A 43,478-nucleotide genomic window follows, 5' to 3' on the forward strand; every position below is an offset into this window, starting at 1 on the left:
TCCCGCAAGCGGGCGAGGGGAGGTTCGTGAGTCGCTGAGGCGACTTTCACATTAACCGGGAGCTGGATCGAGCAGGTGCGACACCAGTCCGTCGGCAAGCTTCGGTTCGAACCAGGTGGACTTCGGCGGCATTACCTGGCCGGCGTCGGCAACGGCCATCAGGTCGGACATCTGGGTGGGGTACATGGCGAAGGCGACGGCCATTTCACCGCTGTCTACGCGTCGCTCCAGCTCACTCAATCCGCGCATGCCGCCGACGAAATCGATACGGGTATCCCGCCGCAGATCCTCGATCCCCAGAAGCGGAGCGAGGATCTGTTCCGCAAGGGTAGAGACGTCGAGCCGGCGCACGGGGTCCGAGGCCTGAAGAAGGTCGGGGCGGATCGTCAACTCGTACCAGCGGCCGCCCAGGTACATGCCGCAGACACCGCTGTTCATCGGCCTGACTGGCACGACCGACGGACGGATCGCATACCGGTCGCCAACGGCGGTCAGAAAAGCGGCTTCGCTCAGTCCGCCGAGATCGCGTACGACGCGGTTGTAGTCCATGATCTGCACTTGCGACGCCGGAAAAATCACGGACAGGAAGTACTCGGCGCTGTCTCCTGCTCCGCTCCTGCCCCGGCGTGCCGCGGCGACGCGCGATGCCGCAGCCGAGCGGTGATGGCCATCGGCAATGTAGAGATTCGGCATGGCGTTGAATATCTCGCCAATGCGTGCGATCCATGCCGGTGCATCAATCGCCCACAAGGTATGGCGGATGCCATCGTCGGCGGTGACATCGGCGACGGCGTCGTTCTCGGTGACCAGCGCGAGCAGCCGCTCGGCATCGCTGCTGTCCGGGTGGGCGAGCAGCACCGGGCCGGTCTGCGCATTCAGCGCTTCGATCTGGTGCACCCGGTCGTCCTCCTTGTCGGGCCGGGTGAATTCATGCTTGCGTATGCGGTTGCTGTCGTAGGCGGCAACCGAGGCAACGGCGACCAGCCCGGTCTGAACGTGTTCGTTCATGACCAGCCGATACGCGTAGTAGCAGGGACGAGGGTCGCGGCGGAGGATTCCGGCGTCGATCATGCGACGGAAATTCTCGGCCGAGCGGGCATACACTGCCGGCGAATGGGGATCGATGTCGACCGGCAGATCGATTTCCGCCTTGGAGACATGGAGAAAGGAGAGCGGCTTGCCGACCACGGCCTGCCGCGCCTCGGCGCTGGAAAGTACGTCGTAGGGCGGAGCTAGTACCGCAGCAGCATCAGCAGGGCGCGGCCGCAAGCCGGCGAACGGTCGAATCAGGCAACGAGCAAGGGACAAGAAATCCTCCTTCAAAGGTTCACGTCGGGAACCGCGGCAGTGTAACCGCGGCGCAGCGCGGAGGAAACGGTTCTGCACGCCCGACGCTACCGCCAGCCGCCTGCGGCATGACGACCCGGTCGTCAGATACTGCGGTAGAGCGCCTCATAACGTGCCGCAGAGTCGGCCCAGGAAAAATCCTGCGCCATGCCGTACTGCTGAACCTGGTGCCAGACGGCCGGTTCGCGAAAGACCGCGCAGGCCTCGCCAATGCAGGCAGCCAGCGCACGACGGCTGGCATCGTCGAAGGCGAAACCGTTGGCGGTGCCCCGCCTGAGCGTCTCCGCGCTGATGGCGACGACGGTATCCGCCAGGCCACCGATCCGCCGTACGAGGGGCAATGTGCCGTAACGCAACGCGTAAAGCTGAGTCAGTCCACAAGGTTCGAAACGCGACGGAACGAGCAGGACGTCGGCGGCGGCAATGATACGGTGAGACAATGCGTCATCGTAGCCAAGGTATACCGATACGGCGTCGCCATGCTCCGCTGCAGCAGCGCGGAATCCTGCCTCCACATCGGCGTCGCCACTGCCGATGACGACGAGTTGTCCACCTTCTGCGAGCAGCGTCGGCAGGACCGCAAGCAGGAGGTCCATCCCCTTCTGCGAGGTCAGTCGGCTGACCACGGCAAACAGCGGTACCTTGGCATCGACGGTGAAGCCCATTTCCGCCTGAAGCTGTAGCTTGCAGACGGTCTTGCCGCTCAGGTTGTCGCTGCTGTAGGCCCTGGGCAGCGCCGGATCGGAAGTCGGATCCCAGATCGAGTAATCGACACCGTTGAGAATGCCCGACAGGTCGCTGCCACGACCGCGCAGCAGACCATCGAGGCCCCAGCCAAATTCCCGCGTACAGATTTCCCGGGCGTAGGTGGGGCTGACGGCATTCACTCGTTTTGCATGAACGAGTGCCGACTTCATGAATGACAACTGCCCGTGAAACTCGAGCGCACTCTGATCGGCGCCGCTGATCAGCAGACCGAGGTCGGTATGATGATCGAGCGGAAAGAGGCCACGAAAAGCGAGATTGTGAATCGTGAACACGGTGGCCGTATTCAGCGCCGGGTTCTGGGCGACATAGGTCGGCGCCAGTCCCGCGTGCCAGTCGTGCGCATGCACCACGGTCGGCTGCCAGTCATGATCGAGATCACCCCCGGCCAGATGCGCGGCAATCCAGCCGAGCAGGGCAAAGCGCCGATGATTGTCGCTCCAGTCGCGACCGTCCGGGCCCAGATACGGATTGCCGTCGCGCCGATACAGGAATGGCGCGTCGATGACGTAGGCCGGTAGCCCGCTATCGGGCAGCCGGCCTAGACATAGCGTAATGACCGCAGCCCCGAAAGCCGGACCGAGGCGGATGACTCTCTGCAGGTCGCTGACGCCGTTCAGAATGGCCGGCATTCCCGGCAACAACAAGCGAACGTCGAGACCTCGGTCAGCCAGGGCCGCCGGCAACGCGGCCACGACGTCGGCAAGTCCGCCCGTCTTGACCAGCGGGTAGACTTCGGCGGCGACGTGCAGGATGCGCAAAAGGGTGAACCCGCGTCAGTGGAGCTGTTCGAGCATCTTGCGAGTGATCAGCGTCACCCCGTTTTCCGTGCGGCGGAAACGCCTGGCGTCTTCGGCCGGATCTTCGCCAACGACCATCTCCGCCGGTATGTTGCAATTGCTGTCCACCACGCAGTGCGAGAGACGTGCCCGCTGACCGATCGTGGTGTCCGGCAGGACGACCGACAGGTTCACGCGCGCATACGAATGGACGCGGCAACCGGAGAACAGCAGCGATCGGTTGATTTCGCCCGAGACGATGCAGCCGCTCGACACCGTCGATTCGATGGCAGTTCCACGCCGGTCCATGTGGTTATGCACGAACTTGGCCGGCGGCAGCTGCTGCTGGTAGGTCCATATCGGCCAGTTGCGGTCGTACAGGTTCAAGGCCGGACTCGTCGCGGTCAAATCGAGGTTCGCGTCCCAATAGGCATCGATCGTCCCGACGTCGCGCCAGTACGGCTCCCTGCCAGGTTCGTCCGGAGCCACGATGCAACTGCGCGAGAACGGATGCGCGGCGGCAACCCCGTTGGCCACGGCGCGCGGGATGATATCCTTGCCGAAGTCGTGATTCGAATCCGGGTCGTCGATGTCGCGCTCCAGTTCGGCGTACAGATACGCGGCGTTGAAAACGTAGACGCCCATGCTGCACATCGCCATGTCTGGTTTGTCTGGCATCCCGGGTGGGTCAGCCGGCTTTTCAATGAATTCCTTGATCCATCCCTTGTCGTCGACCGCCATGACGCCGAAGCCACTGGCTTCATCACGCGGCACTTCGATGCAGGCCACCGTGCACTCCGCCCCGCTCTCCACATGGTCCACCAGCATCAGGGCGTAGTTCATCTTGTAAACGTGATCCCCGGCGAGAATCACGACGTATTCCGGCTTCGGCGAGTAGGTCTCGAGAATGTCGATATTCTGATAAACGGCGTCGGCCGTACCGCGATACCAGGATTCTTCGTCGATGCGCTGCTGCGCCGGCAGCAGATCGACGAATTCATTGACCTCGCCGTGCAGGAAATTCCAGCCGCGCTGCAGGTGGCGCAGGAGACTGTGCGACTTGTACTGGGTAACGACACCGACTCGTCGAAGCTGCGAATTGACACAGTTCGACAGGGCAAAATCGATGATTCTGAACTTGCCGCCAAAATGTACCGCCGGCTTGGCACGGCGGTCGGTCAGTTCGTGCAAGCGGCTGCCCCGCCCACCGGCGAGAACCAGGGCGATCGCCCTGCGTGGCAACTGGAATGTCCTTCTATCAACCATCTTCGTATCCCCTATTAGCTTGATTCACCGTATCTGGTGGCGCCATCAGGTGTCACCCGTTCGCAGCCGGCTAGCTGATCACGTCCGGAGCCTTTCTGCCGGTGATGCCAGCAATTTGCGCAACGGCATCGGCCAGACTGATCAACGGCGACAGCGCTTCCTGCGTCGGAACTTCGTGCTGACTGGGGTCGGCAACAAAGCGTTCGAGGTAGACGCGCAGCGTGGCCCCCTCGGTACCGGTGCCCGACAGGCGAAAAACCGCACGCGATCCATCGTCCAACAGGATGCGGACGCCTTGTCGCTCCGAGCGTGAGCCATCGACAGGGTCGGTATAGGCGAAATCATCGGCGGCAGCGATGCGCAGTCCGCCGTAGTCCGCACCCGGCAATTGCGGCAGGCGAGCGCGCAGTTCGTGCATCAGGCGATCGCCTTGCGCCGTCTCGATCCCTTCGTAATCGTGGCGGGAGTAGACGTTGCGTCCGAAATGCCGCCAGTGTTCACGAACGATCACGTCGGCCGGCATTCCGCGCACGGCGAGAATGTTGAGCCAGTAGAGAACGGCCCACAGGCCGTCCTTCTCACGCACGTGATTCGATCCGGTACCGGCGCTCTCCTCGCCGCACAGGGTGCACTTGCCGGCGTCGAGAAGCGACCCGAAGTACTTCCAGCCAGTCGGCGTCTCGTAGCACGGGATGCCGAGTTCCTTGGCCACTCGATCCACCGCACAACTGGTCGGCATCGAACGCGCAACCCCGGCAAGACCGGCCGCGTAGGCCGGAATCAGTGCATGATTGGCGGCGAGCACGGCCAGGCTGTCACTCGGGCTGACGACGAAGTTGCGCCCGACGACCATGTTGCGGTCGCCATCGCCATCCGATGCCGCTCCGAACGACAACCCCGACTTGCTGTCCGCCAGTGCAGCAACCAGATCGGCGGCATATACTGGGTTGGGATCGGGATGCCCACCGGCGAAGTCGGGCAGCGGAACGCCATTGACCACCGTGCCCGCGGGAGCGCGGAGACGGCCTTCGAGTATGGCCCGCGCATAGGGACCGGTGACTGCGTGCATGGCGTCGAAACGCATGCGAAAGTCGGGACGGGCGAGCAGTCCGGCAATACGATCGAAGTCGAACAGCGATTCGAGCAGTTCGGCGTAGTCCGCCACCGGATCGATCACGCTGACCCGCATGTCACCGATGGCCGTGTCGCCGATCCGGCGCAGATCGACATCCGCCGCTTCGACGGTGTGATAAACGGTGATTTCCTGAGTGCGCCGATAAACGGCTTCGGTAAAGCCTTCGTTGGCCGGACCGCCGTTTCCCAGGTTGTACTTGATCCCGAAATCACCGTCGGGACCACCGGCATTGTGACTCGCCGACAGGATGATACCGCCGAAGGCCCGCCACTTGCGGATCACCGCGCTCGCCGCAGGCGTCGAGAGAATCCCGTCGCGGCCGACGAGCACGCGACCGAAACCGGCCGCCGCGGCCATGCGCAGGATGGTCTGGATGGCCACGTCGTTGTGGTAGCGGCCATCGCCACCGAGTACCAGCGTCTGTCCCTGCTGGCCCGACAGCGTATCGAAGATCGCCTGGACGAAATTCTCGAGATACCGCTCCTGCTGAAATACGGTCACTTTTTTCCGCAGCCCGGAGGTTCCCGGTTTCTGCCCCGGGAAAGGCGCGCTGGGAATACTGATCACTTGCCTGCTCATGTCATGCCTCGTCGCAAATGGAATGCCCTGGATCGATACGGGAGAGATACGGTTTCATCCGATATGCTCTCGGGTGAACGCCAGCAGGCTCCGGGTCGAGGCGTCGAGCTTCTCCGCCAGCAGTGGATTGCCGATGGCCGGCAGAATGCTGCTGGCCACTGCCTTGCCGAGCTCGACCCCCCACTGGTCGAACGAATTGAGCCCCCAGATCACGCCCTGCACGAAAACCTTGTGCTCGTAGAGGGCGATCAGTGCGCCGAGTGTCTGCGGATCGAGACGGGAGAGCAGCAGCGTCGACGACGGTTGATTGCCGGGAAAGACCTTGTGCGGCAGGAGCGAGGCGAGCACTGCAGGCGGCATCGTGCCTTCGAGTTCGCTGCGCGCCTCGGCCACCGTCTTGCCGAAGGCCAGTGCCGCGCTCTGCGCGAAACAGTTGGCGAGCAGCGCCTCCTGGTGGCCGGGCAAGGGGTAGTCGGAGCGCACGGCAGCGATGAAGTCGCAGGGTACCAGGCGGCCACCCTGATGGAGAAGCTGGAAGAAAGCGTGCTGACCGTTATTGCCGAGTTCGCCCCAGACGATGGGATTCGCGGCATGGTCGAGGGGCTTTCCGTCGATGCCGACCGACTTGCCGTTGCTTTCCATTTCGAGTTGCTGCAGGAACGACGGAAAATATTTCAGCGACTCGTTGTACGGAAGTACCGCGTTGCTCGTCGCGCCGAGGAAATTGGTATTCCAGATGCCGATCAGCGCCATCACCACCGGCAGGTTGCGCTCGTAGGGGGCGTTTCGGAAGTGTTCGTCCATTCGCTCGGCGCCGGCCAGCAGTTCGGCAAAAGCGTGCGGGCCGATCGCGATCATCAGTGCCAAGCCAACTGCCGACCACAGCGAGAAACGCCCTCCCACCCAGTCCCAGAGCGGAAAGACCGCATCCTCGCTGATCCCGAACTGGACGGCGCGTTCGGGCTTGGCGGTCAGCGCGGCGAAATGCCTGGATACCGCTGCACTGTCGCCGAGATTGGCCAGTATCCAGTTGCGGGCCGTCTGCGCGTTGAGCATGGTTTCCTGCGTGGTGAAAGTCTTGCTGGCGACCAGGAAGAGTGTCGTGCGCGGATCGAGCGTTTGCAGCAGAGGAGCCAGTTGGGCACCGTCGAGGTTGGAGACATAGTGTACGTCGAGCGCCGGATGCGAGATGGAGCGCAAGGCGCAACCGAGCATCTTCGGTCCGAGATCCGATCCACCGATACCGATATTGACCACATGCCGAATCGGCATGCCGGTAAAGCCGAGTGCCTGCCCGGAGCGAATGCGGTCGGCAAGAGTTGCCATCCGCTGGCGCGTCGCCAGCACCTCCGGCATGACATCGAGATCAGCGCCGGGAAACGGGGCACGCGAGCGGCGCAGGGCGACATGCAGTACCGATCGATCTTCGCTGGCGTTGATCCTCTCCCCGCTGAACATGCGGGCCGTCCATTCGTCAAGCCGCGCCTGACGAGCCAGCGCGACCAGCAGGGCCAGTGTCGTCGAGTCCATTCGTTGCTTCGAGAAGTCGTAAAGGAGCCCGTCGTAGCTGAGCGAAAGAGCTGCGACGCGTCCCGGATCGCGGGCAAACAGTTCTCTGAGATGCACTGGCGAGATCGACTGCCGGTGCGCTTCAATAGCCTTCCAGGCGGCTGAGGCGGTGATGTTCATGGTTGGTAAGGGCTCTTTGATGAGGGGTCAGGCCGTCGGCGAACGGCCCTGGGAGGGGGTATGCGATGAAATATGACGAGATATGCTGTTACGGTTATCAGCTTGCCAGAATGCTCGGAAGAACGCAAAAAAGAATGCGGAAGGGCCATTGCGGGGGCATTTGCCGAGCGGCGTTGCGGGTGGTCTGCGATTCGTGCGAAGGGTTGTGGCAATCGTGCAAACTCGGCGCCGAGGAACGGTCGGAGCGCGGCGGGCACGGAATATGCTGAACCGATAGGCAGGCCAGGATCAGGGAGAGAGGCTGGACGGCGCGCTGACGAACCCCGGACGATGGTGGCGGATGCCGCGGGCGAAGGGCTTGTCCTCCTCCGAGATATGGCGCTCGAACCAGTACTCGGCGTAGCGCAAGAAGGAGTGAACATCGCGCGCGCCACAACGCACTTCATCGAACGCCCTGCGCAGGGCGTACAGGTTGTTGCGGTGAACGGTGGCATGTTCGCGGAAATCCACGCCAACTTCGCGGGCGAGGCGCTCCTCGCTGGCGAAATGGTACTCCAGGTAAGCGAGGAGGCTGTCGAAGTCTTCGAAAGAGACCGACTGGCTGCCAAAGCATGCCGCTTTGAGCGACTCGATGCGCCGGAAGATCTCTTCGTGCTGCGCGTCGATTTCAGGCAGATCGATCAGCAAGGCCTCGGGCAACAAGCTGGCACCATGGATCTGCATCGCACGCTCTCCGGTAAGACGTCAGTTTCTTCTTGTCGACACAGTATAAGAAAAGGGCTCGAAAAATTCCAGTAAGATCAGGCCACATTCAGGCAAACAAGCCATGCAGGAACCATCCCGCCGGGCTACGGAAGATCCATAACCATTCCTCACTTGTCGAAATGGCCACGAAGTAGTCGCGACGCACATCACCAACCGCATCAGGCTCGGCGGCGTCCCACCAGCCACTCTCGATGCGTTCGGGACCGCAGAGCAGGCGCAGCGGACCACCGTACTGCGGCCGGCCGGCTGCTTCGTCCAAAGCCTGTGGTTTGGCGAGCAGCCACAGGGGACGCGGGCCAGGCGCCGCTTTCGCCACGTCCGGCGCAGAGGGCGGCGGCGATTCTCTTCCTGCTGGCAACTGCAATGGGAAAACCGCGCCAACGACTCGCACATTCTGCCCCGAGTCCTGCCCAAACGTCTTCCTCTCCCGCATGCGGGCAACCGTTCGGCGAGAAGGGAAACGCTCCGGGCCTGCGGAATCAGGGTTGCCGGCAAAAGGCATGACTGTCGGCGCGACTCGCCGCGAAGCATTCTCCGGGCGATGCTCGGCGACCGCCGACAGGGCATGCACGCTGTCCTTGCCAAGGCGCGCCTGCAGACCTTCGATCAGTACGGCCAGCGAATCGCCAGCACTCTTGCCGCGCGCGCCGAACAGACTCTTCGCATGCCCGGGAAGTGCTGCCGGTGCTTCCACCTGCAGGGTGATCGCGAGGACTGTGGTCGGCAATTCGAGCCTTTGCAGGCGTTCGTCGAGCACACGGGCAATCCGTTCGGCACTGCGCGTGACGCTGCTGAAAGCGAGGACGAGCATGGTAGCCGAGCGTGGCCCGCGGCCGCACTCGTGGGCGAGCTCGAAAACGCATTCACGGATTCCCGCGGCACGTACGGCAAGCCAGCCGCATAAAGTGGCCACCAGGCGACGCATGGCAAAAAAGAGAGCCATCGCGCTGTCCACCGGCATCGGCAGTTCCAGCCGCTCGGCAAAGCGCTCCGGAAAGACGAAACGTGGTCGCGGATCCGGCAAGTCGCCGAGAGCGCGTGCCAGATCATCCGCCAGATCGGCTCCAAGGCGACGCGCCAGGCCGGCACGTGGCAGGCGCAGCATGTCCGCGATCGAACGCACACCAAAGCCGACGAGACGAGCATGTTTTCGAGCTGGAAGTTCGAGCACTGCCAGCGGCAGCTTGCCGAGGCGATGCGGCAGTTCGGCCGTATCGAGACAGGCCCGATCGTCGCCGGCAGATGCCAGCCATTGTCCGGCAAGCGGTGTCGGCGCCAAGGCCGCCTGCGGTGCAAAACCCTGCTCGCTGCAGCCGGCGACCACTCGCTCGAACAGCGCTGCTGCCCCGCCGAACAGGCGTAGGGATCCGGCCACTTCGAGCAGCAGCGTCCGTGGCGGCAGCAGGCTGACTTCCGAAGTGAAGTTGCCTGCCCAACAGGCAAGCCGGATCAGCGCAGCCTGCTCGCGCGCCAGATCGCGTTCCCGTACGGACAGGCCCGGCAGGAATCCCCACGCTTCGGCCAGCCGCAGGCCGGGCAGCACGCCAGCCGATGCTGCCACATCGTCGATAACGACAATACGTTCACGATGGATGATGGCAGCAGGCGGTGGCAGGCAGGGAAACACTTCGAGTGGCAGGCGTGGCAGGGACAGAACCAGCCAGAGCATGACTTTCTTCGCGACTTTTCAGGCGTAGCGGACGTTGAATGGCGATCGACAGGGGCACCGGCTGCACGCTGCCACGGCGCTTGAGCAAACGGACGACGACTTGCCCTTCTTCTCCTGCGAGCACCAGGCGCAACGGCGCCGGCGACGCCTGACTGGCACAGACCGCCGGACGAAAAATGAACAGCAGCGTACGACTGGCCTCGGCAGCCAGTTGCAGACGCTGGAGCGATCTGACCTGGACCTCGGGCAACCAGGTGACGACAGCGCCAACCCCATCGGCAGCGAGTGAACGCTCGCAGGCCCAGGCGGCATCACGACCGGGCGCGCTGGCCACCAGCAGGCGTGACAAATCGACGCCACACGCCTGCAACGCGGGAGCATAGAGCGGATATGGCGGTGCGACACAGACCAGCCAGGCGAGTTCGTCGGTCGAGATCCGCGCCAGCGCCGGCAACAGCAAGCTCAGTTCGCCCACCCCGCGACGTGCCGGCAGGATCTCGGTCAAACTGCCACGTGGCCAACCGCCACCGGGCAATTCCCGGTCAAGCTCGGCAAAACCCGTGGGTACGCCGGGCAGCGGTGCCCTGGCCAGCGCATCTCCCCGCCAGACATCGGAACGCTCGAGGATTTGCGAAAGCGTCAGCGAGGCGCTTACCGGCGAGATCGTGCTCACATTGCCTCGCCGTCGCGGATCAAGCCGACGGCAATTCCTTCGATAGCCAGTGTCCGTGCCGCCGTATCGACGATGATCGGCTTGAAATCGGGATTCTCGGCGATCAACTCGATCACCTCGCCGTGCTGACGGAAACGCTTGACCGTCACTTCATCATCGAGCCTGGCAACGACAATCTGGCCGTTGCGCGCCTCGCTGCTGCGATGCACGGCGAGCAGATCGCCATCCAGAATGCCGGCGTCGATCATCGACAGACCACGCACGCGCAACAGGAAGTCGGCACGCGGCCGGAACAGGCTGGCATCGAGCAGGTATCGGCGTTGCACGTTTTCCATGGCCAGGATCGGGCTGCCGGCGGCCACACTGCCGATCAGTGGCAGACCGAGCTGTTCGACCAGCCGGATGCCGCGCGCCGAGCCCGGTTCGAGAACGAGGAGGCCCTTTCTGGCGAGCGCCTTGAGGTGTTCCTCAGCGGCGTTGTGCGAGGCAAAACCGAAGGCACTGGCAATCTCGGCGCGTGTCGGGGGCGCCCCAAGGCTCTCCACGGTGTTGCGGATGAATTCGAGAATTTCCCGTTGTCGCAGGGTGAGTAACTTGGCCATGGCCCTGGCCTCCTTTCTTCGTTACTGTATATTCGTACAGTATACAACGAAAAGCAAATGGGGGCGAACTTTCTGACAACGCATTCTCGAAGCCGGTCTCGGCTTTCTCGATGACAGCGCGGAACGCACGCGTACGCGACTTCGCGCACGTCATCCCTGGCTTGGAAGGCGAGCGCCGTCCTGCCGCGCTCGACCTGCATCGACGGTACGCGCTTGAAGTATGGGTCGGCCCGGAGGTCGGCGGGCAATCTGTCGCGGTTGCGCAGCGTGCGGCCCTTGCGGTGCTTGAGCCACTTCTCGCAGACCCGACAGCCGCCGATGTGGAAGTTCCCAATTTCCTCCCACACGCCGCGGAAACCGGTAGTCTGCACCTTGTCTACGCACACGGCGTCGCGCGACCAGGAGATCTTCTCGACCACGGAGTGGCTCTGCCGCCGATCCACTCCGTGATGGGCTGGGCGAACTTGGGAGATTGCAGCCACTGTAGGGCGGTGAGCTCGCCAACGAGTCGGGTCAGCGCACGGAACCGTTCCCGGTTACCGGTCAGCGGACGTCACGGAAAGTCGCCCTTCAGGAACTCGAAGTAGCGGCTGCGGCAGCAGGGACTGTGACACACCGAGTAGGCGTGACAGAAGATCTCTTCAGGCGTCAGACCGGCAGGCACGCCATGAGGCTTCTCCTGCCTGACATCCAAACTCGCAGCCACAGCCTTCAAGTGGGGGACAGCGTCGAGTTTTTCCGCCGAGTGTGGGCCGCGGGACTGACCACCTGCGCGAAGCACTTCCCCTCGCGGCTCGGCACAGTCACGACGGCGAGTCACGCACTGTGATATCTTCATGAGTAGCGTTTCCGTTCGGAGGCAGTATAGGCTGAAGTACTGGGTTTGCCGCCTGACGAGAGGGTGCGACTGCTCCAACGTCTGATCGAGAGCTTCGAACCCGAGCCCCATGTCCGAGATTCGTGGATCAACCTGTCCCGCGCGCGTGAAGCGAGGTTAAATCCGGTAAGCTTGCCTTGGCGCCCGGCCCCGAAGCAGTAGGTCGTGTTCGCGCAAGAATCGCGTGAGCTACTGGTGCCGACTGCCGACCGCCGGGAACAGGAAAGCAGTTTGCCGGTCTTAATCCCCGGACAAAAAGGCACACACGGCAGGCAGCACCGCTTGCTCCGCCCGGTGTGCGAAGAATGGCGCGCGAGCAGACCCGCAGTGTCGGAAGCGAGGATGAAGCGATGAAATTGGCAAAGCATCCCCGTATCGGTACCTTGACGGTGAGCAAGGTCCTCCCTCCGGGCCCGCCGGCGACGTGGTCGGTTGACTCTCGCACGCTCGCGCAGGATGCCTTGCGGCAGATGGCCGAGCACGATCTCGGAGCGCTCGTCGCGGTGGACGGCGAGCGCTTTGCCGGCATGTTTTCCGAACGCGATTACCTGCGCCAGGTCGTCCTCGGCAACAGAGCGGCAGCGCATGCCCAGGTGGCAGAACTGATCCGCCCCAGCCCGTTTTTCGCTACGCTGCAACAGACCGCCGAGGAATGCCTGGTCGTGATGACCGAAAACAGGCTGCACCATCTTCCGGTGCTGGAGAACGGCCGGGCGATTGGCCTGCTCTCGCTGGCAGTTCTCTTGCATGCGCTGCTTGCACATTACGAGCGGGCCTTTGCCGCCTTTGAACTGGATCAGCGCATCCTTTTCCTGCAAGGCACCTATAGCTGCTGAGCCTCACCGGCGTGGCCAGACCGCCGACATCGAGCTGCTTGACCGAGGCTTGGGTTTCTTACAACAATCGAACTCCCGTTTCCTGAAAGCCAGCAATGATCGATCAGACAGTAGAAGATTTCAGCCTGCCCGCGACCGGCGGCCGCGCCTTCACTCTTTCCGCCTGCCAGGGCAGCATCGTCGTCCTCTATTTCTACCCCAAGGACAGCACGCCCGGATGCACCACCGAAGCGCAACAGTTTCGTGACCTCCACGCCCGGTTCGTCGCAACCGGAGCCATCGTCGTCGGCGTTTCGCGTGACAGCATCAGATCACACGAAAACTTCAAGGCGAAGCAGGATCTCCCGTTCGACCTGCTTTCCGATGCCGAGGAATTGCTCTGCAGCCGCTTCGCGGTGATCAAGCAAAAATCGATGTACGGAAAACAGGTTCGTGGCATCGAGCGCAGCACCTTCGTCATCGACCGCAGGGGCGTGCTGCGGCGTGAATGGCGTGGCGTGAAGGTGGCCGGTCATGCCCAGGAAGTGCTCGATTTCATCAGCCAGATCTGACTCGCTCATCGATCCAATCCGGCAAGCGCTCCCATGGTCCGAAATACCGCAGTCACGGCCGAGCATTCGGCTGACCGCACGCCCGCGAAGCTTTTCGTCCTCGACACCAACGTCCTGATGCACGACCCGAGCAGCCTCTACCGCTTCGAGGAACACGACGTTTTCCTGCCGATGATGACCCTGGAGGAACTCGACAACCACAAGAAAGGCTTGTCCGAAATCGCCCGCAATGCTCGCCAGGTGACGCGCACACTTGACGAGATCGTCAACAGCATGGACGGGACGATCGACCAGGGCATTCCGCTCCACGGACCTTCCCGCAAGCTGGCCAACGGCCGCCTTTTCCTGCAGACGCAAGCGGTCGCCGGCGACCTGCCCGCGGGCTTGCCAACAGCAAAAGTCGACAACCAGATCCTGGCGGTCGTCATCGACCTGCAGCGACGACATCCGGAGCGCCCGGTGATCCTCGTCTCCAAGGACATCAACATGCGCATCAAAGCCCGCGTCCTCGGGCTGCAGGCGCAGGATTACTTCAACGACAAGGTCCTCGAAGACACCGATCTGCTGTACACCGGAATGCAGGAGCTTACGGCTGATTTCTGGGACGAGCATGGTCAGGACATCGAGTCGCACAAGAAGGACGGTCGCACGCTGTACCGAATCAAGGGACCGCTCTGCGCACAGTTGCTGGTCAACCAGTTTCTTTTCCAGGCGGGCGACCGGGCGCTGCATGCAATCGTCCGCGAAGTCTCCGGCCTGAGCGCCGAGATCCAGACGCTGACCGACTATACCCACCACAGGAACAGTGTCTGGGGAATCACGGCGCGCAACCGCGAACAGAATTTCGCCCTCAACCTGCTGATGAATCCGGAAGTCGATTTCGTCACCCTGCTCGGCCAGGCGGGCACCGGCAAGACCTTGCTTACCCTCGCCGCAGCTCTCACCCAGGTACTCGAAGCGAAACGTTACAGCGAAATCATCATGACCCGCGTCACCGTTCCCGTCGGCGAGGATATCGGCTTCCTGCCGGGAACCGAAGAGGAGAAGATGGGACCGTGGATGGGCGCGCTCGAAGACAACCTCGAAGTTCTCAACCGGAGCGATGACGATGCCGGTGACTGGGGCCGCGCCGCCACGCACGATCTGATCCGCAACCGCATCAAGATCAAGTCGCTCAACTTCATGCGCGGCCGCACTTTCCTCAACAGGTTCCTGATCATCGACGAAGCGCAGAACCTGACGCCGAAGCAGATGAGGACCCTGGTCACCCGTGCCGGACCCGGCACCAAGGTGATCTGCCTGGGCAACCTTGCCCAGATCGACACGCCTTATCTGACGGAAGGAAGTTCCGGACTTACCTACGTCGTCGATCGCTTCAAGGGATGGAAACATGCCGGACACATTACGCTGCAGCGCGGCGAACGCTCCCGCCTGGCCGACCACGCGGCAGAGGTGCTATAATTTTTCCGGAAGGATCGGGCCGTGTCGCATGACACGGCCCGGCCGTTTTTAGCCACCGATCCGTGCTGCCGGATCCGTGCGACAAGGATCCCACGCTTACCGGAGAGTCGATTGAAACGACGCGATTTCCTTGCCGCCTCTGCGCTTCTCTCGCTATTGGCGCCGGCGCCCGTGCTCGCCGCCAATAGCAAGAAGGCCACCAGTTCGGCTCCGGCAAAATCCACCGCTCACGGAAGTGGCAAGAGCTCGGGCGGCAAGAGCAGCAGCAAGGGCAGTTCCGGCGGCAAGGGCAGCGCGCGGGGCGGTGGCCGCGCCAGCTCTTCCAGTAAGGGCGGCAGACACAGTTACCGCCCGGTTGCCGAAACGCCAGCGGCAACGCAGCCGGCCGCGACCGTTCCGGCTGCCCCCGCCGAAGCTCGCAACGCCATCAGCCTGCCGGACGAGCCTCTGCCCAATTGGCGAAACTACGATATCACCTCGCAAATCACGATCAGCAACGTCAAGGGACGACTGCGGGTATGGATACCGCTGGCCCAATACAAGGACACTTTCTGGCAACGCTCGCTGGGCCATAGCTGGCGAGGAAATTTCGACAGCGCCGGCATTTACCGCGACCCCGTGGCCGAAATGGAAGTGTTTTACGCGGACTGGAAGGACGGCAGTGCAACGCCGCAACTGCAACTCCTCAGTCAGGTAGCGAAACAGGACCGTCATTTCGACATCACTCGACGCGGCAGCGTCGCCGAACGAGGGGACGTTCTCCGCCGCTGCCTGCAAACGACCGATCTGGTGCCGACCGACGGGCTCGTGCGCCGTACCGCCGAACGGGCGGTCGGCCGGATCAAGGATCCGGTCGCCCAGGGCAAGGCGATCTACGACTGGGTGGTGGAAAACACGAGCTACGATCCGGCGCGCAATGGCATCGGCCAGGGCGATGTCGAAGCGATGCTCGACAGTGGCCAACTGGGCGGGAAGAGCGCCGACATCTCGCTCCTCTTCGTCGCGATGTGTCGCTCGATCGGGATCCCAGCACGTCCTGTGTTCGGACTGCGTGTCGACAGCTCGCGGCTGTTCGCCGGACTCGGCGCCACCGGCAACCTGCGCGCCGTGCAACATTGCCGCGCCGAGTTCTATACGCCGGGATACGGCTGGATCCCGGTCGATCCCGGTGATGTGCGCAAGGCCATCCATGATGAGCACTTGAACAGCAGCGACCCGAAGCTCGTGGTTCTCAGAAAGCTGCTATTTGGTTTCTGGGAAATGAACTGGATCGCCTACAATTCGGCGCAGGATGTGCGCCTCTATGGCGCCACCGGCAGACCACTGCCCTTTCTGGTGCTGCCGCAGGCCGAGGCGGGAGGCATTCGTTTCGACGCCGCCGACAGCCAGCACTTCAACTACACGGTCAACGCCAGCCGCGTCGAGGTCTGAACGCAGTCGCCCTGCGGCAGTCGCCGCTCAATACGAGCCCGGATTGGCGAAATTCTCGAAGCGCGTGTATTCGCCGAGAAAGGTCAGGCGGGTGGTGCCGATCGGCCCGTTGCGCTGCTTGCCGATGATGATTTCGGCGACTCCCTTGTCCGGCGTATCCGGGTTGTAGACCTCGTCACGGTAGATGAACATGATCAGGTCGGCGTCCTGTTCGATCGCTCCCGATTCCCGCAGGTCGGACATTACCGGACGCTTGTTCGGTCGCTGTTCGAGCGACCGGTTGAGCTGCGAAAGCGCCATCAGCGGAACGCCCAGTTCCTTCGCGAGACCCTTCAGCGATCGCGAGATCTCGGAGATTTCGGTAGCCCGGTTCTCGCCCTGCGAAGTGGCGGACATCAACTGCAAATAGTCGATGACGATCAGGCCAAGCTTGCCACATTGGCGGTGCAGGCGGCGCGCACGCGCGCGCAGATCGATCGGATTGAGTGCCGGGGTCTCGTCAATGTAGATCGGTGCCTCGTGCATCTTGCCCAGGGCAAAGGACAGGCGCGACCACTCGTCGTCATTGAGACGGCCGGTGCGTACGCGATGCGCATCGAGCCGACCGACCGACGACAGCATGCGCATCGCAAGCTGCGTTCCACCCATCTCCATCGAAAAAATGGCCACGGGCAGACCGACCTCGATCGCCACATACTCGGCGATATTGAGCGCAAACGACGTCTTTCCCATCGACGGACGACCGGCGACGATCAGCAGGTCGCCGCCCTGCAGGCCCGAGGTTTTCGCGTCGAGATCGTGATAGCCGGTCGGCACGCCGGTGATGTCCGATGGATTGTCGCGATCGTGCAGTTCCTGGATACGTTCGACGACCTGCGTCAGCAGCGGGTTGATGTGCACGAAGCCGGACTGGTGACGAAAGCCGCCTTCGGCGATCGCGAAGACCTTTGCCTCCGCCTCGTCAAGCAGGGTCTTGGCATCTCGGCCGAGCGGGTTGAGCGCACTGCCAGCGATTTCATCGCCGGCAGTCACCAGTAGCCGAAGAATTGCCCGCTCCCGGACGATCTCCGCATAACGTCGAATATTCGCCGCCGACGGTGTGTTCGCCGCCAGTTCGCCAAGGTAGGCAAGCCCGCCGGTTGCATTGCCCTCGCCGGCCAGATCGAGGCCCTCGGCAACCGTCACCGCATCGGCCGGCTTGCCACGCTCGAGCAGTTTGCGAATCTGGCGGTAAATGCGCTTGTGCTCGTCGCGATAGAAATCGCCCTCGGCCATTACGTCGGCGATCTTGTCGAAGGCGGCGTTATCGAGCAGCAGGCCGCCGAGCACGGATTGCTCCGCTTCCAGTGAATGCGGTGGCACGCGCAAATGGGCCAGCGTCGTGTCGGACATCGGAATCCATCCAGTGGTCTTCGATCGACCTGGCGCGTCAACAGCGGCGGGCGCAACAGGTTTCGCCTGTATCCGATCCTCCGCCGTCCGCGCCGGGCAAAGGAATGAGTTTAGCGCGCCATTTCCTGCCGGAGAAAAAAAAACCCTGCCTTCCGGCAGGGCCCTGTTACCGACGGGCGGCGAGCTACAGCTTCGGTTGCTCGACGACGACGGCGACCGTCACCGTCGCCAGCACGTCGCTGTGCAGCGACACCTCCAACTGCGTCTCGCCAATCGTCTTGAGCGGACCGGCAGGCATGCGAATCGCCGATTTCTCGATCTCGAATCCAAGCGCGCGCAAGCCATCGGCGACGTCGAAATTTGTCACCGAACCGAACAGGCGACCATCGACACCGGCCTTGCGCGCAATCGTCACCACCACTCCACCGAGCTTCTCGGCCTGTGCTTGCGCGGCGGCCAGTTTCTCGCCGGCAATGCTTTCGAGTTCGGCACGCTTCGCTTCGAACTCCTGCAGTGCAGCAGGCGTCGCACGCTTGGCCTTCCCCTTGGGAATCAGATAGTTGCGAGCATAGCCAGCGCGCACCTTGAGGAGATCGCCGAGGTTTCCGAGGTGGGCGACCTTTTCCATCAGAATGATTTGCATCGTCGTCTCCTACTGGTGATTGTCGGTGTACGGCAGCAGCGCGAGAAAACGGGCGCGCTTGATGGCAACCGACAGCATGCGCTGATAACCCGCCTTGGTCCCGGTCAGGCGCGCCGGCATGATCTTGGCGTTCTCGGCGATATACTCCTTGAACAGATCGACGTCCTTGTAGTCGATCTCTTCCATCTTCTCGGCAGTGAAGCGGCAGAACTTGCGCCGCTTGAACAGACCACTTCCCCGCTTCTTGACGTTCTTGTCATCCTTCTTCTTGAAGAATCTTGCCATCTTGATTTCCTTCGACAAATTCGATCGTAGTGATATGCAGTCTCGGCTGCTTGCTGTTTCGGCTACGGGCGGCGAGAAAGCCGGTCAGGCGAAGCGCCGCGCCGGGACTTGCCGCCGCCAGCCAGCGTGCCGTCGGACCCAGCGCAATCGCCCGGATCTCGCACTCGACGCGACGGGGACTGCCGGCTTCCACCTGTTCCGACTGGTGTTCGATCAGGCATTCCGTGACCGGCACGCCAGCCGGCGTGAAGCGCAGCCCCTGCCGCTCGATCAGGGTTCCGGTCAGCTCGAGCCGATTCAGCAGCGCCTCGACAATCAGTCAGCCGACTGCTCGGCCGTTGTCGGCGCGCGCACCTCGAGCAGCGACTTGGACTTCTCGTCCTTCATCATTGGCGAAGGCGAGCTCACCGCACGCTTCGTCTTGATCGTCAGGTGTCGAAGAATCGCGTCGTTGAACTTGAAGCCATGCTCGAGTTCGCTCAGGGTCGCGCCATCGCACTCGATGTTCATCAGCACGTAGTGCGCCTTGTGCAACTTCTGGATCGGATAGGCCAGCTGGCGACGTCCCCAGTCTTCGAGACGATGGATCTGCCCGGCACGCCCGGCGATGAGTGACTTGTACCGCTCGACCATCGCCGGGACCTGTTCACTCTGGTCGGGATGGACGATGAGGACGATTTCGTAATGGCGCATGCATACTCCTTGTGGTTGAAGCCCCCCGCCATGCGAACGGTGGAGCAAGGTGGAAAAACCCGCTATTGTAACCGTCTTCCGGCGGGTCGATCAATGTGCTTTCTTGCCAAATCTTTCCTGCCAATCGCGGCTACCGGATCTGCGACACGATAGTGTACATCGTGGCCAGGTATGTGGCCGAAAGGCAGTCATGGCCCGGACGAAGAGCTCTGGAGGTAGCGATCGAGCGCCGGCGAGAAGTTGCCGGCGCGGGACATTTCGCCGGACAGGCCTTTCGCCGCGTCGATTTCCGCCGGGCTCATGCTGCGAGCCAACTGAGCACGATGGTTCGGCGCCGGATTGCCCGGGGAGGAATCGTTGCGGGCCGATACGCTGTAGAGCGCGTAGGCAACGACGAGGTTTCTGGATACACCCTGACCGAGCTGGTAACAGACGCCCAGCAGCAATTGCGCACGTGCATCCCCCCGATCAGCAGACTGACGATACCACTTCGCCGCTTCCCTGAAGTCGAGCGCAACACCCAGGCCACTTTCATGGAGCACGCCGAGGAGGAGCTGGGCACCCGGGTTTCCCTGCTCCGCTGCAAGGCGATACCAGTGCGCGGCCTGCGCGAGGTCCTTGGCAACGCCATCGCCATTCTTGTACATTTCTCCGAGCGCGAACTGTGCCTGCGCATAGCCCTGTTCGGCCGACCGACGATACCACTGGACGGCTTCCCGGTAATCCTGCGCGACGCCCCGACCAAGATCGTAGATCTCGCCAACCCTGTACTGGGCCACTGCGTCGCCCTTCCTCGCCGCCTGGTAAATCGCCTGTGGCAGCCCCCGGTCGGCCGCTGCCGCGGTAAACAGAACGCCGGCAAGCACGCAGGCAACGACCCATTTCTTCATCGACACACTCCCCAGAACAATTCGACCGATCTCCGGCCAGCGCGCAAACGGATGCCGGCCGTACTGCCCTGGCCGCTGGCGCCATTCCTGCCGCGAGTTGCTGGCAGCGCCGGCACGTCAATTCAGATCGATCGCGTACCGTTTGAGGTCGTCCAGGCCGACGATCAGCAGCGCGGCTTCATTGGTGGCATTGAGAACGACGCGTGGCGCCTTGCCCGCGTGCAGGGCTTCGCGCCAGCGCATGGCACAGAGGCACCAGCGGTCGCCCGCCTTGAGTCCGGGAAAGGCGAACTCGGGACGGGGCGTCGACAGGTCGTTGCCACGCGCCTTGGAAAATTCCAGAAATTCGCTGGTTAGCAGCACGCAAATCGTGTGGCTGCCAAGGTCTTCGTCCCCGGTGTTGCAACAACCGTCGCGATAAAACCCGGTCATCGGCTTCTCGCTGCACGAACCCAGCGGTCCGCCGAGAACGTTGCGCTGGCCACCACCGGTGTCGTCGGGCTTCATTGCAGCTCGTCAATCCAGGCCTGCTGGATCGCTTCCAGGATCTTCTCGCCACAGTGCCGGGAGTCGTCTTCGAAGCCGGGCAGAGCGAGCACCCAGTTCATCAGGTCGACGAAGTTGATCTGCAGCGGATCAATCTGCGGATGAGCTTCCGCCAGTTCGACGGCAATCTCGTTGATGTCGGTCCATTTCATCGATGCCCCTCCTTGGCCATATTGATCGAATAACGCGGGATTTCGATCACCAATGGCGTTTCATTGACGATCACCTGGCACGACAGCCGTGAGTTCGGTTCGAGACCCCAGGCCTTGTCGAGCAGATCGTCTTCGATCTCGTCGGAAGGTTCGAGTGCTTCGAATCCCTCGCGCACGATGACATGACAGGTGGTGCAGGCGCACGACATTTCGCAGGCATGCTCGATGGCGATCCCGTTTTCGAGCAGGTTCTGGCAAAGGGATTCGCCCGCTTGTGCCTCGATCAGCGCACCTTCGGGACAGATCTCGACGTGCGGCAGGACGATGACCTGCGTCATGTCGCTTCTCCGGTGTGCGCAATCGTCGTATCGCTGTCGAGTTCGCTGATCCTGCGGCCGGCGAAAGCGCGGCGGATCGACTTGTCCATGCGTCGTGCGGCGAAGTCCTTGGTGTCGGCTTCGAGGTCATCCATCGCCAGCACGATCTGGCGGCGGTTGTCGCCGCGCGTCGCTGCCTGCAGCTTGCCAATGTCGGCGTCGATGCGCGCCCGCTCGTCTGCGCTCAGCAGTTCGCCGTCGCCGACCAGCGCCGCGCGTACCGCCTCGAGCAGGCGTTCGGCGTCGATCTGCGCTTCCCGCAGCGCTCGCTGGAGCGCATCGTCCCGGACGTGCTGCAGCGAATCCTTGAGCATTTCGGCGATTTCGTCGTCCGACAGGCCATACGAGGGCTTGACCACGATGCTCGCTTCGACGCCGGAAGTCTTCTCGCGCGCCGTGACTGCCAGCAGACCATCCGCGTCGACCTGGAAAGTGACGCGGACGCGAGCAGCACCCGCCACCATCGGGGGGATCCCGCGCAGTTCGAAGCGGGCCAGCGAGCGGCAGTCCCCAACCAGTTCGCGCTCGCCCTGCACGACGTGCACTGCCAGCGCCGTCTGGCCGTCACGAAAGGTCGTGAACTCCTGTGCACGCGCCGTCGGAATCGTTGCGTTACGGGGAATGATCTTCTCCACAAGTCCGCCCATGGTTTCGATCCCGAGCGACAGCGGAATGACGTCGAGCAGCAGCCAGTCGTCGCCGGCGGCGCCATTGCCGGCCAGCAGGTTTGCCTGCTTGGCCGCCCCGATGGCGACGACCTTGTCGGGATCGAGATTGTTCAGTGGGTCCTGCCGGAAGAAATCGCCGACTGCGCGCTGCACCTGCGGCATGCGCGTGGCGCCGCCGACCATCACCACGCCCTTGACGTCGGCAACGGACAGGCCGGCATCGCGCAGCGCCTTCTTCACCGGCTGCATGGTCTTCGCCACCAGGGTCTGCGTGATCTCGGAAAAGATCTCGGTGCTCAGAGTCAGGTCGACGATCTCGCCACTGTCGAGACGCGCGCTGATCGGAGCCACGCCATGAAAGGTCAGGTATTCCTTGGCCTCGCGGGCGCGCGTCAGCAGCACGCGCGCGTCCTCGACCGACAAGGGCTTGAGCCCAGCCGTTTCGAGGATCCAGCAGAAGATGCGGTGGTCGAAGTCATCGCCACCGAGCGCCGAGTCACCGCCGGTCGCCAACACTTCGAAAATGCCGCGCGACAGCCGCAGGATCGAAATGTCGAAAGTGCCGCCACCAAGGTCATACACCGCATAGACGCCTTCGGCGGCGTTGTCGAGACCGTAGGCAATCGCTGCCGCGGTCGGCTCGTTGAGCAGGCGCAGCACCGGCAGTCCGGCGAGCCGGGCAGCATCCTTGGTGGCCTGCCGCTGGGCATCGTCGAAATAGGCGGGAACCGTGATCACCGCCCCCAACAGTGCACCTCCCAGCGACGCTTCGGCGCGCAGGCGCAGGTTGCGCAGGATCTCGGCCGAAACCTCGACCGGACTCTTCAGACCGGCAACAGTGTGCAGGCGCAGCATGCCCGGCGCGTCGTCGAAGCGGTAGGGCATTCCCTCGCGATTGCTGATGTCCGCCAGGCCGCGGCCCATGAACCGCTTGACGGAGACGATCGTGTTGCGGGGATCGAGCGCCTGCCGGGTTTGTGCGTCGTAGCCGACTTCGGTCTGCCCATCCGGCATGTAGCGGACCACCGAAGGCAGCAACGGACGCCCGAGCTCGTCGCTGAGGACAACCGCCAGACCACTGCGCACCGTTGCCACCAGCGAATTGGTCGTTCCCAGGTCGATGCCGACGGCCAGTCGGTGCTGGTGCGGCGCACTGGATTCACCCGGTTCCGCAATCTGTAGAAGTGCCATGAAGGAATTCCTGGTCCTTGTTGCAGGTGGCTCGGTGCAGAAGCCTTGCTTGCTACCTACTCCTCGCAGGCCGCCATCGCATCGTCGATCTCGGTGAGCAGCTTTTCCAGGAACATCAGGCGCCGCACGTGGTCCGCCGCTCCTTCCAGATCGCGCCGGTCGTCTAACAGGACGGCGACGGCCTCGTAGCGATCACGCAGGTCCCGCTGCAGGCGATGGTGCAAGCGCTCGAGTTCGTGGTGTTCGCCAGCGGCGCGCGCTTCGCCAACCGCCTCGCGCCATTCCATCTGTTCGACCAGGAACTCCGCCGGCATCACGGCATTGTTGTCGATGGCGACATCGTGCGCCGCCAGTTGCAGGAGGTACATTGCCCGCAGCAAGGGCCTCTTGAGCGTCTGGTAGGCCTCATTGACGCGCGTCGCCCATTGCAGCGAGAGCCGCCGTTCCGCCTCGCCGGCACTCGCGAAACGGTCCGGATGAACCCTGGACTGCATTTCGAGGTAGCGCCGGTCGAGTTGCGCCGAATCGAGCCGGAAAGCGATCGGCAGATCGAAAAGCGTGAAGTGATCGGCATTGAAGTCCATGATCTTTCGGCAGCGCAAGCCCCCTCGGCCGGCGGCGCGAACAGGCGACAGAGCCCGCTGCTCCCCCGCTCGGTCGACGCACTAGACGTTGAAACTCTCGCCGCAGCCGCAGGCGTCCTTGACGTTCGGGTTGTTGAAGCGGAATCCTTCGTTGAGACCCTCGCGCGCGTAGTCGAGCTCGGTACCGTCGAGATAGGGAAAGCTTTTCGGATCGATCAGAACCTTGACGCCGTGCGACTCGAATTCGATGTCGTCCGGTCGTGCGATGTCGGCGAACTCAAGCTTGTAGGCCATCCCGGAACAGCCACTGGTGCGCACGCCAAGCCGCAGTCCGATGCCCTTTCCGCGTTTGACCATGTAGTTCGCCACGTGCCTGGCTGCCCGTTCGGAAAGCGTCACTGCCATGAAAAACCTCCTGCTTTACTGGTCTGTCAAGCCGAGACTGGCTCGCCGTGCTTCTTCTTGTAGTCGGCCACTGCCGCCTTGATCGCGTCTTCCGCGAGGATCGAGCAGTGAATCTTTACCGGCGGCAGCGCCAGCTCGTCGGCAATCTGCGTGTTCTTGATCTCGAGGGCCTGATCGACCGTCTTGCCCTTTACCCACTCGGTCACCAGCGAAGACGATGCGATCGCCGATCCGCAACCATACGTCTTGAACTTCGCGTCCTCGATGACGCCGCCCTTGCCGACCTTGATCTGCAGCTTCATCACATCACCGCAGGCAGGCGCGCCGACCATGCCGGTGGCCACCCCCTCTTCTTCCTTTCCGAACGAACCGACGTTGCGTGGATTCTCGTAGTGATCCAGCACCTTGACACTGTATGTCATCCTGCTTCTCCTTCAACATTTCCTCAATGTGCGGCCCACTGGACCGTGCTCAGATCGATCCCTTCCTGCACCATCTCCCACAGCGGGGAAAGTTCGCGCAATCTGCCGATCTTCTCGTGCAGCAACTTGATCGCGTACTCGATGTCTTCCTCGGTAGTGAAACGCCCCAGCGTAAAGCGGATCGAACTGTGCGCGAGTTCGTCATCGCGACCGAGCGCGCGCAACACGTACGACGGCTCGAGCGACGCCGAGGTACAGGCCGAGCCGGAGGATACCGCCAGATCCTTGATCGCCATCAGCAGCGACTCGCCTTCGACGTAGGCAAAGCTGATGTTCAGATTGTGCGGCACCCGATGCTCCATGTCGCCATTGACATAAACGTGCTCGATGTCCGCCAGCCCTTTGAGCAGACGGTCGCGCAGCATGCGGATGCGCTCGTTCTCGGCGCCCATCTCCAGCCGTGCCAGCCGGAAAGCCTCGCCCATGCCGACGATCTGATGGGTGGCCAGCGTGCCGGAGCGGAAGCCGCGTTCGTGACCACCGCCATGCATCTGCGCGTTCAGGCGAACACGCGGCTTGCGACGAATGTACAAGGCACCGATCCCTTTCGGGCCGTAGGTCTTGTGCGCCGAGAAGCTCATCAGATCGACCTTCAATGCGCCCAGATCGATTGCCACCTTGCCCGTCGCCTGCGCGGCATCGACATGGAAGATGATCCCGCGCGATCGGCAAATCTCGCCGATTTCGCCGATCGGCTGGATGACACCGATCTCGTTGTTGACCAGCATCACCGACACGACGATGGTATCCGGGCGCAAGGATGCGCGGAACACGTCGAGGTCGAGCAGGCCGTTGTCCATGACTTCGAGATAAGTGACCTCGAATCCCTGGCGCTCGAGTTCGCGACAGGTATCGAGTACGGCCTTGTGCTCGGTCCTGACCGTGACCAGGTGCTTGCCCTTGCCGGCATAGAACTGGGCAGCCCCCTTCAGCGCCAGATTGTTCGACTCGGTCGCTCCCGAAGTCCAGACGATCTCCTTCGGATCCGCATTGACCAGCTTCGCGACTTCCTCGCGCGCTTCCTCGACGGCCGCCTCGGCTTCCCAGCCGAAGGAATGCGAACGCGAGGCAGGGTTGCCGAATTTCCCCACCAGATAGGGGATCATCTTCTCGGCTACGCGCGGATCGACCGGCGTCGTTGCCGAATAATCGAGATAGATGGGCAGTTTCAGCATCACGGTTGCTCCGGGGTGTTCATGAGAGTGTTCGTGCTCGCACAGAATGTTCCTGTCGGTAACGGTCAGAACGCCATCGCGGTCAGCCGCTGCAGCCCGGCGATGGTTGCCTGCAGCGTACTCAGGAAGCCGGCCACCTGCTTTTCGTCGTTACCGACACCAAGACTGACACGCACCGCACCGCGAGCCAGTCCGGGATCAACTCCCATCGCCCGCAGCACGTGCGAGGGCTCCGGATTGGCACTGGAACAGGCAGCGCCGCTGGCGACTGCGAAACCTGCCCGATCGAGGTATCCGACCAGTGTTTCGCCGTCGAGTTCACGAAACGCAAAATAGACGGTGTTCGGCAGCCGCTCCGCAGTCTGGCCGAAAATTGTCGCGCCGAGCGTCTGCAGACCGGCTTCGAGTTGCCCGCGCAGGACGCGCAATCGCCGCGCCAACTCGCCCTGCCGCGTCGCTGCCAGCTCGCAGGCGACACCGAAACCGACGATCGCCGCGACGTTTTCGGTTCCCGAGCGCAAGCCGCGTTCGTGACCGCCGCCGGCGATCAACGGTTCGAGTTCGACCCGCTTGTCCAGCAACAAAGCGCCGGCACCTTTGGGACCGCCGATCTTGTGCGCCGACAGCGTCAGCGCATGCACACCGGCGGCATTGAGCCGGCGGAAGTCGACCGGAATCTTGCCAACCGCCTGTACCGCATCGCTGTGAAACCACGCACCCGACCGGCGCGCCAGTTCAGCGAGCGACGCCACGTCCTGCAGCACGCCCGTTTCGTTGTTGGCCAGCATCAACGAGACGATTTTCGGCTTGCGCTCCATCACCTGCGCGAAATGTGCGGGATCGACACGCCCGGCGCAGTCGACCGCCAGTTTTTCGAGCATCCAACCACGCCGCGCGAGTTGTTCGGCAGGCTTGATCACGCATGGGTGCTCGATCGCACTCACTGCCACCAGACCGGGCCGCAGACAGGCAGCAGCGCCTTTGAGCAACAGATTGTTGGCTTCCGAACCGCCACTGGTGAAAACGACTTCCGTAGCGTGCGCCCCGACCGCAGCAGCGACCTGGCTGCGCGCCTCGTCGATCGCCCGCCGTGCTGCTCGCCCGTACTCGTGCCGGCTGGACGCGTTGCCGAAGCGCAGCGAAAAATACGGCAGCATCGCTTCGAGCACCGCCGGATCGGTCGGCGTGCTGGCATTGTGATCGAGATAGACGGGAGCGAACACCTCGCGCCTCAGCCGCTGACGGGAGCCGCCTTGGCGCGCGCGCGCGGCTTTGCGCGGCGCGTATCATGAAGAACCGAGACCTTGCCCCCGGTCTTCCCGAGCTGTTGCTCGACAAGCTCGGACAGCGTTACCGAACTCAGGAACTCGTACATCTTGTCGTTCAGCGTCGCCCACAGTTCGTGCGTCATGCAGCGCTCATCGTCGCGACAGTTCTCGCGACCGCCGCACTGGGTCGCGTCAAGCGGCTCATCTACCGCGCGAATGATGTCGGTAACCGTTATTTCATTCGTCGGCCGCGCCAGACAGTAGCCACCGCCCGGACCACGCACGCTGTCAACCAGACCATAGCGACGCAGCTTGCCAAACAGCTGCTCGAGATACGAAAGGGATATTTTCTGACGATCGCTGATTCCTGCCAGCGAAACCGGACCCTCGCTGCAACGCAGCGCCAGGTCGATCATCGCGGTCACTGCGAAACGTCCTTTGGTGGTTAGTCGCATAGATCCTCCACGCACAATAGTTGATCGAATTGCTACAGTATAATGATGGCGCCAGCTTTAATCAACTATTTTACTCAAGTATTCGGGATCGAACTGATCGCCGCCCAGCACGTCGCCCTGGATGTCGACGCCGACTTCGACGAGCTTTCCGAGCAAACGTTCAAAACGCCGGTCCGCCTCGACCGCATGGTCGAGCAGCCCGTGAATTGCCTTGGCCAGCGGATCGTCTTGATCGCCGGCCAGCGCATAGGCCGAAAAACCCAACTGTCCGGCCATCTCCTCGCGCCTCTTGGCCTGCGCGCTGTCGATGATGCGTGCAGGGTTTCCGACCGCGGTTGCCCCCGCCGGCACGTCCTTGATCACGACGGCGTTCGACCCGACCTTGGCCGCCGCTCCGACGGTGATCGGACCCAGTACCTTGGCACCGGCACCGACCACGACGCCGTTTTCCAGCGTCGGATGCCGCCTCCCCTTGTGCCACGAGGTACCGCCCAGCGTGACTCCGTGGTAGAGCGTGACATCGTCGCCGATCACCGCTGTTTCGCCGATCACCACTCCCATCCCGTGATCGATGAAAAAGCGTCGGCCGACGACCGCTCCCGGATGAATCTCGATTCCCGTGAAGAATCGTCCCAGGTGCGAAACCGCTCGTCCCAGCCAGTACAGGCGATGCGTCCACAACCAGTGAGCAAGGCGATGGCAGAGCATCGCATGCACGCCCGGATAGCAAGTCAGCACCTCCCAGAAAGTGCGGGCTGCGGGGTCACGGTCGAACACGGACTGAATGTCTTCACGCAGATGGTTGAACATCGAAAGGCAATCCTCGTTCACTTTGCAGCATCATACAATATCCGACTAAATCGTTCCACTATTAGGGACACCTTCGGCGTGCGGCGCGGGCTCCGCGAACTTCCGCTCGACTGCGTCGAGCAAGCCACGCAGGATGTTGATTTCGTCGCGTTCGAGTTCGGCGCGGCCGAACAGGCGCCGCAATTTGGGCAACAGCCGCCGCGGCCGTTGCGGGTCGAGAAAGCCACTGCCAATCATCACCCGTTCAAGGTGCGCAAAAAACAAGGCCACTTCCTGGTGGCTCGCGGGTGGCGAGGCAAAGGGGACCGCCTTGCTCGCTACCGGTGGCAACCCCGCGAATGCAGCGAGACGCAATTCGTAGCACAGCACCTGTACTGCCGAAGCCAGATTCAGCGAACTGTAATCCGGAGCCGCCGGAATGAAGACCGTTCGCTGACAACGCTGCACTTCGATGTTCGACAGTCCGGCGGTTTCGTTGCCGAAGACGAGTGCCACTTCGCCCGCGCCTGCCCGGGCCAGAATTTCGGCGGCAGCAGCGCGCGCCGCCAGCGGCGGGGGCCCGAGGTTGCGGTGCCGCGCCGAAACCGCGCAGGCAAAGACGCAGTCAGCCAGGGCCGCGTCAAGACTGGCACAGATCTCTGCCTGAGCAAGAACGTCAGCGGCGCCTGCCGCGCGCGCCACCGCCTCGTCGTCCGGGAAACGCTTGGGATCGATCAACAGCAGGCGCGACAAGCCCATCGTCTTCATCGCACGCGCAGCGGCGCCGATGTTGCCCGGATGGCTGGTGTGCGAGAGAACGACTCGCACGCGGTCGAGTGGCGAGCCTGCAGATCGAGACCGCACAGGCAGGTTCATATTAGAATCGGGATTCTTCCATACCCATCGGGTGGCAACCGTCACCCGACGGTTTCCGCAAAAGCCATGCATCCAGCTCTCAACATCATCATCAAGGCGGCGCGACGAGCCAGCCAGATCATCAACCGTGCCTCACTCGACCTTGACCACCTCCAGGTCACCACCAAGCGCCAGAGTGATTTCGTCACCGAAGTGGACCGGAAAGCCGAGGCGGCAATCATCGAGGTGCTGCGCGAGGCGTATCCCGAATATGGGATTCTAGCAGAAGAGTCGGGCCAGACCGCGGGCAGCGCCAACGGTAGCGAGTATCAGTGGATCATCGATCCGCTCGACGGCACGACCAACTTCATCCACGGCTTTCCGCAGTACGCCGTTTCGATTGCCCTCGCCCACCGCGGACAGGTCACGCAAGCGGTGGTGTACGACACCGTGCGCAACGAGATGTTCACCGCCAGCAAGGGCGGCGGCGCCTTCCTCAACGAACGTCGCATCCGGGTCAGCAAGTGCATCAGATTGGAAGACGCACTGATCGGCACCGGTTTCCCCTACCGGATCTACGACCACATCGACGCCTATTTGGCAATCTTCAAGGAACTGGCGCGCAAGAGCGCCGGCATTCGCCGTCCGGGCGCCGCTGCGCTGGATCTCGCCTACGTCGCCTGCGGACGTTTCGACGGCTTCTGGGAGTTCGGCCTGTCGCCCTGGGATATCGCCGGCGGCGCGCTGCTGATTTCCGAAGCCGGTGGCTTGGTTAGCGACCTCGCCGGCAACGAGAGATACCTGCAGACTGGCAACCTGGTCGCCGGCACGCCAAAGGTCTTCGCGCAGTTGCTGCAGTTGATCGACGGTCACCGAACGCCTGGCCTGGCGGCCTGACCCCACCATGGCGATCGCGGCGGGCTCTGGATTGCCGGACGGGGGACCCGGATGGCGGTACCCGCGCATCCGTGGTCGGAACAGCACTCGGGAAGCGCTACGCAAAGCGTCGACGACCAGCCGCGGGCGGCTGGCCTAAGATTCTTGTCCGGGGGACTTTGCGTTCCGGTGAACACGCCAACCCTGCTCCATGCACTGCAAGCGGACATCACCACGCTGGCAGCCGACGCCATCGTGAACGCCGCCAACTCGTCGCTGCTCGGCGGCGGCGGGGTCGACGGGGCGATCCACCGCGCTGCCGGTCCCGAACTGCTGCACGCATGCCGTCGGCTAGGCGGCTGCCGGACGGGCGACGCAAAACTGACCGAAGCGTTTCGCCTGCCTGCCCGCTATGTCATTCATACCGTCGGACCCGTCTGGCGTGGCGGTGCCAACGGCGAGGCGGAACTGCTCGCTTCGTGTTATCGCCGCTCGATCGAGCTCGCCGCCGCGCACGGGGTCGTACGCCTGGCCGTGCCGAGCATCAGCACCGGCATCTACGGCTACCCGATCGAGCAGGCGGCAGGCATCGCCGTAGCGACGGTCCGCTCGGCAGTGCGGGATTTTGGCCAGGTGCGCGAGGTACTGTTCTGTTGCTACTCGTCGCACGATCTCCGGACTTACCAGGCGCTGCTCGACGAAAGCAGCCCCAGAAATGACTGACCGCGAAAACTGTCAGCAGCGCGCTCCGGTCGGACAGGTCGGTGCAGTGACCGCCGGCGCCAGCGGAAGCCCTTCCTTGTCCCAGGCGAGAATCCCGCCCTTCAGGTCATACACGGTCGAATAGCCCGCCTGCTGCGACAGGAACTCGCCGGCGGCCCGGCTGCGCTTGCCACTGCGACACACGAGGATCACCGGCTGCTTCCTTTTCGTCGCCTCCTGTACGCTCGCCAACCACGCAGGCGGATCAGACCGGCCACGTTCATCGACGAAAGTCAGCAGCCTGCTGCCGGCGATGACCCCGGTCTCCTTCCATTCCCCTTCGGTGCGGACGTCGATGATCGGTACGCCCGAGGCACTCAGGCGAGCCACTTGCGCCGGGTCGATCTCGACGACTTCGGCGTGCGCGACAAGGGAAAACAGCGAGCCAAGAAACCAGCAAACCGACATGCGAACCATCAGCGATACTCCCCGTACAACGAAACCAGAATTTTACAGCGGGACCAATGCTGCAACGCGTGCGCAACAGCCTGCGGCAAGCGCTCAACCGCGCCGCATGAGCTCGCAACTTTGCACGACAACTCTTTTCACGGCTCCGGCGCCGCGCTAGTATGCCGCTCTTGGGAGCCAGCGGCCGTGGCTCCGGACTCGTACCGAAGAAAGGATACGTGTTGAAGCCCACCGATATAGGCACGCCCGACTACTTCCACAAAGTCGTTGATTGTCAGTGGGCCTGCCCTGCCCACACTCCCGTTCCCGAATACATCCGCCTGATTGCTGCCGGCCGCTACAGCGAGGCCTACCTGGTCAATTGGGTGTCGAATGTCTTCCCGGGAATTCTCGGACGCACCTGCGACCGACCCTGCGAGCCGGCCTGCCGCCGCGGCCGGGTCGAGGAGGAAACCACCGATGGCCACGAGCGCAAGGAGCCGGTGGCGATCTGCCGCCTGAAGCGGGTCGCCGCCGACTACAAGCAGGACATCCGGCCTCGCCTGCCACGGCCGGCGGCGCAAAAGAACGGCCGACGCATCGCCTGCGTCGGCGCCGGTCCGGCCTCGCTGACGGTGGCACGCGACCTCGCGCCGCTCGGTTACGAAGTGGTGGTGTACGACGGCGACGCCCGCGCCGGCGGCATGATCCGCACGCAGATCCCGAAATTCCGTCTGCCCGAGGAGATCATCGACGAGGAGACCGGCTACGTGCTCGACCTGGGGGTCGACTTTCGCAGCGGGCAGTACGTCCGTTCGCTGAAAGCCCTGCTCGCCGAAGGCTATGACGCGGTTTTCGTTGGTTGCGGCGCGCCGCGCGGACAGGATCTCAACATTCCCGGGCGCAAGGAAGCGGCCACGCACATCCACCTGGGAATCGACTGGTTGGCGAACGTCGCCTTTGGCCATGTCACCTCGATCAAGCGGCGGGTGATCGTGCTCGGTGGCGGCAATACGGCCATGGACTGCTGCCGTTCGGCGCGCCGGCTCGGCGGCGAAGACGTCAAGGTGATCGTCCGCTCGGGCTTCGAGCAGATGAAAGCCAGCGCCTGGGAAAAGGAGGACGCGATGCACGAAGGCATCCCGATCCTCAACAACCTGGTGCCCAAGGCCTTCACGCACAACAGCGGACGGCTCACCGGCGTCACTTTCGAGAAGGTGCGTTCGGTATACGACGAGCGCGGACGGCGCACGCTGGTGCCGACCGGCGAACCCGACGCGCACTTCCTCTGCGACGAGGTGCTGGTCGCCGTCGGCCAGGAGAATGCCTTTCCATGGATCGAACGCGATGCCGGCATCGAGTTCGACAAGTGGGGGCTGCCCAAACTCGACGAACGGACGATGCAGTCCACCCTGCCCAACGTCTTCTTTGGTGGCGACGCCGCATTCGGGCCGAAGAACATCATCTGGGCGGTGGCGCATGGGCACGAGGCGGCGGTATCGATCGATCGGCTGCTGAACGGCGAGGACATCGCCGTGCGACCGGCGCCGATGACCAATCTCGTCTCGCAGAAGATGGGCATTCACGCCTGGCGCTACGACAACGCAATCTCGATCGACCGTCGCCTGCGCGTACCCCTGCGCGACGTCAGTGCGGCGCTGAAGAACATCAGGATCGAGGTCGAGCTCGGTTTCGACCCGCAGCTGGCTTTCAAGGAAGCGCAGCGCTGCCTGAACTGCGACGTGCAGACGGTTTTCCAGTCGAGGCTGTGCATCGAGTGCGACGCCTGCATGGACATCTGTCCGATGGACAGCATCAGCTTCACCAGCAACGGCGATGAGGAGGAATTGCGACCACGGCTGCGCGCTCCGGCGCTCAACCTGAGCCAGGATCTCTACGTGTCGGAGACACTGAAGACCGGGCGGGTGATGGTCAAGGACGAGGACGTGTGCCTGCACTGCGGCCTGTGCGCCGAGCGCTGCCCGACCGGAGCGTGGGACATGCAGAAGTTCCTGCTGGTGATGACACACGCCGGCGCCGGCTGCCGCAACGCGGCGCTTGCGCAGGATTCGCAACAAGCAGCCGCCTGAGGAGCGAAAATGCAGAAGATCGAAGCGGTCAATGATTTCGTCATCAAGTTCGCCAACATCAACGGCTCGGGCTCGGCGTCGGCCAACGAACTGTTCGCGCGTGCGATCCTGCGCATGGGCGTGCCGGTTTCGCCGCGCAACATCTTCCCGTCCAACATCCAGGGCCTGCCTACCTGGTTCGAGGTGCGAGTCACCGAGCACGGCTATCTGGGCCGGCGCGGCGGCGTAGACATGATGGTGGCGATGAATCCGCAGACCTGGGATCAGGACGTGCGGGAAATCGAATCCGGCGGCTACCTCTTCTACGACAGCTCGAAGCCGCTGCCGCGCTCGCGATTTCGCGACGACATCCACATCCTCGCGATGCCGCTGACCGAGCTGTGCAACGACAACTACAGCGATGCGCGCGAGCGGCAGTTGTTCAAGAACATTCTTTACGTCGGCGCCCTGGCGACATTGCTCGACATCGACGCAGCCGAAATCGAGAAGCTTTTCGCCGAGCAGTACCGCGGCAAGGAAAAACTGCTCGACGCCAACATCCGTGCCCTGACGCTGGGCCGCGACTACGCTCGCGCCAACCTCAAACCGATCGCGCTCAAGGTCGAGCGCCGCGACTGCGTCGGCGATCGCATATTCGTCGATGGCAACACTGCCGCGGCACTCGGCTGCATCTACGGCGGTGCGACGGTTTGCGCGTGGTATCCGATCACTCCCTCGTCGTCGGTCGCCGAGGCTTTCCAGCGCTACGCGCAGAAACTGCGCATCGACCCGGAAACCGGCGGACGTCGCTACTCGATCGTGCAGGCCGAAGACGAACTGGCGTCGATCGGCATGGTCATCGGCGCCGGCTGGAACGGCGCGCGCTCGTTTACCGCCACTTCCGGCCCTGGCGTTTCCTTGATGTCCGAGTTCATCGGCCTCGCCTATTTCGCCGAGATTCCGGCGATGGTGATCAACGTCCAGCGCGGCGGCCCCTCCACCGGCATGCCGACGCGCACCCAGCAGGCGGACATCCTGGCCTGCGCCTACGCCTCGCACGGAGACACCAAGCACGTCCTGCTGTTCCCGGAAGATCCCTACGAATGTTTCGAAATGTCGGCGCAGGCACTCGATCTTGCGGAACGCCTGCAGACGCCGGTATTCGTCATGTCGGATCTCGACATCGGCATGAACCAGCGGCTGTGCCGTCCTTTCACCTGGGACGACAGCCGCGAATACGACCGTGGCAAGGTGATGACCCGCGAGGCACTCGACGCCGGCGCCGACTTCGGACGTTACCTCGACGTCGACGGCGACGGCATCCCCTACCGCACCTATCCGGGAACGCATCCGACCAAGGGCGGCTACTTCACCCGCGGCACCACCAAGAACGCCTACGCCGGCTACTCCGAGGCAGGCGCCGACTACATCTACAACATGCAGCGGCTGCAACAGAAATTCGACACTGCCAAGTCGCTGGTACCCCTGCCGGTGCTTTCGGCGGCGAAGTATCCGGCGCGTTTCGCCGCCATCTTCTACGGCTCGACCGGCCCGGCGATGCAGGAAGCGCTCGACGCGCTCGCCGACCACGGCATCTACATCAACGCGCTGCGCGTACGCGCCTTCCCGTTCCAGAACGAGATCGCCGATTTCATTGCCGCACATTCCAGGGTGTTCGTCTTTGAGCAGAATTTCGACGGCCAGCTGACGACGCTGCTGGTCAACGAAGCCGGCGTCAATCCGGCGAGCCTGATCCCGGTGCTGCACTACGACGGTACGCCGATCACCGCGCGCTTCATCACCCAGGAGATCGCCGAGCGCGTTTCGCGCCTCAACGTGCGCCCGCTCCGCGAACACATGGTGGCCTGAAATGACCTATCTCGCCAAGCCCAGCCTGCACCATCCCTCGCTCGCCAAGAACCGGGTCGGCTACACGCGCCGCGACTACGAAGGCAAGATCTCGACCCTCTGCGCCGGCTGCGGCCACGACTCGATCTCGGCGGCGATCATCCAGGCGTGCTGGGAACTCGACATCGAGCCGCATCGCGTCGCCAAGCTCTCGGGAATCGGCTGCTCGTCGAAGACGCCCGACTATTTTCTCGGCAACTCGCACGGTTTCAACACCGTCCACGGGCGCATGCCGTCGGTGCTCACCGGCGCCTACCTCGCCAACCGCGAACTGATCTACCTCGGCGTTTCCGGTGACGGGGACTCGGCGTCGATCGGCCTCGGGCAGTTCGCACACGTAATGCGCCGCGGCGTCAACATGACCTACCTGGTCGAGAACAACGGCGTCTATGGGCTCACCAAGGGACAGTTCTCGGCGACTGCCGACAAGGGATCGAAGTCGAAGAAGGGACAGACCAACAACGACGCGCCGATCGATCTGGTGATGCTGGCGCTGGTGATGGGTGCAACCTTCGTCGCGCGCGGTTTCTCGGGCGACAAGACGCAGCTCGTGCCGCTGATCCGGGCGGCGCTCGCGCATCAGGGCGCGGCGGTGATCGACATCCTCTCGCCGTGCATCGCCTTCAACAACCACAGCGGCAGTACCAAGAGCTACGACTACGTGCGCGAGCACAACGAGGCGGTCAACCGCATCGACTTCTTCCCGCTGCGCGAGGAAATCACCGCCGAGTACGACGCCGGCGAATTGCTCGCGGTGCGCCAGCACGATGGCTCGGTGGTTCATCTGCGCAAGCTGCACGCCGATTACGACCCGACCGACCGCATCCGGGCGATGAGCTACGTGCAGGAGCACGCCGCCCGCGGCGAGGTGGTGACCGGCCTGCTGTACGTGGACGAGGACGCGCGCGACCTGCACCAGCAGCTCGATACCGTCCTGCCACCGCTGAACTCGCTCGGCGCCGCCGAACTGAGCCCGGGTTCGGCGGCGCTCGAAAGGATCAATGCGTCGCTGCGTTAGCGCAATTCGGGGTTAGCTCGGCGCCGGCGGCATCGCCCGCTGAACGGCGGCGAAGGAAGCGCGCCTTGCCCCGGCCCTTGCCCGAAACCGGCGAAGCTCCCGCCCGGGGCGCGAACCCGTATAATCGCGCCTCCTCATTTCGACAGGCTCGATCGTGTCCGACCGTCTCGCCGTGCTGGCCCAGTATCTGCTGCCGAAACAGGCACTCACCGCCGCCGCCGGCAAACTGGCCAGCCATCGCGCCGGAGGTCTGACCACCGGCGTCATCCGCTGGTTCGTCAACCACTACGGCGTCGACCTCGACGAAGCGGTCGATCCTGATCCGCAGAGCTACCTGACCTTCAACGACTTCTTCACGCGCCCGCTGCGCGCTGGTGCGCGGCCGCTTGCCGAGGCCGATTTCGTCTGCCCGGTCGACGGCGCGATCAGCCAGTTCGGTCCGATCGAACGCGATCAGATTTTTCAGGCGAAAGGCCACCGCTACTCGACCACCGCCCTCGTCGGCGGCGACCGCCAGCTCGCCGCCGGCTTCGTCGATGGCGCGTTCGCCACCCTCTACCTCAGCCCACGCGACTACCACCGCATCCACATGCCGGTCGATGGCCGCCTGACGCGCATGATCCACGTCCCCGGCGCGCTGTTCTCGGTCAATCCGACGACCGCGCGTGGCGTTCCCGGTCTGTTTGCCCGCAATGAGCGCGTCGTCTGCGTCTTCGACGCGGCCTTCGGCCCCTTCGTCCTGACCCTGGTCGGCGCCACCATCGTCGGCAGCATGGCCACGGTCTGGCACGGCACCGTCAACCCGCCACGCCCCGGACGAATCCGCGAGTGGTCCTACGGCGATCGCCAGATCGTGCTCCGCAAGGGCGATGAAATGGGCCGCTTTCTGCTCGGATCGACGGTCGTCCTGCTCTTCCCGAAGGATACCCTGCGCTTCGACCCGGTCTGGGCAGCGGCACGCCCGATTCGCATGGGGGAGAGGATGGCCGAACAGGCGGGGTAAGGGGCGCGCAGTGCAACCCCACGCACTGGCAGCCCGCGCCGGAAAAACGAGCAGGAGAACGACAAGTGCACCGCCTGCAATCAGTGCAGGCATACTATGTGGGCTCGAAGCCCTGCGCTGTACCTCACCTCGATCCCGTCTCATGCTTCTGATCGTCGCTTCAGCGTTGTCAAGGCAAGGAATCCATCAGAAGCACTCATCTGCGTGAACCAGAGTTCCAGATATGGCCATCTTTCGCTGCAACAAGTGCGCTCACCTGCAGGAATGCGCCGACACTCAGGTGGGCTCTACCGTGCTCTGTCCACGCTGCGGTCATCCGGGCCAGGCATACCAAACCCTTTTCTTCGTTGGAAGGCTGCTCGATAAATATTTCGAGGCCAGGCGCGAGGTCATTCGCCTCACTCCGTCGACTGACGGCCAGACTACCAGCCAGACCATGATCGCCACGCCGCCCTCTGCGGCGAACATGATCGATCTCTCGAATACGGATCAGCTTGCCTCCAAAGAGCAGCACGAACCGATCGTCGATTGGTTCCGCCGCAAACAGGTCGCCGTTCAGGCGAACCTTCGCGGCGTCGATACGACGGGGTTTTTTGACGAAGTGGCAATGGCAATCGGCAGCGATCTGCCGCTGGTGAAAGACGTGCTGGAACGCATTCGCTGGGCACAGCAGAGGGAATATCCGAGCACCAGCATTCCATTGGTCAACCGATCGGCAGAGGACGTGCAGGCCATTTCGGCATTCTGCGAGCGACTGCACGAGTTTTCATTTCTTGCCAAGTACATTCCCGACCGCCAGAAAAACCGTCTCCTGCTTGTACTGCAGACCGCTCCCGCGATTCGCCAATTCTTTAACGGTGAATGGCTCGAATGGTATGTACTGATGACCTGCCTGCAATACGCGAGAGAACGCAGGAAGTCTCTTTCCTGTGCGCGCCGCTTGAGCATTACGCTGACCAACAATGACAGCCACGAACTCGACGTTTTTGCACTGATCGACGGCCAATTGCCTATCTGCATCGAATGCAAGGCAGGCGAGTTCCGTCAGGACATCGATAAGTACCTGAACATACGCAAACGCCTCGGGCTGGACGGCAAGAACTTCGTGATCTGCGTCGCCGGCCTCAGCGAAGAGCACGCCAAAGGACTGAGCGCCATGTACGATCTCGGGTTTGTCAGCGAGCGCGAACTCCTGGCGCATCTGGCACGCCTGTTCTGAGCACGCGCCAGGTTTGCGGACAAGAGCGCGCAGCGCTCACCCGCCCGGCAGTCGGTAATCCCTGAACATCTCGCGCAGCCGGAGCTTGTGCAGTTTGCCGGTCGCGGTGTGCGGCAACTCGTGGACGAAAGCGACATCGTCGGGAATCCACCAGTTGGCCACCTTGCCCTGCAGGAACTGCAGCATCTCGTCGCGGGTCAGGGTCTGTCCGGGCTTGCGGACGATGATCAGCAGCGGCCGCTCCTGCCACTTGTCGTGCGCGGCAGCGATCACCGCGGCTTCGGCGACCGCCGGGTGGGCGATCGCGGCGTTCTCGAGGGTGATCGAGGAAATCCACTCGCCACCGGACTTGATCACGTCCTTGGCGCGGTCGGTGATCTGCATGTAGCCATCGGCGTCGATCGTCGCCACGTCGCCCGTGTCGAAAAAACCGTCGGCATCGAGCAGATCCTGGCCCGCCTCGCGGTAGTAGCCGCTGGTGATCCACGGTCCGCGCACCAGCAAATGGCCGGCCGTCCGACCATCATGCGGAAGGCGGCGACCGTCGTCGTCGACGACCTTCATTTCGACGCCGTAGATGGCGCGCCCCTGCTTCTCCTGCACGGTCAGACGCTGTTCGAGCGTGTATCCCTGGTGCTTGGGCAACAGATTGCAGACGGTGCCGACCGGCGACATCTCGGTCATTCCCCAGGCGTGCACGACGAAAGCGCCGAATTGGGTCTCGAAGCACTCGCTCATCGCGCGCGGCGCCGATGAGCCGCCGATCACGACGCGACGCAGACACAGCTCCTCCTTCGGCCGCAGACCGCTCGCCTCGACATGCTGCAGCAGCATCAGCCATACGGTCGGCACACCCAGGGCAAGCGTCACCTTCTCCGCACGGAGCAGTTCATAGACGCTCCTGCCGTCGAGTGCCGGACCCGGCATCACCAGTCTGGCGCCGCTCATGGCGCCGGCGTAGGGCATTCCCCAGGCATTGACGTGGAACATCGGAACGACCAGCAGCAGCGTTTCCGCAGCACCGATGCCCAGACCGTCGGCGGCACAGGCGGCCCAGGAGTGCAGCACCGACGAACGATGAGAGTAGAGCACGCCCTTCGGATTGCCGGTGGTACCGGAGGTGTAGCAGAGCGACGAGGCCGTGTGTTCGTCGAACTGCGGCCACTCGTACTCGTCGGAAGCGGCAGCCAGCAGATCTTCGTAGCAGAGCAGGCCGGGAATGTCGCACTCGGGCAGGTGCGCACGGTCAGTCATCAGCACGAAAGCGCGGACGCCGGTTGCCGCCTGCGCCAGCTTCTCGATCAGCGGCACGAAGCTCAGATCGAAAAAGACGAACCGATCCTCGGCGTGCCGGACGATGTACTCGACCTGCTCGGGAAACAGGCGGGGATTGATCGTGTGCAGCACCGCACCCATCCCCGAGACGCCGTAGTACAGCTCCATGTGGCGGTAACCGTTCCAGGCCAGCGTGGCGATCCGGTCGCCGGTGGCGACGCCGAGCCCGCTCAGGGCATTCGCCACCCGTTTCGCACGCCGGCCGATGTCGGCATAGGTGCAACGATGCATCGGCCCTTCGCAAGTGCGCGAAACGATCTCGGCCTGCGAATGAAAACGCGCCGCGTGTTCGATCAGCGACGAGATCAACAAGGGGCGGTCCTGCATCAGTCCCTGGAGCATGGCGTATCCTCTCTGCCTGTCGGCGGTGGTTAGAGTCCTTGCAAGGTTCGTATCAACTCGTCGTTGTAGCCCGCGAACCGATGTACGTCGGTATGTGCTGCCAGTGGCAGTCGCAGCAGCCTGGCCTGCGGCGCCGCCGTCTGCAGGCGCTCGCTGTGTTCGATCGGAATCAGCGAATCGCGCTCCCCATGCACCAGCAGCAGCGGGCCATGCAGGCGCTGGACGTCGGCACAGGTCGCCAGCGGATAGCGCAGCAGCAGCGTCGGCAGCAGCGGATAATGTGCCTGCATCAACTGCGTCATGCTGCAGTACGGAGACACCAGGATCGTCAGATCGGGTTGCACCTCGGCAGCCAGACCGGCAGCTAGCGCCGTGCCGAGCGAGCGCCCAACGATGACCTTGCGCTTGCCGGCATACTGCGCAGCGACCGCGCGCCAGGCAGCCAGCACGTCGGCGCGCAACTGCTGCTCGCTGGCGATGCGGCCGCTGCTCTTGCCATAGCCACGATAGTCGATCATGAACAGATCGTAATTGGCCGCTCGGTAGAGGTCGGCATGGGTGAACCAGGTCGCCAGATTGCCGCTGTTGCCGTGCAGATAGAAGACGACACCGCGCGGATTCGGCAGCCGCAGATGCAGGGCGGAGAGCGTCGCACCATCGACCTCGATCGTCAGCTCGCGCACGTCGGGGAGTGCGAACTGGTACGACGGCGACAGCCGATCGGGTTGAAAGATCAGATCTTCCTGATAACGGTAGATCCACGCCAGTGCACCCAGGTAGGCGCCGACGACCAGAAGGGTCACGAGCGCGAGCGCACGCCACCAGCGCGACCGCAGACGCCGACCGGGCGCCGCGCTGGCCACGCCGCACGGGGACGCGTCGCCCCGCAGGAATTCGCGATCGCCTACCGGCATCCACACTTTCCGCTGGTACATCGCGCGGCAGCAGCGGGGATGCAGGGCGGAGAGGCAGAGGCGCTTCCCGCGAGCGAGCGCAATGGCCTGCCCGCGCGCTTCACTCGACCTGCGTGAAGCGGTGGATCAGCGGCGGCTGCCCGAGCAGTTCGCCGGCACGCGCGATCGCCGTCGCCACGTGCGGGCTGGCCAGATGCGCATCGGCGGCGGCCTGATCGCGCCACTGCTCGCTGGTCACGAATTCGAGCGGATCGTCCTGATTGTGAAACAGCTCGTAGCTCAGGCAGCCCTCCTCGCCTCGGCTTGGCAAAAGCAAATCCTGCAGGACCGCGAGGAGCTCCTTTTCGGCGCCTGCCCGGGCGGTGATGCGGGCCATGATTCTGATCATTCCTTTCCTCCCCTGTTCGAGTGTCGTAAAAAAATGGGCGTCGACAGACGCATGCTACAGGATACGCACCGCCTGCGCGTTCGGATGCAGGCAGCGCGCGATCAGTCCGCAGGGGGTGGGCCCAGCGATTCGATGCGGTAGCCATGCGGATAGTCGCCGCGCGGGATCTGCGTGCGCAGCTTCGGTCGCCGCCGTTTCGGCAGGCAGCGCAGCGCGCCGGCGCGCAGCCGGAGCGCGTGCTCGGCGGTCCAGATCAGCCAGCGCGGCGCCGCCGGCAAGCCAAAAGCGGCAAGCAGCGGCGGATCGAGCAAGGCGTGGATGCTGCGCCGCACGAGCGGCCGCAGCAAGGCGGGAAACCAGCCGGCAAACAGCTCGCGCGTCGCCAGTGCGACTCGCTGGTTGGCCTGCGTGAATCGGAAATTGGCGGTCTCGTAGGCACGACCATACGACTCGAACTCCGGCATGGTCTCGGGAATGTCGCGAATCCGCATGCGTTCGCCGAGTTGCCGCCAGAACGAGAACCACGCCAGTTTCTCCGACTCGCTCATGCGCCGCCAGCCGAAGCGCTCGTTCCAGCGGATCGGCTCGAAGACGAAAGTGGAAAGCACATACAGGAAATCCTCGTTGGCAATCCGGAAGCGCGCGTGCAGTGAATTCATGCGCGCGATCGCGCGCGCGCCGCGCGGGCTGTCGAAGCCATTTTCGATGATTTCGTTGATGATCAGGTCGGTATCGTCGTAGCGCTTCCCGGCGCGCCTTTCGAACTCACCGGTGGCGTGCAGCAGGCCGCCGATGCGCACCGAGGCAAAGGTGCGGAACAGCGCGAGTTCGAGCGAACGGGTGGTATCCCAGGGAAAAACGACCGTCGCCAGGTGGCGAACGATTTCCTGACAATCGCGTTGCGGATCGGCGGTGGAGATGGCGGACATCATTTTCCTCTTCTGTCGTGTGGCCACTCTGGCAATACGTGCGGACACCGGCGCACGGATGCAAGGTTGTCTGTCGCGATGTCCATCGGGAATCTTGACCGACTGCAAGCATGATTGCACAACACCCGGTCGGTGCGGCAAGACCCCACGCACGCACGCCCAGGAGACGCGAATGTGATGCGCTGGCGTGCAGTTTACCGCTGCGTCTGCTGCCGCCCGATGCTACATTGCGGGCTGTCGCCGGCACCTGTCATCTGCCGAAAGGCTTGCCAGGCATTCGTTTCGCCGCCGCGGCAAATCGAAAGGAGGATGGCCCATGATGAGGATTCCACCGGAAGCGATACCGCCCGTCGCCAACGTTGCCAAGGAAGTCGAAGGAGAGCGAAAGGTCGAACCCGTGGCCGGGGTCACGAGAATTCCCGGCGACTTTGCCGCCACGCTGCACGAGCAGGCGGGGCCCCTGCCGCCAGGCGAAAGGAAAGTGCCCGCTCAACTGCCCGGCCCTGCGACCGTCGGACCGCTCGCCGAAGGCTCGTCGGTACCGGTCGAACGTCGGCACGGGGAGCGCCGTTCGGAAAACCGCCCGGTCCTCCTCGACACCCGCTCGAACCGAGGCCGCCGCCGCGGCGCCGACGACGCGCGCATCAACATCGAGGTTTGACCGCGCGCTTGTCTTCCCGGCTGGCAAGAGCTCATTCCTCCATGTCGGGGGCTTGGTCGACGCGCCTGTTCGACTTGGACGTATGGCCGGTGGAAAAAGGAAAGCGCCAACCTTAAGGTCCGTGTTCCGGCATCCAGTGCAATGCTACGAGACACTCCACACTGCCGTCACTCCAGGCGTCGCGGTCGAAATCCGACCCTGTAAGCTCAGAATTCCGCTCTAAGCACCGCCGCCTGCACGCCGGCGGCCCCCCCCGGGATTGATGTGGCACTACTGGCAGTCATGCCGCTTACGGTCGACGCAAACCGGCGACCGAAGCGCGAATCGCGGAGGGAACCTGCCAGCATAGCTGGCAGGCCGTCCTGTTGACCGACTGGTCAGGCATGGCCACC

At 63.3% G+C, this 43,478-nt stretch carries 45 protein-coding genes and 1 pseudogene; 13 read left to right on the top strand and 33 right to left on the bottom strand.

Going from position 1 to position 43,478, the window contains the following annotated elements; all coding sequences use genetic code 11:
• Nucleotides 1-51 precede the first annotated feature (51 nt).
• The 10 genes and pseudogenes from NFV80_RS01070 to NFV80_RS17400 form a co-directional block, all read right to left on the bottom strand.
• The gene (locus tag NFV80_RS01070) at nt 52-1,308 is read right to left on the bottom strand and encodes a DUF1015 family protein (protein ID WP_296757545.1); all 1,257 of its coding nucleotides are present in this window, start codon (nt 1,306-1,308) and stop codon (nt 52-54) included.
• Between the two features lie 122 nt (nt 1,309-1,430).
• Entirely contained in the window at nt 1,431-2,873 is a 1,443-nt protein-coding gene (gene glgA, locus NFV80_RS01075; protein ID WP_296757548.1) for a glycogen synthase GlgA, read from the bottom strand.
• Nucleotides 2,874-2,888: 15 nt separating this feature from the next.
• Nucleotides 2,889-4,157: a glucose-1-phosphate adenylyltransferase gene (glgC, locus tag NFV80_RS01080; RefSeq protein ID WP_295325387.1), complete on the bottom strand. Its 1,269-nt coding sequence runs from the start codon at nt 4,155-4,157 to the stop codon at nt 2,889-2,891.
• Between the two features lie 70 nt (nt 4,158-4,227).
• Complete coding sequence (locus NFV80_RS01085) at nt 4,228-5,871, bottom strand: alpha-D-glucose phosphate-specific phosphoglucomutase (RefSeq protein WP_295325389.1); 1,644 nt, start codon at nt 5,869-5,871, stop codon at nt 4,228-4,230.
• 54 nt (nt 5,872-5,925) lie between these two features.
• Nucleotides 5,926-7,560 carry a glucose-6-phosphate isomerase gene (gene pgi / locus NFV80_RS01090; protein WP_295325392.1) on the bottom strand — a complete coding sequence of 545 codons (1,635 nt, stop codon included), beginning with the start codon at nt 7,558-7,560 and terminating at the stop codon, nt 5,926-5,928.
• A gap of 288 nt (nt 7,561-7,848) precedes the next feature.
• A complete protein-coding gene (locus NFV80_RS01095; protein WP_296757551.1) occupies nt 7,849-8,247 on the bottom strand; it encodes a hemerythrin family protein in 399 nt (132 codons plus the stop codon).
• Between the two features lie 124 nt (nt 8,248-8,371).
• Nucleotides 8,372-9,994, bottom strand: a complete 1,623-nt coding sequence (locus tag NFV80_RS01100) for a DNA polymerase Y family protein (protein WP_295325396.1) — start codon at nt 9,992-9,994, stop codon at nt 8,372-8,374.
• Entirely contained in the window at nt 9,909-10,667 is a 759-nt protein-coding gene (imuA, locus tag NFV80_RS01105) for a translesion DNA synthesis-associated protein ImuA (RefSeq protein WP_295325399.1), read from the bottom strand. The genes NFV80_RS01100 and imuA overlap by 86 nt, the downstream gene beginning before the upstream one ends.
• On the bottom strand, nt 10,664-11,269 hold the full coding sequence (lexA, locus tag NFV80_RS01110; RefSeq protein WP_295325402.1) for a transcriptional repressor LexA: 606 nt from the start codon (nt 11,267-11,269) through the stop codon (nt 10,664-10,666). Before lexA ends, imuA begins: the two co-directional genes overlap by 4 nt.
• A 260-nt stretch (nt 11,270-11,529) precedes the next feature.
• Nucleotides 11,530-11,751 (bottom strand): annotated as a pseudogene (locus NFV80_RS17400) (type ISP restriction/modification enzyme); the annotation flags it as partial.
• Between the two features lie 401 nt (nt 11,752-12,152).
• Here NFV80_RS17400 and NFV80_RS17405 point away from each other — a divergent pair.
• From NFV80_RS17405 to NFV80_RS01130, 5 genes are all read left to right on the top strand, one after another.
• On the top strand, nt 12,153-12,308 hold the full coding sequence (locus tag NFV80_RS17405) for a hypothetical protein (protein WP_366143381.1): 156 nt from the start codon (nt 12,153-12,155) through the stop codon (nt 12,306-12,308).
• 188 nt (nt 12,309-12,496) lie between these two features.
• Nucleotides 12,497-12,982, top strand: coding sequence for a CBS domain-containing protein (locus NFV80_RS01115; RefSeq protein WP_295325405.1), 486 nt, complete (start codon nt 12,497-12,499; stop codon nt 12,980-12,982).
• 95 nt (nt 12,983-13,077) lie between these two features.
• On the top strand, nt 13,078-13,533 hold the full coding sequence (locus NFV80_RS01120; protein ID WP_295325408.1) for a peroxiredoxin: 456 nt from the start codon (nt 13,078-13,080) through the stop codon (nt 13,531-13,533).
• Between the two features lie 33 nt (nt 13,534-13,566).
• Entirely contained in the window at nt 13,567-14,994 is a 1,428-nt protein-coding gene (locus NFV80_RS01125; RefSeq protein WP_295325410.1) for a PhoH family protein, read from the top strand.
• Nucleotides 14,995-15,105: 111 nt separating this feature from the next.
• Nucleotides 15,106-16,425 (top strand): transglutaminase-like domain-containing protein, encoded by a 1,320-nt coding sequence (locus NFV80_RS01130; protein ID WP_295325413.1) that lies wholly within the window; start codon nt 15,106-15,108, stop codon nt 16,423-16,425.
• A gap of 27 nt (nt 16,426-16,452) precedes the next feature.
• Here NFV80_RS01130 and dnaB read toward each other — a convergent pair whose 3' ends face one another.
• From dnaB to NFV80_RS01220, 18 genes are all read right to left on the bottom strand, one after another.
• Complete coding sequence (dnaB, locus tag NFV80_RS01135; RefSeq protein ID WP_295325415.1) at nt 16,453-17,817, bottom strand: replicative DNA helicase; 1,365 nt, start codon at nt 17,815-17,817, stop codon at nt 16,453-16,455.
• Between the two features lie 184 nt (nt 17,818-18,001).
• Nucleotides 18,002-18,460: a 50S ribosomal protein L9 gene (gene rplI / locus NFV80_RS01140; protein ID WP_295325417.1), complete on the bottom strand. Its 459-nt coding sequence runs from the start codon at nt 18,458-18,460 to the stop codon at nt 18,002-18,004.
• A 9-nt stretch (nt 18,461-18,469) separates the two neighbouring features.
• A complete protein-coding gene (gene rpsR / locus NFV80_RS01145; RefSeq protein ID WP_034923543.1) occupies nt 18,470-18,745 on the bottom strand; it encodes a 30S ribosomal protein S18 in 276 nt (91 codons plus the stop codon).
• Complete coding sequence (gene priB / locus NFV80_RS01150; protein ID WP_366143382.1) at nt 18,717-19,064, bottom strand: primosomal replication protein N; 348 nt, start codon at nt 19,062-19,064, stop codon at nt 18,717-18,719. Before priB ends, rpsR begins: the two co-directional genes overlap by 29 nt.
• Nucleotides 19,061-19,438 carry a 30S ribosomal protein S6 gene (gene rpsF / locus NFV80_RS01155; protein ID WP_295325422.1) on the bottom strand — a complete coding sequence of 126 codons (378 nt, stop codon included), beginning with the start codon at nt 19,436-19,438 and terminating at the stop codon, nt 19,061-19,063. Before rpsF ends, priB begins: the two co-directional genes overlap by 4 nt.
• Before the next feature lie 188 nt (nt 19,439-19,626).
• On the bottom strand, nt 19,627-20,328 hold the full coding sequence (locus tag NFV80_RS01160; RefSeq protein WP_295325424.1) for a tetratricopeptide repeat protein: 702 nt from the start codon (nt 20,326-20,328) through the stop codon (nt 19,627-19,629).
• Between the two features lie 117 nt (nt 20,329-20,445).
• Nucleotides 20,446-20,835: a DUF2237 domain-containing protein gene (locus NFV80_RS01165; RefSeq protein WP_295325427.1), complete on the bottom strand. Its 390-nt coding sequence runs from the start codon at nt 20,833-20,835 to the stop codon at nt 20,446-20,448.
• On the bottom strand, nt 20,832-21,026 hold the full coding sequence (gene iscX / locus NFV80_RS01170) for a Fe-S cluster assembly protein IscX (RefSeq protein WP_295325429.1): 195 nt from the start codon (nt 21,024-21,026) through the stop codon (nt 20,832-20,834). Before iscX ends, NFV80_RS01165 begins: the two co-directional genes overlap by 4 nt.
• Complete coding sequence (gene fdx, locus NFV80_RS01175; protein ID WP_295325432.1) at nt 21,023-21,364, bottom strand: ISC system 2Fe-2S type ferredoxin; 342 nt, start codon at nt 21,362-21,364, stop codon at nt 21,023-21,025. The genes iscX and fdx overlap by 4 nt, the downstream gene beginning before the upstream one ends.
• On the bottom strand, nt 21,361-23,262 hold the full coding sequence (gene hscA, locus NFV80_RS01180) for a Fe-S protein assembly chaperone HscA (RefSeq protein ID WP_295325435.1): 1,902 nt from the start codon (nt 23,260-23,262) through the stop codon (nt 21,361-21,363). Before hscA ends, fdx begins: the two co-directional genes overlap by 4 nt.
• 56 nt (nt 23,263-23,318) lie before the next feature.
• Nucleotides 23,319-23,846 carry a Fe-S protein assembly co-chaperone HscB gene (gene hscB, locus NFV80_RS01185; protein ID WP_295325436.1) on the bottom strand — a complete coding sequence of 176 codons (528 nt, stop codon included), beginning with the start codon at nt 23,844-23,846 and terminating at the stop codon, nt 23,319-23,321.
• 81 nt (nt 23,847-23,927) lie between these two features.
• The gene (iscA, locus tag NFV80_RS01190; protein ID WP_295325438.1) at nt 23,928-24,251 is read right to left on the bottom strand and encodes an iron-sulfur cluster assembly protein IscA; all 324 of its coding nucleotides are present in this window, start codon (nt 24,249-24,251) and stop codon (nt 23,928-23,930) included.
• 26 nt (nt 24,252-24,277) lie between these two features.
• On the bottom strand, nt 24,278-24,673 hold the full coding sequence (iscU, locus tag NFV80_RS01195) for a Fe-S cluster assembly scaffold IscU (protein WP_295325439.1): 396 nt from the start codon (nt 24,671-24,673) through the stop codon (nt 24,278-24,280).
• A gap of 23 nt (nt 24,674-24,696) precedes the next feature.
• Nucleotides 24,697-25,908 (bottom strand): IscS subfamily cysteine desulfurase, encoded by a 1,212-nt coding sequence (locus NFV80_RS01200; protein WP_296757558.1) that lies wholly within the window; start codon nt 25,906-25,908, stop codon nt 24,697-24,699.
• Between the two features lie 65 nt (nt 25,909-25,973).
• Nucleotides 25,974-27,131 carry a cysteine desulfurase family protein gene (locus NFV80_RS01205; protein ID WP_295325444.1) on the bottom strand — a complete coding sequence of 386 codons (1,158 nt, stop codon included), beginning with the start codon at nt 27,129-27,131 and terminating at the stop codon, nt 25,974-25,976.
• Nucleotides 27,132-27,139: 8 nt separating this feature from the next.
• Nucleotides 27,140-27,631, bottom strand: coding sequence for a Fe-S cluster assembly transcriptional regulator IscR (gene iscR / locus NFV80_RS01210; protein WP_295325446.1), 492 nt, complete (start codon nt 27,629-27,631; stop codon nt 27,140-27,142).
• A 57-nt stretch (nt 27,632-27,688) separates the two neighbouring features.
• Nucleotides 27,689-28,441 (bottom strand): serine O-acetyltransferase, encoded by a 753-nt coding sequence (gene cysE / locus NFV80_RS01215; protein ID WP_295325449.1) that lies wholly within the window; start codon nt 28,439-28,441, stop codon nt 27,689-27,691.
• A gap of 45 nt (nt 28,442-28,486) precedes the next feature.
• Nucleotides 28,487-29,296: an RNA methyltransferase gene (locus NFV80_RS01220; protein ID WP_295325451.1), complete on the bottom strand. Its 810-nt coding sequence runs from the start codon at nt 29,294-29,296 to the stop codon at nt 28,487-28,489.
• A gap of 66 nt (nt 29,297-29,362) precedes the next feature.
• Here NFV80_RS01220 and NFV80_RS01225 point away from each other — a divergent pair, with 66 nt between their 5' ends.
• Nucleotides 29,363-30,172: an inositol monophosphatase family protein gene (locus tag NFV80_RS01225; RefSeq protein WP_295325453.1), complete on the top strand. Its 810-nt coding sequence runs from the start codon at nt 29,363-29,365 to the stop codon at nt 30,170-30,172.
• Nucleotides 30,173-30,340: 168 nt separating this feature from the next.
• A complete protein-coding gene (locus tag NFV80_RS01230; RefSeq protein WP_295325455.1) occupies nt 30,341-30,874 on the top strand; it encodes an O-acetyl-ADP-ribose deacetylase in 534 nt (177 codons plus the stop codon).
• A gap of 12 nt (nt 30,875-30,886) precedes the next feature.
• On the opposite strand, the gene NFV80_RS01235 is transcribed toward NFV80_RS01230, so the two are convergent.
• Nucleotides 30,887-31,330, bottom strand: coding sequence for a rhodanese-like domain-containing protein (locus tag NFV80_RS01235; protein WP_296757562.1), 444 nt, complete (start codon nt 31,328-31,330; stop codon nt 30,887-30,889).
• Between the two features lie 212 nt (nt 31,331-31,542).
• Here NFV80_RS01235 and NFV80_RS01240 point away from each other — a divergent pair, with 212 nt between their 5' ends.
• The 5 genes from NFV80_RS01240 to NFV80_RS01260 all read left to right on the top strand — a co-directional run bounded on the left by NFV80_RS01240 (nt 31,543) and on the right by NFV80_RS01260 (nt 38,517).
• Nucleotides 31,543-33,390 (top strand): FAD-dependent oxidoreductase, encoded by a 1,848-nt coding sequence (locus tag NFV80_RS01240; protein ID WP_296757564.1) that lies wholly within the window; start codon nt 31,543-31,545, stop codon nt 33,388-33,390.
• Nucleotides 33,391-33,399: 9 nt separating this feature from the next.
• Entirely contained in the window at nt 33,400-35,238 is a 1,839-nt protein-coding gene (locus NFV80_RS01245) for a 2-oxoacid:acceptor oxidoreductase subunit alpha (RefSeq protein ID WP_296757566.1), read from the top strand.
• 1 nt (nt 35,239) lies between these two features.
• Complete coding sequence (locus tag NFV80_RS01250) at nt 35,240-36,295, top strand: 2-oxoacid:ferredoxin oxidoreductase subunit beta (protein WP_296757569.1); 1,056 nt, start codon at nt 35,240-35,242, stop codon at nt 36,293-36,295.
• 154 nt (nt 36,296-36,449) lie between these two features.
• A complete protein-coding gene (asd, locus tag NFV80_RS01255; protein WP_295325467.1) occupies nt 36,450-37,298 on the top strand; it encodes an archaetidylserine decarboxylase in 849 nt (282 codons plus the stop codon).
• A gap of 223 nt (nt 37,299-37,521) precedes the next feature.
• Nucleotides 37,522-38,517: a hypothetical protein gene (locus NFV80_RS01260; protein ID WP_295325470.1), complete on the top strand. Its 996-nt coding sequence runs from the start codon at nt 37,522-37,524 to the stop codon at nt 38,515-38,517.
• A 36-nt stretch (nt 38,518-38,553) separates the two neighbouring features.
• Here NFV80_RS01260 and NFV80_RS01265 read toward each other — a convergent pair whose 3' ends face one another.
• The 4 genes from NFV80_RS01265 to NFV80_RS01280 all read right to left on the bottom strand — a co-directional run bounded on the left by NFV80_RS01265 (nt 38,554) and on the right by NFV80_RS01280 (nt 42,428).
• Nucleotides 38,554-40,194: a 3-(methylthio)propionyl-CoA ligase gene (locus NFV80_RS01265; protein WP_295325472.1), complete on the bottom strand. Its 1,641-nt coding sequence runs from the start codon at nt 40,192-40,194 to the stop codon at nt 38,554-38,556.
• 29 nt (nt 40,195-40,223) lie between these two features.
• Complete coding sequence (locus tag NFV80_RS01270) at nt 40,224-41,108, bottom strand: alpha/beta hydrolase (RefSeq protein WP_295325475.1); 885 nt, start codon at nt 41,106-41,108, stop codon at nt 40,224-40,226.
• Between the two features lie 100 nt (nt 41,109-41,208).
• Entirely contained in the window at nt 41,209-41,496 is a 288-nt protein-coding gene (locus tag NFV80_RS01275) for a putative quinol monooxygenase (RefSeq protein WP_296757572.1), read from the bottom strand.
• A 101-nt stretch (nt 41,497-41,597) separates the two neighbouring features.
• Nucleotides 41,598-42,428 (bottom strand): oxygenase MpaB family protein, encoded by an 831-nt coding sequence (locus NFV80_RS01280; protein ID WP_295325479.1) that lies wholly within the window; start codon nt 42,426-42,428, stop codon nt 41,598-41,600.
• A gap of 313 nt (nt 42,429-42,741) precedes the next feature.
• On the opposite strand from NFV80_RS01280, the gene NFV80_RS01285 reads away from it, so the two are divergent.
• Nucleotides 42,742-43,086 (top strand): hypothetical protein, encoded by a 345-nt coding sequence (locus NFV80_RS01285; protein ID WP_295325483.1) that lies wholly within the window; start codon nt 42,742-42,744, stop codon nt 43,084-43,086.
• Nucleotides 43,087-43,478: the final 392 nt, after the last annotated feature.

The sequence above is a fragment of the Accumulibacter sp. genome (genome assembly GCF_023806565.1).
Taxonomy (GTDB): domain Bacteria; phylum Pseudomonadota; class Gammaproteobacteria; order Burkholderiales; family Rhodocyclaceae; genus Accumulibacter.

What these genes read in the sequence shown, in the direction of transcription:
- glgC (WP_295325387.1), bottom strand. Translation starts at nt 4,157, where the DNA reads ATGGTTGATAGAAGGACATTCCAGTTGCCACGCAGGGCGATCGCCCTG.
- rplI (WP_295325417.1), bottom strand. Translation starts at nt 18,460, where the DNA reads ATGCAAATCATTCTGATGGAAAAGGTCGCCCACCTCGGAAACCTCGGC.
- NFV80_RS01280 (WP_295325479.1), bottom strand. Translation starts at nt 42,428, where the DNA reads ATGATGTCCGCCATCTCCACCGCCGATCCGCAACGCGATTGTCAGGAA.
- hscB (WP_295325436.1), bottom strand. Translation starts at nt 23,846, where the DNA reads ATGGACTTCAATGCCGATCACTTCACGCTTTTCGATCTGCCGATCGCT.
- NFV80_RS01160 (WP_295325424.1), bottom strand. Translation starts at nt 20,328, where the DNA reads ATGAAGAAATGGGTCGTTGCCTGCGTGCTTGCCGGCGTTCTGTTTACC.
- NFV80_RS01085 (WP_295325389.1), bottom strand. Translation starts at nt 5,871, where the DNA reads ATGAGCAGGCAAGTGATCAGTATTCCCAGCGCGCCTTTCCCGGGGCAG.
- NFV80_RS01265 (WP_295325472.1), bottom strand. Translation starts at nt 40,194, where the DNA reads ATGCTCCAGGGACTGATGCAGGACCGCCCCTTGTTGATCTCGTCGCTG.
- NFV80_RS01235 (WP_296757562.1), bottom strand. Translation starts at nt 31,330, where the DNA reads ATGGTTCGCATGTCGGTTTGCTGGTTTCTTGGCTCGCTGTTTTCCCTT.
- NFV80_RS01200 (WP_296757558.1), bottom strand. Translation starts at nt 25,908, where the DNA reads ATGCTGAAACTGCCCATCTATCTCGATTATTCGGCAACGACGCCGGTC.
- iscX (WP_295325429.1), bottom strand. Translation starts at nt 21,026, where the DNA reads ATGAAATGGACCGACATCAACGAGATTGCCGTCGAACTGGCGGAAGCT.
- hscA (WP_295325435.1), bottom strand. Translation starts at nt 23,262, where the DNA reads ATGGCACTTCTACAGATTGCGGAACCGGGTGAATCCAGTGCGCCGCAC.
- lexA (WP_295325402.1), bottom strand. Translation starts at nt 11,269, where the DNA reads ATGGCCAAGTTACTCACCCTGCGACAACGGGAAATTCTCGAATTCATC.
- dnaB (WP_295325415.1), bottom strand. Translation starts at nt 17,817, where the DNA reads ATGTCCGACACGACGCTGGCCCATTTGCGCGTGCCACCGCATTCACTG.
- NFV80_RS01250 (WP_296757569.1), top strand. Translation starts at nt 35,240, where the DNA reads ATGACCTATCTCGCCAAGCCCAGCCTGCACCATCCCTCGCTCGCCAAG.
- NFV80_RS01220 (WP_295325451.1), bottom strand. Translation starts at nt 29,296, where the DNA reads ATGAACCTGCCTGTGCGGTCTCGATCTGCAGGCTCGCCACTCGACCGC.
- rpsF (WP_295325422.1), bottom strand. Translation starts at nt 19,438, where the DNA reads ATGCGCCATTACGAAATCGTCCTCATCGTCCATCCCGACCAGAGTGAA.
- NFV80_RS01275 (WP_296757572.1), bottom strand. Translation starts at nt 41,496, where the DNA reads ATGATCAGAATCATGGCCCGCATCACCGCCCGGGCAGGCGCCGAAAAG.
- fdx (WP_295325432.1), bottom strand. Translation starts at nt 21,364, where the DNA reads ATGACGCAGGTCATCGTCCTGCCGCACGTCGAGATCTGTCCCGAAGGT.
- NFV80_RS01270 (WP_295325475.1), bottom strand. Translation starts at nt 41,108, where the DNA reads ATGCCGGTAGGCGATCGCGAATTCCTGCGGGGCGACGCGTCCCCGTGC.
- NFV80_RS01260 (WP_295325470.1), top strand. Translation starts at nt 37,522, where the DNA reads ATGGCCATCTTTCGCTGCAACAAGTGCGCTCACCTGCAGGAATGCGCC.
- iscA (WP_295325438.1), bottom strand. Translation starts at nt 24,251, where the DNA reads ATGGCAGTGACGCTTTCCGAACGGGCAGCCAGGCACGTGGCGAACTAC.
- NFV80_RS01165 (WP_295325427.1), bottom strand. Translation starts at nt 20,835, where the DNA reads ATGAAGCCCGACGACACCGGTGGTGGCCAGCGCAACGTTCTCGGCGGA.
- iscU (WP_295325439.1), bottom strand. Translation starts at nt 24,673, where the DNA reads ATGACATACAGTGTCAAGGTGCTGGATCACTACGAGAATCCACGCAAC.
- NFV80_RS01125 (WP_295325410.1), top strand. Translation starts at nt 13,567, where the DNA reads ATGGTCCGAAATACCGCAGTCACGGCCGAGCATTCGGCTGACCGCACG.
- NFV80_RS01100 (WP_295325396.1), bottom strand. Translation starts at nt 9,994, where the DNA reads ATGCTCTGGCTGGTTCTGTCCCTGCCACGCCTGCCACTCGAAGTGTTT.
- NFV80_RS01245 (WP_296757566.1), top strand. Translation starts at nt 33,400, where the DNA reads ATGCAGAAGATCGAAGCGGTCAATGATTTCGTCATCAAGTTCGCCAAC.
- NFV80_RS01285 (WP_295325483.1), top strand. Translation starts at nt 42,742, where the DNA reads ATGATGAGGATTCCACCGGAAGCGATACCGCCCGTCGCCAACGTTGCC.
- iscR (WP_295325446.1), bottom strand. Translation starts at nt 27,631, where the DNA reads ATGCGACTAACCACCAAAGGACGTTTCGCAGTGACCGCGATGATCGAC.
- cysE (WP_295325449.1), bottom strand. Translation starts at nt 28,441, where the DNA reads ATGTTCAACCATCTGCGTGAAGACATTCAGTCCGTGTTCGACCGTGAC.
- pgi (WP_295325392.1), bottom strand. Translation starts at nt 7,560, where the DNA reads ATGAACATCACCGCCTCAGCCGCCTGGAAGGCTATTGAAGCGCACCGG.
- NFV80_RS01120 (WP_295325408.1), top strand. Translation starts at nt 13,078, where the DNA reads ATGATCGATCAGACAGTAGAAGATTTCAGCCTGCCCGCGACCGGCGGC.
- NFV80_RS01115 (WP_295325405.1), top strand. Translation starts at nt 12,497, where the DNA reads ATGAAATTGGCAAAGCATCCCCGTATCGGTACCTTGACGGTGAGCAAG.
- rpsR (WP_034923543.1), bottom strand. Translation starts at nt 18,745, where the DNA reads ATGGCAAGATTCTTCAAGAAGAAGGATGACAAGAACGTCAAGAAGCGG.
- NFV80_RS01225 (WP_295325453.1), top strand. Translation starts at nt 29,363, where the DNA reads ATGCATCCAGCTCTCAACATCATCATCAAGGCGGCGCGACGAGCCAGC.